The sequence below is a fragment of the Burkholderia sp. ZZQ-2 genome (assembly GCF_050768715.1).
Lineage (GTDB): Bacteria > Pseudomonadota > Gammaproteobacteria > Burkholderiales > Burkholderiaceae > Burkholderia > Burkholderia cepacia.
Genome location: NZ_LDVA01000312.1, coordinates 1 through 56256 on the forward strand (window position 1 = coordinate 1; position 56256 = coordinate 56256).

The following is a 56256-nucleotide window of genomic DNA, read 5'->3' on the forward strand; positions in this document are numbered from 1 at the left end:
GCGCCTGCCGCGTTCGTCGAGACCGGAATCGCGCCACCCTGCACGGCGCCCGATTCGGGCGGGCGCGTCATCGGCACGAGCTGCTCGGGGTGCGCGTTCACGTCCTTCATGAACGACGCGAGATTCTGCGACACGGGGGCCAGCAGGATCTGGCGCACGCCGTTGTAATACTCGGTCAGCAGGTGCTGCTCGAGACGGTCGCCCTGGTACAGGCCGAGCGACACCGAGACCGGCTTGTCGCGGCGGAACTGCTCGAGCTGCTCGATCCGGTCTTCGAGGATGTCCATCGCCTGCAGGCGCGACTGCAGGTCGTTGCGGCCCTGCTGCAGGCGCGTGACGTTGTCGAGGTCGGCCTGCACGTTCGCGACGAGCTGCTGGTTGCCTATCGTCGACCAGGTCCAGCCGCCCAGCGCGAGCGCGAGCGCCGCGACGAAACCGAAGAAGGTCGCGTAGCGCAACCGGGTCTTGGTCGGGCTCGCGAACTGCCGCACCGTCTGGCGGTCCGCGAAGATCACCTTCGAGAACAGGTCGCGCAGGAAGAAGCCGTTCTTCGAGAACGCGCTGTGCGGCTTCGGCAGCGCGCTGCCGTCGAGGCCGAAGCGCTGCGCGATGCGCTGCGCGGCCGCGCTGTTGGTTTCGCCTTCCTGCAATGCGCTGGTGAAGTAGAAGCCGCGGAAGATCGGCTTGTACTGGAACGGGTTGTTCTCGAACAGCGTCGCGAGGAACGCGCGCAGCGACGGCTTGATCGTCGAGAATTCGAGCGGGAAGCTCAGCTGGCCCGGCGACAGCTGGTTGCCGCGCGACAGCGACAGCTGCGCGACGCTGATTTCCTTCAGCCCTTCGTACAGTTCCTCGAAGTGCGTGTCGAACTGCGCGACCACGTCGCGCTTGTCGTCGGGTTCGTAGGGCAGGGTGGCGCCCCACACGCGGTCGTACTCGTGCTTGTCGCTGCTGCTGAAGAATTCGGTGAAGCCGGTGATCAGGTCGGCCTTCGTGAACATCACGTAGACCGGCGCGAACACCTCGAGCTTCTCCGTCAGCTCCTGAACGCGCTGGCGGAGGTTTTTCGCGAGGTTGATCGCGAATTCGGGTCGGTTGCCGGTGAGTTCGGCGATGCTCGCGGTGACGATGATGCCGTTGATCGGCGCCTTCGGGCGATAGCGCTTGAGCAGGCCGAGGAAGCCGAGCCATTCGCTGCGATCTTCCTCGTGCACCGAATAACGGCCGGCCGTGTCGAGCAGGATCCCTTCGGTCGTGAAGAACCAGTCGCAGTTACGCGTGCCGCCGATGCCGTGGATCACGGCGCTGTTCTTGTCCGCGAACGGGAACTGCAGGCCGGAATTGAGCACGGCGCTGCTCTTGCCCGCGGCCGGGTTGCCGATGACGATGTACCACGGCAGTTCGTACAGCGCGGAGCCGCCCGACACCTGGCCGATCTTCGACGTCTTGATCGTCTTCACTGCGTCCGACAGGCGCGTGCGCAGCACGTCGAGGTCGGCCGTCTTCGCGTCGGGGGCGAGGGCGGCGGCGGCGGGCGCGGCGATCTTGCCGGTTTCCGCCTGCTCCTCCAGCACCTGGCCGAGCTGCTGGTTCGCGCGCTTCACGCGCCAGCGGCGCCACAGCGCGACGACGAGCCACAGCGCGAGGATCGCCGCGAACGCGATCGCCGCCCACAGGAGCGGCAGCTGGAGCATGTCGGCGACGATGAAGAGGATGGCCGCTAGCGCGACGATCCCGACGATCGAGAGCGTACGCGGATGAGTCAGCACGTTGAGGATGCGTTGCATAGGACGTTCAGGTTCCGGTGCGATTCGGTGAGGCGACGCAGGCGCGTCGAGCGGCAAGGGTGGCGCCGCGATGTGTCGCCATGCTGTCAAACGGGATGAAGGGGGCTGGCATCAATGCGCCCGCGGCATCGGAGAAGGCGCGCGCATTAACGAAAGGACGCTGTGAGATTTAAAACGGAAGCGGCGGCCGGAAAAAATCGCGCACCGGAATGCATGATTTTTTGCGCCGCCCATATCGTTTCCTGCCGGGATATTAAAAAGCCCCATGCCGCCCTCATTATTTCCTGTCCGGCAGCCCTGGCTAGCTGCCGCGTCCCAGTTTAAAACCGGGTTTATGGTATTCCACGTGCCCGAGATCCATCATTTTCCAGCGGCCCCCCCAGGTCAGGCCAACCTGTTCGGCGACCTGGCCATACAACTGGTAGCCGCGCATCGCCCACGGATCTTTCTCGGAAATGACCAGCTTGCCGTCGCGCAGGAATGCGTTGTCGGCCGCCAGCCCGAATTGGTGATAACTCTGGAAGGCCGCCGCGTTGGTCACGTTGCCGCCCATTGCCGCCAGCCGGTTCTGCCGTTCCGGGCTCCGGTAACCTTCCAGCAACGCCATTTCATATCCATATTGTTCGTGCATGATCTTGTAGACCAGCAGCAAACGCGTACGGAAATCCGGATCCAGCAGGTTCCAGTCGCGGCTTGCATCCTTCAGCGCCGGACGTACCTGTTCGACTTCCTTGGTGGCGAAGACTTCCGGCGGCAGCGGCGGGGGCGGTACGAGCTGTTCGCCCTGCAGCAGGGCGGCGATCTTCTCGTCGGGCACGCGCGCCGTGTCGTCGTACTGGAACAATTGCCGGCCGCGTAACGCAATGGCGACCAGTGGCGGCGTCGCAAGAATACCTGCCGATACCATAATCATCAAGCGCCGCCGAACCAGTAAATTTTGCACATCGTTTAAAGCGCCTCGCGTAACGCTTGCCGATTTAACAATCTGACTTCGCGTACGCGCGGCGCGATCGTTCGCACGGCGTGTTAGACGGCCGTGAAACTGGGCGACGGATTCGAAAACGGTCGCGCGGATACCCGGTAAAAGCAACAGTGCCGCAACTGCTACGGCAAGGGCGAAATAGGCGACGAGTGCGACGGCAATCAACGAAATCCCCGGAAATTGGAATTGATTGTGTTTTGCAATGCTTGCTCTTAGAATCAGGCTGCTTCGAGAGGCCGGGCTATATTATCGCGGTGAATTAAACCAGGATTCAATGAGACGCTGAATGAGTGCGCCGGAAAATTCAAATTCGAAAACTCCGCCCAGCCTGCTGTCCGATACCAAACCGGCAGGCGACGGAGCTCAGCAGTCGCGCATTCTCGCGAATCTGGAAGGACGTGTCACGCCGCCGGCCGAACCGCCGCGCCGTTCGCTGAAGGCGCCGATCGCGGCCGTCGTTGCACTGGTGGTTGCCGTCGGTGGCTGGGGCGCATGGCGCATGCAGCATTCGGGCGAGCAGGCCGCCGCCGTCACGGCCGAGGCCGCACCCGCGGCCGCCGCACCGGCGAAGGCCGCAGCGGCCAGCGACGCTGCCGTGCAGGTCGCGCAAAATGCGGCATCCGCCGCGCAGCCGGCCACGATCGTCAACGACGACGCAGCTTCCCGAACCGTTGCTTCCGCATCGTCCGCGTCCGCCGCGGACAACAGCCGCCTGTCGCGCGCGCTTGCCAACGGCGCCGACGATGCATCGGGCACGGCCGGCGCGGCCGCCGCTGCTGCTGCTGCGACCAAGACCGCGAAGGCCGACGCAGCGAAGAACGCGAAGGTCGCGGCGCACGGCAAGACCGACACGAAGGCCGATGCAAAGGCCGACGCAAAGGCCGACGCAAAGGCCGAGGCCCGCAAGCATCGCAAGGAACAGCAGGCCGAGCTTGCGCAGGCGAAGAAGCGTCGCGACGCGACGCCGACCCGCAGTGCGAAGGCGGCCGGGAAGGACGATCCGGATGCGGATCTGCTCGCGGCGCTCGTCGCGCGCACGAAGCCCGCCGACAAGAAACTCGCCGCGCAGAAGGCGCAGGCCGTGCCGACCAAGACGGCCGCGACGGCCGGCTCGCTGGCCTCGCGTGTGAAGGAATGTTCGGAGCGCGGTTTCTTCGAGGATCAACTGTGCCGCTGGCGCGTCTGCGAAGGTCACTGGGGCAAGGATCCCGCGTGCCCGAGCGCCGCGCAGTCGGAGACGCGGCAGTAACGCGTCTCGCGTTTGCCGGCCTGCCGCACCTGCGCCGCCCGTTGGGCGGCGCGTTGCTTTTGGGGCGCGGAATCGGCCGGTATGATGCGGCGTGACGCTGTCACCGGCGTGTCACGCCCGTCGGGCATACGTTTCCTTTCCTTTTCCGGCGCGGGCATCGCGACCCGCGATGCGCGGCGCGCCGCGCGCCGCACGACCTTCGACACGATGGACCTGATCGTACAGACTTACGGCGCCGATACGTCCGGCATGGTGTGCGGATTCCGCTTCGATCCGGGCGGATCCGGCGCGACGCTCGATGCCGACACGGCCGCCGCGTGGCTGCGCACGTGCCGCGAGCACGACGGCGCGTCGGACGATTTCGTCTGGCTGCACTTCAATCTCGCGCACGGCGCGAGCGAGCGCTGGATGCGCACGCATCTCGATCTGCCCGACAGCTTCTTCGAATTCCTTCACGAAGGGTCGCGCTCGACGCGCATCGAGCAGGAAGACGGCGCACTGCGCGCGATCGTCAACGACGTGATGTTCAACCTCGAACTGACGCCGTCGGAGATCGCGACGCTGTTCGTCCACGTCGAGCGGCGCATCATGGTCACCGCGCGGCTCAAGCCGCTGCGTTCGGTCGACACGCTGCGCGCGTGCGTGCGCGACGGCGAGCAGTTCCGGTCGCCGGCGGAACTGCTCGTGCACCTGCTGCGCGACCAGGCCGACCTGCTGATCCAGATCATGCGGCGCACGAGTGTCGACGTCGATCGCATCGAGGACCGCTTCCTGTCGCAGCGGCTCACGTCGAGCCGCATCGAGCTCGGCGCGATGCGCCGCACGCTGACGCGCCTGCAGCGCATGCTCGCGCCCGAGCCCGGGTCGATCTTCCGGCTGCTCGCGAAACCGCCCGCCTGGCTGCACGTGGAAGACGTGCAGGAGCTGCGCGAGTCGACCGAAGAGTTTTCGCTGGTGCTCGCCGACCTGGCCGGGCTCAACGAGCGGATCAAGCTGCTTCAGGAAGAGATCGGTTCGCGTCTCGACGAGCAGAACAACCGGACGCTGTTCACGCTGACGCTCGTGACCGTGATCGCGCTGCCGATCAACATCGTCGCCGGCTTCTTCGGAATGAATGTCGGCGGCGTGCCGTTCTCGGAGAACAAGCACGGCTTCTGGCTGATGGTGCTGCTCGTGGCGGGCTTCACGGCACTCGCCGCGTGGTGGGCATTCCGCCGGCGCGACGACCGCTAGCGGCATCGACCCGTCAGCGCAACAGCGCGATCGCGCGTTCGCCGATCACCATTCCAAGCAGCCCGACGAGCGCGACAAGCGGCGGGGCCGGCGAGCGCACGTGCAGCAGCGCATACAACACGCCGACGCCGAGGCCCACCGCGAGCGAAGTCACGTAATCCGTCATGGCGGTCTCCCGTGTGATCCGGCGTCAGGGTTTGAGGATGACGCGCTCGCGCGCACCGGCCAGCACCGCGCGATACGCATCGTGCGCGCGCTCGAGCGGATAGACGTAGTCGTCGCCGATCGGGAACGGGCGCAGGGTGCCGTTGCCGAAGCCGGGCGCGAGCGTGTCGAGGATCTGCGCGACCGCGGCGCCGCCGAGCTGCAGCGAATCGATGCCCACGAACGTGTGCTGGCCGCGATAGAACGCGAAGATGTCGAACGGCACGCTGCGCTCGATCGTCGAGATGAAGATCTGCCGTGCACCGATCGCCATCGACGCGTTCGCCGCTTCGAAGTACGGGCTGCCGACCGTGTTGTAGACGATGTTCGCGCCGCGGCCGCCGGTCGCCGCGCGCACCGCGTCGGCCACCGGCTCTTTCGACGCGTCGATCATGTGCACGTCGCCCGATGCATGGCCGCGATAGCCGCCCGCGCTGCGCTCGACGCCGATCACGGTTGCGCCGTGCGCGGTCGCGAGCTGGATCGCTGCCTGGCCGACCTTGCCGTTCGCGCCGAACACGAGCACGACGTCGCCGGCCGTCGGCATGCCGGCGCGGCGCAAGCCTTCGTAGGCGGTGACGAACGGCACGCCGACGCCGGCCGCTTCGTCGAGCGTCAGCACGGCGGGCTTGCGGCGCACCAGTGCCGCGTCGAGCACGAGCCATTGCGCATGAGAGCCGTCGCGCCCGACGCCGAGATCGCCGCCCGAGCCCCACACCGGCGCGCCGATCCAGCCTTCCGGGCCGCTGCGCACGATGCCGGCCCAGTCGCGCCCGGGCGTGCGCGGCCACACCGCGTGCGGCATGCGGCCGAGCGCGGCCTTCACGTCGCTCGGGTTCACGCCGGCCGCGTGCACCTCGATCAGCATCTGGCCGTCGGCCGGTACGGGCGTGTCGATTTCCCTGACCCGCGCGTCGAGCGACTCGATGTCGGCGGCGGGGGCGTCGAAGCGGATGCTGCGCATGGTGATCTCCGTGGCGGTTGGCTGCCGCGCGGCCCGGTGGGGCGGGGCGTGCAGCGAGTGAAATGGATGATCGCAGTCTAGTCGGCCCGGTTTGACGCGGAAACCCGCAAAGGCGGATGATTGTTTTGCGATGAACGCATAGCCAAATCCGAAGGCACCGAATGGACGATTTCCTTTCCCCGCACCTGGCGCTGTTCGTCGACGTGGTCGACCAGCAGAGCTTCTCGGCGGCCGCCCGCCGGCTGGGTGTCGCCGCGTCGTCGGTCACGCGGCGCATCGACCGCCTCGAGACACAGCTCGGCATCCGCCTCCTGCATCGCACCACGCATGCGCTGCGGCCCACCGAGGCCGGGCAGTTGCTGTACGGGCGCGCGACGCGGATGCTGGCCGAGCTGCGCGGCCTGCAGGAAGACCTGCACAGCCAGCACGACGAGCCGAGCGGGCTGCTGCGCGTCGACTGTCCGGCGCCGTTCGGCCGGCGGCATCTGGTGGCCGCGCTGGCCGCGTTCATGCAGCGTCATCCGGCGCTGCAGGTCGACCTCGTGCTGACCGACAGCATGGTCGATCTGCAGGGCGCGCGGCTCGGCTCCGACGTCGATCTCGCGGTGCGCATCGGCCCGCTCGAGGACACGCGCCTCGTCGCAACCGTGCTGGCGCCTCAGCGGCGCGTGCTGTGCGCGAGCGCGGCGTATCTGGCGCGGCGCGGCGAGCCGGATACGCCCGACGCGCTCGCCGGGCACGACTGCCTCGCCTGGCACGGGGTGCCGCCGCCGGGCGCGTGGCGCTTCGGCGAGCGCCGCCACGCGCCGGCGCAGCCGCGGTTTCGCAGCAATCATTCGGAAGCGTTGCTCGAAGCCGCGATCGACGGGCTCGGTCTCGCGCACCTGCCGACCTGGCTCGCGGGGGACGCGCTGCGCGATGGCCGTTTGCGCGCGGTGCTGCCGCAGTTCGCGGCGGCGCCCGAGCCGGCGACGATCCACGTGTTGCGCCAGCCGGCGCGCGGCACCGCACGCGCGTCGCGGCTCGTCGCGTTCCTCGCGACGTGGTTCGCGCAGCCGGCGTGGGATGCCGCGTGGGCGTGACGACGACGGCGGGCGACGGCCGGCGACGTGTCGTCGGGCCCGACGCACGCCGGGCATGAAAAAGGGCCTCGCACGCGAGGCCCGTCAAAGGTCGGAGAAGCCGGTACGCCGGCCGGCCGCCGCAGGCTGCGCGGCACCGGCCGGGCGCGCACCGTTACTGCGTGACTACCTTGCGCGGCTTGAAGATGCCCTGGTATTGCAGTGCCGGGCGTTCCTTCGTCACCGGTTCGATGCCGCCGAAGGTCGGCGTCTGGCGCAGTTTCATCGCAGCAGGCGATGCGACCGAGCCGATCGACGTCGAGCGCGATGCCGGCGCGAGGTTGTTCGCGACGAGCAGCGCGGCTTCGCTCTTCAGGTTCGCGAGCAGCACCGGATCGGTCGAGCCGTTGACCTGCGTGAGCAGCCCGCTCCAGGCCGCGTCGCTGTAGTTCACGACGTAGTAGTCGAGCCCGCTCGGGTCGGCCACCACGCCCGTGCAGCCGTCGATCCGCGTTTGCGTCTGCGTATCCTTCAGCGCGAGCGTCGTGCGTTTCGCGAGACCCTGGCCGTACGCGAGCGTGATCGGCACCGTCCATTGCAGGCCCGGATACGCGTTCTTGTTCGGGAACGGCTGCTGTTTCAGCGTGACGACCGTCTGGTTCTTCGTCAGGTCGCATTGCGTGTCGAGCGAGATCAGCGGCACGCCGGTCTGGCGGACGTAGCTGTCGCCGATCGCGCCGATCGCCTGGCCGCTTTCCTTCGACAGCGCATCCCACAGGCGCTTCGGTGTGCCGTTGCCGAACGAGTAGTCGACGAGGTACTGCTGCAAACCCTTGCGCAGCGTCTGTTCGCCGAGATAGTTCTCGAGCGTCTTCAGCACGTGGCCGCCCTTGTCGTACGTGAACGCGCTGGCGCTCAGCACGAAGTCGTTCGAGGCCCAGCCGTTGAAGTTCGGCGCGACCGGGAAGGCGTTCGGGCCGATGTCACGATTGATCACGCGGTACTTGTTCTTCACCTGGTCGAGCCAGCTGAACTCGTCGGGGAAGAACTGGATCGTCGTCTTCGTCTCGAAGAACGTCGCGAACGATTCGTTGAGCCACACGTTGTCCCACCAGTCGGTCGTGACGAGATCGCCGAACCACTGGTGCGCGACTTCGTGCGTCAGCACCTCGTTGCCGTAGTGCGACATCGGCTGGCCCGGCTGCGGCAGGATGTCGTCGGCGAACTCGAGGATCGACCCCCAGTTCTCCATCCCGCCGAAGTTCAGGTCCTTCTGCTCCTTGAACGCATCGTTCGCGGCCACCGTGTCGAACTTCGTGAGCGGCAGCGCAATGCCCGTGTAGCGGTAGTAGAAGTCGAGCGCCTGCTTGGTGCGGTCCATCGCCGGCTTCGCCCAGTCGCTCATGCCCGGCGGCGTGAACACGCGCAGGTGCAGGCCGCCCTTGCCGCCCGGCAGCGGGCTCGTGAAGTCGTCTTCATAGGTGTCGAACTGGCCGCCGCCGAAGAACAGCAGGTACGACGGCATCGGCGGGGTCTTCTCGAACTGCACGAGCTTGTAGCCGCCGCCGACGTTGGTCGACGGCTTCTCGGCCGCGTTCGACACGACGCGCCAGTTCGACGGCACTTCGGCCGTCACTTCGTAGGTCGGGCGGAACGCCGGCTCGTCCCAGCCGGGGAACCACTGACGCGACAGGTTGGTTTCGCCCTGCGTGAGGATCGCGCCGCTCGTCTTGCCGTCGGTGCCCTTCAGGTCGACGCGGAACACGCCTTCCGCGGCCGAGCAGCCCGGATACGGATCGTCGCCGCAGCTGCCGCCCGTCTTCGTGCCCGGATCGTCATACGACTTGAAGTTGATGATGCCCGACCATTCCATGTGCAGCGAATAGTTGCCCGGCGAGATCGTGCCGCTCACGGGGCGCAGCTGGTAGAAGTCGCCCTTGTCCTGCGGCGTCGCGATCAGCTGGATGTTGCCCGGCTGCAGCGTGATGCGGCCGTTCGTGAACTTGATCCGGTGGCCGGCGATCACGATGTTGTTGACCGGCTTCAGCACCTTGATCTCGACGTCGGCGCGGCCGTCGAACGCGTTCAGCGCGTCGTTCGGGCGGAACCACAGCCGGTAGTTCACGGGCACCACGGTGTCCGGCAACTCGACAGGCGACACGCTCTTGTCGACGTTGGATGCGCTCGGCGGCGCGTTGACGGTGGGCGACGAGCCCGAGTGCGGCGCGCCGGCGGAGCTGAGCGCGGAAGCGGAGCCTGCACCGCCGTCGTCACCGCCGCACCCGGCGAGTGCGAGCGCGGCGACGAGCGGCAGATAACGCATCTTGCGAATATCGATCGACATGACTGAAACCTCGATTGTTGAAAGAATCGTTCAGTGCTGCGAAAACGCCGGCAAAAACAATCCCCTCGCCGTTAATCAACAGCGATGAAAATGCCAATGACGGATTATTCGAAAAGACGGCGGCCGACTACGTGAAGGTAATCATGGTTTACTGCCCCCTCTGGATTTCCGGATGTCGGTTAACTTGCCGGTTCAAAATGGCCGGGCGCGTGTTGTACTGAGTTGATTTCGCGCGCACGACACGGAGCCGCGCGCCCTGCGCGGGCGCGCGATTCCATTGAACCAACGACCTACGGGGCTGGCCGGGCCGGGCCGCAGGATGGCAGGAAGGCGTGTCGCCGTTCCGTAAAATCGCCGTCATGCGGCTTCAAGCTTTGTCGGCTTGCTCGAAGGATGCGTAAATATACTTGATGGTTTTAGGTAAAGGAAACGAAAAATTTAGAAATTGCATCTATTGAATTCACCGCGCTTCATTGAATGCCGGAAAGCATTAATGCGCTTTCCGTTTAGCTGGTATTTTCGTAGTTTTAATCTATTAACGATCCGGCGTGGCCGCGAAAACTACGAAACCCGGTGTGCGGGGCGTGCTCGGTACAATGCAGCGACGATCCGCTCACCGATTGCCGCGAGGAGGCCCCCATGCCACGAACCCTGTTCCGAATCGCGCCGCTGCGCGCCGTGCTGCTGCTGTTCGCCGCCGTGCTCCTGCTCGGCGGCTGCGCGGGGCTCACGCGCGATTCCGTGCGCGTGTCGGTCGCCGGGCTCGAGCCGCTCGTCGGGCAGGGCCTCGAGATGCGTTTCAACCTGAAGCTGCGCGTGCAGAACCCGAACGACACGCCGATCGAATACGACGGCATCTCGGTGGCGCTCGACCTGAACGGCACGCCGTTCGCGAGCGGCGTGAGCGACCGCTCGGGCGTCGTGCCGCGCTTCGGCGAGGCTGTGCTCGACGTGCCGGTTTCCGTGTCGGCGTTCGCCGCCGCGCGGCAGGCGTGGAACCTGCCCGGCGCGGCTGCCAGCGGCGAGTTGCCGTATGCGCTGCGCGGCCGGCTCGCGGGCGGCGTGCTCGGCACCGTGCGCTTCAGCGATGCGGGCACGTTGCGCATGCCGGCGATGCCGGGGTGGGGCGGGTAGACGATGCCGGCGCGATGCCGGATGCCGGATGCCGGGCCGGACGAAGCGTCGCGATCGCGGCGCCGTCTGACGATTCCTGACGATCGAGCTTCACGTGCCTTACGTCTTGCGCGTCAATCGCGTTTAGACTGCCTCAGTCCGGAGGGCCGGGCGACTTTTTCGAGAGGGCACCATGGCAGCGAAATTCGTCATCAAGAAAGCGAGCGACGGGCAGTTCCTGTTCCACCTGAAGGCCGCCAACGGCGAGATCATTCTGCGTAGCGAGCTGTACAAGACCAAGGCGTCGGCGGAAAACGGCGTCGCGTCGGTGCGCAAGAACGCGCCGGACGACGCGCGCTACGAGCGCAAGACCGCGAGCAACGGCCAGTTCATGTTCAACCTGAAGGCCGGCAATCACGAGATCATCGGCACGAGCGAACTGTACAAGGCCGAAGCGAGCCGCGAGAACGGCATCGCGTCGGTGAAGCAGAACGCGCCGGACGCCGCGCTCGACGACCAGAGCTGACCGGCCCGTCAGCGCCAGCACGCCGCGAGCATCGCGCGGGTGGCGGTCGGGGCGGTCGCCCGCGCTTTGCCGCGCGGGCAAAGCGCGGTATGGTGTGGTCCGCGCGGCGCGTCTGTAGCGCCGCCTGTCTGAAGCCAACCGTAGCCGAGCTCGCGTGACCGATTTCCCCGTTTTCCACTGGACCGACGCCGACGGCGCCGAACATGCCGTGCGCTGGCGCTCCGAAGCCGGCGTGCAGCCGCCGAAGCGCGCGGTGCCCGCCGACGACCGTCTCACCGCCGACGCGGCCTACCGTCTGGCCTGCGAGGGCACCGCGCTCGTCTGGCAGGGCGACTTCCAGAATGCGCGCCAGCTCGTGCAGGCGATGGCGCGCCGTGTCGAACGCAAGCCGAAGAAGGCGAAGGCCGCGGTGGGCGTCGACGCATTCAACCTGCATCGTCTCGCGCAGTCGCAGCGCGCCCGCACGCTCGGGATGCTGCTGATCCCGCTCGATGCCGACTACACGATCCCGCTGCGCCGCGCGCCCGACGTGCGCGCCGCGTGCGAGGAAGCGTACGGCCCGGGCGGCGCACCGTCGGTCGTGTCGCTGCGCGAGCTGCTCGGCCTCGTCGGCGCGCATGAATGGCGCAAGAAGGGTGTGCCGATCCCGGCGCTGGGCGGCGCGCCGATCCATCCGCACTACGGCGTGTTCTCGCCGGTGCGCGGCGAATACGTCGAACTCGTCGCGCGCGCGCCGCTGCCCGCGACGTCGCTCGCGTTCGACATCGGCACGGGCACCGGCGTGCTCGCGGCCGTGCTGGCGTCGCGCGGCGTCGAGCGCATCGTCGCGACCGATCAGGATCCGCGGGCGCTCGCCTGTGCGCGCGAGAACGTCGAGCGGCTGGGCCACGCGGGCCGCGTCGAGGTCGTCGAGGCGGATCTGTTTCCGGCCGGCCGCGCGCCACTCGTCGTCTGCAACCCGCCGTGGGTGCCGGCCCGTCCGAGCGCACCGATCGAATACGCGGTCTACGATCCCGACAGCCGCATGCTGCGCGGTTTCCTCGCGGGGCTCGCCGACCATCTCGAGCCAGGCGGCGCAGGCTGGCTGATCCTGTCCGATTTCGCCGAGCATCTCGGCCTGCGGCCGCGCGACACCCTGCTGCAGTGGATCGACGAAGCCGGCCTCGTCGTGCTCGGCCGCGAAGACATCCGCCCGGCACACCCGAAGTCAGCCGACGCCGACGATCCGCTGCACGCGGCACGCCGCGCCGAGGTCACGTCGCTCTGGCGGCTCGGCGCACGAGCCTGACCGCGCATTTTCGGTAAACTATCGCCATTCCTCACGAATTCCCGCCGCCGGGCCGTGGTCTGCCGACCGTGGCCCGGCGCCGCTTCACGATGTCGAACAAGACCCACGAAATCCGCCCGGAGCAGTCCGTCGAGCTGCTGAAGGAACTGCACATCCTCACCCGCGACGGGAAGCTGAACCAGGACAGCCGCCGCAAGCTGAAACAGGTCTATCACCTGTTCCAGTTCATCGAGCCGCTGCTTGCCGGCGTGCAGGCCGACCGTGGCAGCGTGACGCTCGTCGATCACGGCGCCGGCAAGTCGTATCTCGGCTTCATCCTGTACGACCTGTTCTTCAAGCAGCAGCCGGGGCACGGCACGGCGGCATTTGCGTCGCACGTGTACGGGATCGAGACCCGCGAGGAGCTGGTCACGCGTTCGGCCGAGCTCGCCGCGCGGCTCGGGTTCGGCGGCATGTCGTTCCTGAACCTGTCGGTCGCCGATTCGATCACGTCGCCGAAGCTGCCCGAAACGGTCGACGTCGTCACCGCGCTGCATGCGTGCGACACGGCGACCGACGACGCGATCCGCTTCGCGCTCGCGAAGCGCGCGCAGCACATCGTGCTCGTACCGTGCTGCCAGGCGGAAGTCGCGGGCGTGCTGCGCAAGAACAAGGGCAAATCGCTCGCGAACGCGCTGACGGAAGTGTGGCGGCATCCGCTGCATACGCGCGAATTCGGCAGCCAGATCACCAACGTGCTGCGCTGCCTGCAGCTCGAAGCGCACGGCTACCAGGTCAGCGTGACCGAGCTGGTCGGCTGGGAGCATTCGATGAAGAACGAGCTGATCATCGCGCAGTACAAGAACCTGCCGCGTCGGCGGCCCGGCGAGCGGCTGAACGAGATCCTGGGGATGTTCGGGCTTGCCGAGCTGAACGCACGTTTCTTCGTGCCGGAAGCCGCGGCGGCGGGCGGCGAGGTCGCGGAGCCGGCCGAAGGCTGACGCGCGGGCGGCCGGCGCGCCACGCGGCGCACGTTGCACGCCGCACGTTGCACGCCGCGTCAGACGTCGTCGCCCGGCCGGCGCATCCATTCGCGCCAGCCGTCGTGGCCGAGGCGGCGCAGTGTTTCCTGATTCCTTTCGTAGATCGCGGACGCGTCCGGGAACGCGTCGACCGCGCGCGCGATGCTGTCCTCGCGCAGCAGGTGCAGGATCGGATACGGCGCGCGGTTCGTGTAGTTCTCGATGTCGTCGGGCTCGCTGCCTTCGAACCGGTAGTGCGGATGGAAGCTCGCGATCTGCAGCACGCCGTCGAGCCGCAGTTGCCGCACCAGGCGGTCGGCAAAGAACAGCGCATCGTTGTAGTCGACGAAATCGGCGAACGCATGCGGGAAGATCAAGAGCGTCGTGTCGACCTGCTGCGGGTCGGCCGCGTCGAGCGCGCGCAGTTCCGTTTCGAGTTCGGCGAGCGCGTCTTCGAGCGTCGTGGCTTCGCTGATCGCGTAGCGCACCTGTTCCTTCACATAGACGCTTTTCGCGAACGGGCACAGATTGAGCCCGATCACCGCGCGCGCGAGCCAGTGCCGCGTGGCGGCGAGGATGTCGTCGTGCGATTCGGGGCGGATGTCGGTCATCGTGAAACCAGTCGGGCGGAAGGGCGGCGAGGGCCGCATTGTAGCGGGCGCGCAGGGTGCGGACGCGCGCGGCCCGTCACGCGCACGCGGCTTCGATCAATTGCGTGACGAGCGCGGGCGCGGTGCCGATCGGCGTTTCGCCGTGCCGATAGGTCTGGCTCGCCGCGTAGATACCCTCGACCACCAGCGCGAGCGCATCGGCGAGCGCTTGCGGTTGCCGCGCGCCGGCGCCTTCGCAAAGCGCGACGAGCCGCTTCATCAACTGTTCCTTGTTCTGCGCGACGCGCTCGCGCGCCGGGTGCGATGCATCCGGAAACTCCGCCGCGACGTTGACGAACGGGCAGCCGCGATAGTCCTTCTGCGTCGCGCGCTCGGCCAGGTCGACGAAATACTGGATCAGTTGCGCCTTCGGCTGGCCCGGATGCTTCGCGGTGCTTGTGTCGAGACGCTCGAAGAAACACGCATCCATCCGCTCCAGATACGCGAGGATCAGGTCGTCCTTCGACGAGAACTGCCGATACAGGCTCATCTTGTTGACGCCCGCGCGTTCCACGACCGCCTCGACGCCCACCGTCCGAACGCCTTCCCTGTAAAACAGCTCCTCGGCGGCGCGCAGCAGGTGCTCCTGCGCGGTGGCGCCGTCGATCGGCCGGCGCGTACGACGCGCCGGCGGTTTGGCGATCTCGATGCCCGACATGATGACCCTCGACTGCATATTGGATTGCTTGACATGTTACCGATTGGTCACTACGATCGCAACACACTTGTGACCGGTCGGTAACAATGCCGACCGGATCGACAGACAAATGCCAAGCGTCGGCCCGGGTCAGCCGATGCAGCGTGCGGCGGAGGTGGCCTGGCTGGGTGGGGCGGAGCGGGCGCGGAGGCGCCGGCGCCGCCAACTGGAGAACGCGAAGATGAACTGGGCGGTGACACGAATCGGCGGGCGCTTCCACTACGGATGGCTCGCGGCGGCGGTGGTATTCCTGATCCTGCTGGCGGCCGCCGGCACGCGCGCGACGCCGAGCGTGCTGATGGTGCCGCTCGAGCGCGAGCTCGGCTGGAGCCGCGCGGCGATTTCGCTGGCGATCTCGGTGAACATCGCGCTGTATGGCCTGACCGGCCCGTTCGCGGCCGCCGCGATGCAGCGCTTCGGGCTGCGCCCGACCATCCTCACCGCGCTCGTGACGATGAGCGCGGGCGTCGCGCTGTCGTCGATGATGACGCAGAGCTGGCAGATGGTGGTGATCTGGGGCCTGATGGTCGGCTGCTCGACGGGTGTCGTCGCGTTGACGCTGTCCGCGACCTTCGTCACGCGCTGGTTCCATGCGCGGCGCGGCCTCGTGATGGGGATCCTGACCGCGAGCACGGCCACCGGCCAGCTCGTGTTCCTGCCGATGCTCGCGGCGATCGCGCAGCGCCACGGCTGGCGGCCGGTCGTGCTGGTCGTCGCGGTGGCGGCCGCGATCGTGATTCCGCTCGTTGCGTTCCTGTTGCCCGAGCGGCCGGCCGACGTGCAGCTGCGCCCTTACGGCGAGCCGGCCGATGCGCCGCCCGCGCCCGATGCGACCAAGGAGAACCCGCTCGCGGTCGCGTTCCGTACGCTGCTGACGGCGAGCCGCTCGCGCGATTTCTGGCTGCTGTTCTTCAGCTTCTTCATTTGCGGCGCGAGCACCAACGGTTACGTCGGCACGCACCTGATCGCGATGTGCAGCGACTACGGGATGACGGAAGTGCAGGGCGCATCGCTGCTCGCGGCGATGGGCGTGTTCGACCTGTTCGGCACGACGCTGTCGGGCTGGCTGTCCGACCGCTACGACAATCGCGTGCTGCTGTTCTGGTACTACGGGCTGCGCGGGCTGTCGCTGATCTACCTGCCGCATGCGTTCGGGATCGATTTCTTCGGGCTGCCGCTGTTCGCGATGTTCTACGGGCTCGACTGGATCGCGACCGTGCCGCCGACCGTGCGGCTCGCGACCGACGTGTTCGGCAAGGCCGCGGCGCCGGTCGTGTTCGGCTGGATCGTCGCCGGCCACCAGCTCGGCGCGGCGTTCGCGGCGCTCGGCGCAGGGCTGCTGCGCGCGAGCCTCGGCACCTACACGATCGCATCGATGATTTCGGGCGGGCTGTGCATCTTCGGCGCGCTGATCGTGCTGCGCATCAACCGCGGCCCGTCGCGCGCGGCTGCGCAGGCGGCCTGATCGCGGCAAGCCGGCAGTCCGGCCGGCCCGCGCGGCAGGCGGCCGGCCAATGCACGGACGGAGATTTGCATAGCTCGGCAGGATCGGGCGCGGATCGGCTCAAGCGGGTATGCTTGCGGTTCGCCAGGCGTTCGCGCCCCTTCATCGATGTCAGCGAGGATCCGCATGTCCGTCAAACCTGCTCCCACCACTGTTTCGATTCACGATCTGATCGCGGGCCGCTGGAGCCCGCGCGCGTATTCGGATGAACCCGTCAGCGCCGGCGATCTGCACGCGGTGCTCGAAGCTGCCCGCTGGGCACCGTCTGCGTACAACGCGCAGCCGTGGCGCTTCATCGTATTCGACCGCACGCAGGACGAAGACGCATTCAAGCGCGCGTTCGCGACGCTGGTGCCGTTCAACCAGGGCTGGAATGCGCCGGCGCCCGTGCTGATCGCCGTGACCGCGCATACGCTCACGCCGAAGGGGGAACCGGCACCGACCGCGCTGTACGACGCGGGCGCCGCCTCGATGTCGCTGGTGCTGCAGGCGCACGCGCTGGGCCTGGCCGCCCACCAGATGAGCGGCTTCGACGCGAAGGCGTTCCGCGACGCGTTTGCGATCCCGGCCGACGTCGCGATTCCGGCGATCATCTCGCTCGGCCACTACGGCAACGTCGACAAGCTCGATCCCGTGCTGCGCGATCGCGAGAAGGCGCCGCGCACGCGTCATGCGATCGGCGAGGTTGTCTATGCGGGCGCGTGGAAGAAGGGCTTCGACGCGGCGGCCTGACCTGCCTGGAGGGGGCTGCGTCGCGCATCCCGTCCGCCTGTCTTCCCGGCGCGCCCGTCTGCGCGCCGTCGCCACCGGGGCCCGCTGCGCGGCACCGGTGGCCGGCCCCGGTTGTGATCCCGCGGGCTTCATGTTAAAAAGCCCGTCCTTTCCGTTTTCGCGCCGGCCCTGCTGCGGCAATTTCCCATGACTTACTGCGCGATCGATTTCGGCACGTCCAATTCCGCCGTGGCGCTGCCCGACGGCGATGGCATGCGCCTCGCGCCCGTCGAGGGCGACCACCTGACGCTGCCCACCGCGATCTTCTTCAACAACGACGAAGAGACGGTCGAATACGGCCGTGCGGCGCTGGCTTCCTACATCGACGGTTTCGACGGCCGGCTGATGCGCTCGATGAAGAGCATTCTCGGCTCGCCGCTCGCGGAAACGACGACCGATCTCGGCGACGGCAGCGCGATCGCGTATACCGACATCATCGCGCGCTTCCTGACGCACCTGAAGCGCAAGGCCGAAACCCGCGCGGCTGCGCCGATCGGTCGTGCGGTGCTCGGCCGGCCCGTGTTCTTCGTCGACGACGATCCGCGCGCCGACCGCCTTGCACAGGACCAGCTCGAGGCTGCCGCGCGGTCGGTCGGCTTCACGGACGTTCAATTCCAGTACGAACCGATCGCGGCCGCGTTCGACTACGAGTCGCGCCAGCAGGCGGAGCGCCTCGTGCTCGTCGCCGACATCGGCGGCGGCACGTCCGACTTCTCGCTGGTGCGCGTCGGGCCCGAGCGGATGGCGCGGCTCGAGCGCAAGGACGACGTGCTGGCCCACCACGGCGTGCACGTCGCGGGCACCGACTACGACCGGCGTGTCGAGCTGGCCGCGATCCTGCCCGCATTCGGCTACCGTTCGCTCGATCCCGAAGGGCGCGAGCTGCCGAACAAGATCTACTTCGATCTCGCGACCTGGCACCTGATCAACACGGTCTACACGCCGAAGCGGCTCGGCGAGCTGAAGCTGATGAAGCACCTGTACCGCGATGTGCAGCAGTACGACCGGCTCACGAGCGTGGTCGAGCAGCGGCTCGGGCATGCGTTGATGGCGCGCGCGGAGGAAGCGAAGATCGGCGTCGCGGCGGGCGGGGAGACGATGATCGACCTGAACGACGTGGAAGAGGATCTGCAGATCGCGTTCGATGCCGAGCGCCTCGTCGATGCGAGCCGCGACGACACCGCCCGCATCGTCGATGCCGCGCGCGAGACGGTTCGGCTTGCGGGTGTCGCGCCGCGCGATGTCGGTGCACTGTATTTCACCGGCGGCTCGACGGGGCTCGCGTTCCTGTCGGGGGCGCTCGCAGGCGCATTTCCGGATGCGCAGCCGGTGTTCGGCGACCGCCTCGCGAGTGTCGCGACGGGTCTCGGCATTCACGCGCAGCGCTTGTTCGGCTGAATGCGGGCGGCTGAAAGGCCGTCATGCCGGGCGACCGGCGCCGAAAAACAAAAAGCCCCGCCGAAGCGGGGCTTTTTTACACGAATAATCGCGCCAAGCTTAGACCGGACGGATGTTCGCAGCTTGCAGACCCTTCGGGCCCGTCTTCACTTCGAATTCAACCTTCTGGTTTTCTTGCAGCGTCTTGAAGCCTTCGACGCGGATTTCCGAGAAGTGCGCGAACAGATCGTCGCCGCCGCCTTCCGGGGTGATGAAGCCGAAGCCCTTTGCGTCATTGAACCACTTGACGGTACCGGTTGCCATGTTACTTGTTCCTAAAAAGATAAAACGGGGCCGAAGCCCATGGTGTGCGGAAAATCAAGGAAGGGGTAATAGGACCAACCGGAGTACCGTTGATGGGCGAACTACGAAAGAACCAATTCACTCGCCACTTGAAATCCTGCGAAGTCCTTTATACGGCTTATCACCCGCGTGGTCAACCGTATTTCCATGGACTCAGGGTTATTGCGTATATCAGGTTTACAAAGCTTGCAAACGATGCGAATTTTTTGTAGGGGCCGAACGATTTTGGCGCCACGCTCGAGGTGCAACCGTTAAACTACGCGCCGCGCGGACGGGTTGCCCTGATCGGGTGACGCGTCCCCCCAAGAATGCGTGCGCGGTGCAGTCCGAGCCGATCCCGGACCGCGGGCCGACCATGCTTTTTGAGACACAGGAGAGGATGTGAAGAGTTCTATTCAACGGAACATCGGCCCGTTTGCATTGATGCTGACGGGGCTGGGTTCGATTATCGGCTCGGGCTGGCTGTTCGGCGCCTGGAAGGCCGCAAAGATCGCCGGTCCGGCAGCGATCTGCGCATGGATCATCGGCGCAGTCGTGATTCTCGCGATTGCACTGACGTACGCGGAACTGGGCGCGATGTTCCCCGAGTCGGGCGGCATGGTGCGCTACGCGCGCTACTCGCATGGCTCGCTGGTCGGCTTCATCAGCGCGTGGGCGAACTGGATCGCGATCGTATCCGTGATCCCGATCGAGGCTGAAGCGTCGATCCAGTACATGAGCACGTGGCCGTATCCGTGGGCGCATGCGCTGTTCGTAAACGGCGAGCTGACGACACCCGGCCTGCTGCTGTCGGCCGTGCTGGTCGTCATCTACTTCTTGCTGAACTACTGGGGCGTGAAGGCGTTTGCCCGGGCGAACACCACGATCACGATCTTCAAGTTCCTGATCCCCGGCCTCACGATCCTCGGCCTGATGCTGACGAGCTACCATCCGGAAAACCTCGGCACCGCATCCAATGCAAGCTTTGCGCCGTACGGCTGGTCGGCGGTGCTGACCGCGGTCGCGACGAGCGGCATCGTGTTCGCATTCAACGGCTTCCAGAGCCCGGTGAACCTCGCGGGCGAAGCGCGCAACCCGTCGCGCAGCGTGCCGTTCGCGGTGATCACGTCGATCCTGATCGCGCTCGTGATCTACGTACTGCTGCAGATGGCGTACATCGGCTCGGTGAATCCGGCTGACGTCGCGCAGGGCTGGTCGCACTTCAACTTCAAGTCGCCGTTCGCCGAGCTGGCGATCGCGCTGAACCTGAACTGGCTCGCGATCCTGCTGTACGTCGACGCGTTCGTCAGCCCGAGCGGCACCGGCACGACGTACATGGCGACCACCACCCGCATGATCTACGCGATGGAGCGCAACAACACGATGCCGAAGATGTTCGGCAACGTGCACCCGCTCTACGGCGTGCCGCGCCAGGCGATGTGGTTCAACCTGCTGGTCTCGTTCATCTTCCTGTTCTTCTTCCGCGGCTGGAGCTCGCTCGCGGCGGTGATCTCGGTCGCGACGGTGATCTCGTACCTGACCGGCCCGATCAGCCTGATGGCGCTGCGCCGCTCGGCGACCGACATCGAGCGTCCGCTGTCGATTCCGCTGATGAAGCTGATCGCGCCGTTCGCGTTCGTCTGCGCGTCGCTGATCCTCTACTGGGCGAAGTGGCCGCTGACGGGCGAGATCATCCTGCTGATGATCGTCGCGCTGCCGGTGTACTTCTACTTCCAGGCGAAGTCGGGCTGGACCGGCTGGGGTGCCGACCTGAAGGCAGCATGGTGGCTGGTCGCGTACCTGCCGACGATGGCCGTGCTGTCGCTGATCGGCAGCAAGGAGTTCGGCGGCTACGGCGTGCTGCCGTACGGCTGGGACATGCTGATCGTCGCCGCAATCTCGCTGGTGTTCTACTTCTGGGGCGTGAATACCGGCTACCGGACCCAGTATCTCGACGAGCGTGAATCGCACGACGAGATCCTCGAGGGGGTCGGTGCCTGACGCGTGACCTGTCGCCGGATTCGGCGGCGGCAGCCAGCAGCGAAAAAAAGCCCGCCCGAGCAATGCTCGGGCGGGCTTTTTATTGGCGCTCGGCGGTTGCCGCGCGACGCTCAGGCGGCCGCGCTCGCGAACACGTAGTTCGTCATCGCGAGCACGCGCTGGTACGTGCCGAGCGACTGGATGCCAAGCTGGTAGTCGTCGTCCGCCGCGCCGAGCGCCGTGAACACCGGCAGCAGATGCTCGTCGGTCGGATGCATCAGCGCGGCATGCGGCGCCTGCCGACGGTAGTCGAGCAGCGCGTCGACGTCGCGCGCGGCCAGTTTCGCCTCGAACCAGTCGGTGAATTCCGCGACGCGCGGGTCCGCGTCTTCCGGTGCCGCACCGAAATCGGCGGCGCGCAGGTTGTGCGTGATCTGGCCGGAGCCGATCACCATCACGCCTTCGTCGCGCAGCGGTCGCAGCGCGCGGCCGAGCGCGAAGTGGTGCGCAGCATCCGCCCGCGGCTGGATCGACAGCTGTGCCACCGGCACGTCGGCTTCCGGGAACATCAGCAGCATCGGCACCCACGCGCCGTGGTCGAGGCCGTGCTCGGTCGTCGCGGTGGCGATGCCGGCTGCATTCAGCAGTCCGGCCGCGCGCTCGGCGACGTCGGGCGCGCCGGGCGCCGGGTAGCGGATGTCGTACAGCGCCTGCGGAAAACCGTAGAAGTCGTGGATCGTTTCAGGATGCGCGGCGACGCTGGCGACGGGACGCTGCGTGCCCCAATGCGCGGACAGCATCAGTACCGCGCGCGGGCGCGGCAATTCGGCGCCAAGGTGAGTGAACGCGCCGGACGGCAGCGTCGGGTCGATCGGCAGCGTCGGGGCGCCGTGGGACAGGTAGAGCGAAGGCAAGCGGTTCATGGTGGTGGCCTGCAAAGGGATTTGCCTGTGACTATAGGCGCGCACCGGGCATTGATAAATCCGTCGCGCGGAATTTGATTGAGTCGTATTGGTTGATAATCGGGCCGATTCCGCGAGCGCGAGAGCGGACGAGGGTTCGAGGTGGCCGAATCAGGCCGGAAGGCAGATGAATCGATGAAGATGCGCGAAGAACGGCGCGGAAGCGGCGAGCGGCTTACTGCGCCGGCCGGATGCCGGCCCACGGCGTCGTCATCGGTGCACTGAGCGCGAACAGGTCGAGCACGCGGGTGACGGTCTGGTCGACGAGTTCCTCGATCGTCTTCGGCATCGCGTAGAACGCGGGTAGCGGCGGGAAGACGATGCCGCCCATTTCGGTCACGGCGGTCATGTTGCGCAGATGCGCGAGGTTGAACGGCGTTTCGCGCACCATCAGCACGAGGCGGCGGCGCTCCTTCAACGTGACGTCGGCCGCGCGCGTGATCAGGTTGTCGGACAGCCCGTGCGCGACGCTCGCGAGCGTCTTCATCGAGCAGGGCGCGATCACCATCCCGTCGGTCGCGAACGACCCCGATGCGATCGTCGCGCCGACGTCGCGCACCGAGTGCACGACGTCCGCACGGCTTTCGACCTCGGCCTTCGATAGCTTCAGTTCGTGCTGGATGTTGAGCCAGCCGGCGTTCGAAATCAGCAGGTGCGTTTCGACGCCGCCGGCGGCGCGCAGCAGGTCGAGCAGCCGTACGCCGTAGATCGCGCCGGTGGCGCCGGTGATCGCGACGATCAGCCGGCGTGGCGGCGCGCTGGGAGATGCCATCGAAAAGGGGGCGGGGCGTATTACGCGGCGGCGAACAGTTGCTGCAGTTCGCCCGACTGGTACATCTCCATCATGATGTCCGAGCCGCCGATGAATTCGCCCTTCACGTAGAGCTGCGGGATGGTCGGCCAGTTCGAGAATTCCTTGATGCCCTGGCGGATCTCGTCGTCTTCGAGCACGTTGACCGTCTTGAACTGATCGACGCCGCAGGCCTTCAGCACCTGGATGGCGCGGCCCGAAAAGCCGCACATCGGGAATTGCGCGTTGCCCTTCATGAAGAGCACGACCTGGTTTTCGTCGACGATTTGCTTGATACGTTGTTGGGTGTCCATGACTGACCTTGCGTTTGCGGGGCGTTAGATCGAAATGATAGCGGATTTCAACCGGACGGGCCGGGCATCAGCCCGGCAGGCGGCCGCCTGTCGTGCGTTCGATTGCGGCCAGATCGGCGAGCGATTCGACCGCGACGAAGCCGTGCGATGCGAGTACGGCGCGCACGGCCTCGGCCTGGTCGTAACCGTGCTCGATCCAGAGCGTGCCGCCCGGTTTCAGGTAAGTGCCGGCGCCCGCGACGATCGTGCGGATCGCGCTGAGGCCGTCGGCATCGTCGGTGAGTGCGCCGCGCGGCTCGAAACGCAGGTCGCCCTGCGTGAGGTGCGGATCGTGCTGCGCGATGTACGGCGGATTGCTGACGATCGTGTCGAAGGCGAGCGCAGGATCGAGCGCCGCGTACCAGTCGCTCTGCAACCAGTGCAGCGGGCCGCCGGGGCGGTGCGCGTCCAGCAGCTTGCGTGCGTTGCGTTGCGCGACCTCGAGTGCGGCCGGCGAACGGTCGAGCGCCCACACGCGTGCATCGGGCCGCTCGGCGGCGATGGAGACGGCAATCGCGCCGCTGCCCGTGCCGAGATCGAGCACGGCCGGATGCGGCAGCCCGTCGATCGCATCGAGTGCGGCTTCGACGAGCAGTTCGGTTTCAGGGCGCGGGATCAGCACGTCGGGCGTCACGTCGAACGGCCGGCCGAAGAATTCGCGCATCCCGACGAGCTGCGCGACCGGCTCGCCGGCCATGCGGCGCGCCTCGAGCGTGCGGTAGCGTTCGACCGCGGCCGCGTCGAGCGGCGCGTCACCGCGCGTGATCAGTTGTGTGCGGGTCCAGCCAAGCGCGTGCGCGAGCAGCACGCGCGCATCGACCGCGTCGAGCGCGGACGCGCGCAGCAGTTCGTCGGCGGTCGTGTCGGGCATCGTGACCTCAGTCGGCGTCGCCGAGCGACGCGAGCAGTTCGGCCTGGTGCTCGCTGACCAGCGCGCTGATCAGTTCGTCGAGGTCGCCGTCCATGATCGCCTCGAGCCGGTACAGCGTCAGGTTGATCCGGTGGTCGGTCATCCGGCCCTGCGGGAAGTTGTACGTGCGGATCCGTTCCGAGCGGTCGCCGGAGCCGATCAGGCTCTTGCGCGTCGCGGCTTCCTTCGCGTGCTGCTCGTGATACTGCTTGTCCTTGATGCGCGCGGCGAGCACCTTCAGCGCACGATCCTTGTTCTTGTGCTGCGAACGGTCGTCCTGGCACTCGACGACGATCCCGGTCGGGATGTGCGTGACGCGCACCGCCGAGTCGGTCTTGTTGATGTGCTGGCCACCCGCGCCGGACGCACGGAACGTGTCGATCCGCAAGTCGGCCGGATTGATCTCGACCTCGCCGATTTCGTCGGCTTCCGGCATCACCGCGACCGTGCACGCGGACGTGTGGATGCGCCCTTGCGTCTCGGTTGCCGGCACGCGCTGCACGCGATGGCCGCCCGATTCGAACTTCAGGCGCGAATACGCGCCCTGGCCCGCGATCCGCACGATCACTTCCTTGTAGCCGCCGAGATCGGATGCGCTCTCCGACATCATTTCGACCTGCCAGCGCTGGCGTTCCGCGAAGCGCAGGTACATGCGCAGCAGGTCGCCGGCGAACAGCGCGGATTCGTCGCCGCCCGTGCCCGCACGGATTTCGAGGAAGATGTTGCGGTCGTCGTTCGGATCCTTCGGCAGCAGCATCTTCTGCAGCTCGGTCTCGAGGCGGGTCATGCTCTCGCGCGCGCTGCGGATTTCGTCTTCCGCGAAGTCGCGCATCGACAGATCGCCGAGCAGCTCCTGCGCGGCCGTCTCGTCGCTGCGCGACTGGCGCCACAGCGCGTACTGTTCGACCACCGGGCCAAGTTCCGCATGTTCACGCGTCAGCTTGCGGTACTGGTCGAGGTCGGCCGTGACGTTTTCGCGGCTCAGCAGGTCGTTCAGTTCGGCCAGCCGTGTGGACAGCTGGTCGAGCTTGCGTTGCATGCTCGTCTTCATGGTGTGGAGCGGCGCTCCCGGGCAAGGGGTATTCGGAAAGGATAGGCCGGCGCGCGGCCGGCGGCAGGGCGATCGGCCGGCGCTAGTGGCCGGACTGGTCGTTCGAGCGCGGCGCGTGCTGGTAGAAGCCGCGCATCAGGTCGATCAGCGAATCGCGATCGGCGCCGTTCACGCGATTGAGCGCGCTCGTCGGGCCGTGGATCAGCTTGTTGGTCAGCGCCTGCGACAGCGCTTCGAGCACGGCGGCCGGATCGTCGCCGCGCGCGAGCAGCTTCTGCGCCTTGTCGACTTCGGCCCGGCGCAAGGCGTCGGCCTGCGTATGCATGTGACGGATCACCGGCACGACGCTGCGCGTGTCGAGCCACTGCATGAAATTCTGCACGCGCGTTTCGATGATCGCTTCGGCCTGCGCGACCGCAGCCTGGCGCGATGCGTTGCCTTCGCGCACGATCGCGCCGAGATCGTCGACGGTGTAGAGGAACACGTCCTTCAGCTTGCCGACTTCGGGCTCGATGTCGCGCGGCACCGCGAGGTCGACCATGAAGATCGGCCGGTGGCGGCGTGCTTTCACCGCGCGCTCGACTGCACCGAGGCCGATGATCGGCAGCGTCGACGCCGTGCACGACACGATGATGTCGAATTCGTGCATGCGGGTCGGCAGATCCGAGAGCGGCATCGCGCGGCCGCTGAAGCGTTCGGCAAGGCGCTGGCCGCGTTCGGCCGTGCGGTTCGCGACGACGAGTTCGCGCGGGCCTTGCGCGGCGAAGTGCGTCGCGCACAGCTCGATCATCTCGCCGGCGCCGATGAACAGCACGCGCTGATCGGACACTTTTTCGAAGATCCGCTGCGCGAGGCGTACCGCGGCGGCGGCCATCGACACCGACTGCGTGCCGATTTCGGTCGTGCCGCGCACTTCTTTCGCCACCGCGAACGTGCGCTGGAACAGCTGGTTCAGGTAGGTGCCGAGCGCGCCGGCTTCCGTCGCGGTGCGGACGGCATCCTTCATCTGGCCCAAAATCTGGGTTTCGCCCAGCACCATCGAATCGAGGCCGGATGCGACGCGGAACGCGTGCCGGACTGCTTCCGACTGCGGCAGCGCATAGACGTGCGGTGCGAGCTCGTCGACCGGAATCCGGTGATACTCCGACAGCCAGCGGACCGCGCCTTCGCGTGCGGCGCGATCATCGGTCGCGCAATACAGTTCGGTGCGGTTGCAGGTGGAGAGGATCGCCGCTTCGGGCGTATTGGGCGCCTGGGGGCCGAGAAACACGTTCTTGAACGTGACGAGAGCCGGCTTGATCTGCTCGAGCGGAAACGCCACGCGTTCGCGCAGGGCGACAGGCGCAGTGTGGTGATTGATTCCGATCGTGAGGAGTTGCATATCGAGGGCTATCGTTTAGCCCCATATTATAGCGTTTCAGCGATTTCCTCACTCGCGGCATACCGGGCATCGGCGTGGCGGGGCCGGGAATTTGGGGGCTCGATCGGCACGCGGTCGAGCTGATAGCCATAGCCGTAGAGCGGCAGCAGCCGGTAGCCGCGCTCCGGAAGCAGGTGCAGCTTGCTGCGCAGCCGGGACGCGTGGGTATCGAGCGTGCGCGACTTCATGTCGCGGCGGCGTGCCCACACCGTTTCGAGGATATGGGCGCGCGACACGGGCCGCGACAGATTCGCGAACAGCAACTGCGCAAAACGGAACTCCTTCGGCGTGAGTGAAACGATTGCGTTGTCGAAGCGAACGAGGCAGTGCGTGGCGTCGAAGGCGTATTCGCCATACATTTCGCGCGAGCGGGCCGGCGGCCGGCGCACGCCGGCGCGCCGGCTCACCGCGTTGACGCGCGCGAGCAGCTCGGGCCCGCTCACCGGGCGCACGAGGCAATCGTCGGCGCCCGCGTGCAGGCACGATACGATTTGGCTTTCGCGCGGCATTTGCATCACGGCGATCGCCGGCAGTCCGGGCAGGACCGTCTGCGCACGCGGAATGACTTCCTCGGCCGGCTGGTCGCCGGCCCAGTGGCCGGTGATCAGCATGTCGCAGGTATTGGCGGCGAGCCACTCGAAGAACGCCGTACTGGACGGAAACGCGTGGCACACATGACCGCCCGCAAAGAGCAGGCGGTTCAGGAGCGCGGCATGGCGCGCGTCCGGATCGATCAGAGCGATTCGCATGAGAATTTCTTCAATACGGCAGCCGGTGCGCGCTTGCCATAACGTCGAGTCGGCCCCTACACTCGAATGTTCGCGGCACCCGGCTGGTCTCGGGTTCGATGGATGAATCGATGCTAGCCGCTGGCAACGTTCACGCCTATGGGACGAATCCGAATTTATGGAAGGCGTCGAATGAACTGGTTTGGAATCCTTGTCCTGGGAGCGGCCGTCGGGCTGTTCGGCCGATGGCTGCATCCGATGCGGCGCACGGGCCGGCCGGCGTGGTGGATCGCGGTGCTCGCCGGTATCGTCGGCGCGGCTGCGGCCCGCATGGCCGGCAATCTCTCTGGACTGTTTTACGATGGCGAGACGCTCGAATGGCCGGTCTGCACCGGCGTCGCGTTCCTCGCAGTAGCCGTGACGGTTGCGCTGTCGGCCCGTCGCTGAATGCTCTCAGGTGAAATCATGAATGCCCGTCTTCCCGAAGTCTCGCCGGTGCCGGCCCGTCTCGCGCTGCTGCGTGGCGCGATGGCCCGCGAGAACCTGGCCGCCTATCTCGTGCCGTCCGCCGATCCCCACCTGTCCGAATATCTGCCGGAGCGCTGGCAGGCCCGCCGCTGGCTGTCCGGCTTCACGGGCTCGGTCGGCACGCTGGTCGTGACCGCGGATTTCGCGGGGCTGTGGGTCGACAGCCGCTACTGGGTGCAGGCCGACGCCGAACTGGCCGGCACGGGCGTGCAACTGATGAAGATGACGGGCGGGCAGCAGAGCGCGCCGCACGTCGACTGGCTCGCGCAGAACGTGGCGGCGGGTGCGACGGTCGGCGTCGATGGCGCGGTGCTCGGCGTCGCGGCCGCACGCGGGCTGACGGCCGCGCTGAACGCGCGCGGCATCGCGCTGCGCACCGACCTCGACCTGCTCGACGCGATCTGGCCCGAGCGGCCGGGGCTGCCCGGCGACGCGGTGTTCGAGCACGCGGCGCCGCAGGCCGACACGACGCGCGCGAGCAAGCTGGCCGAAGTGCGCCGCGCGATGCGTGCGCAGGGCGCGCAGTGGCATTTCGTCTCGACGCTCGACGACCTCGCATGGCTGTTCAACCTGCGCGGCGCCGACGTCAACTTCAATCCCGTATTCGTTGCGCACGCAATGATCGGCGCCGATCGCGCGACGCTGTTCGTCGCCGACGGCAAGGTGTCGCCGGCACTGGCCGCGTCGCTCGCGCAGGACGGCGTCGACGTCCGCGCCTACGACGCCGCGCGCGCCGCGCTCGCGGCACTGCCCGACGGCGCGACGCTGCTGATCGACCCGCGCCGCGTGACGTTCGGCACGCTCGAGGCCGTGCCGGCCGGCGTGAAGCTCGTCGAGGCCGTGAATCCGTCGACGTTCGCGAAGTCGCGCAAGACATCCACCGAGATCGAGCACGTGCGCGTGACGATGGAGCACGACGGCGCCGCGCTCGCGGAATTCTTCTCCTGGTTCGAACAGGCCGTGAACCGCGAGACGATCACCGAACTGACGATCGACGAGAAGCTCACTGCCGCGCGCGCGCGACGCCCCGGCTACGTGTCGCCGAGCTTCGCGACGATCGCGGGCTTCAACGCGAACGGCGCGATGCCGCATTACCGCGCGACGCCGGAGTCGCACGCGACGATCGCCGGCGACGGGCTGCTGCTGATCGATTCGGGCGGCCAGTACGTGACGGGTACGACCGACATCACGCGCGTCGTGCCGGTCGGCACCGTCAGCGACCTGCAGCGGCGCGATTTCACGATCGTGCTGAAATCGATGATGGCGCTGTCGCGAGCCCGATTCCCGCGCGGCATCCGCTCGCCGATGCTCGACGCGATCGCGCGCGCACCGATGTGGGCGGCCGGGCTCGACTATGGGCACGGCACGGGGCACGGCGTCGGCTACTTCCTGAACGTGCACGAAGGCCCGCAGGTGATCTCGCACTACGCGCCGGCCGAGCCGTATACGGCGATGGAAGAGGGCATGATCACGTCGATCGAGCCGGGCGTGTACCGTCCCGGCCAGTGGGGCATCCGGATCGAGAACCTGGTCGTGAACCGCGCGGCCGGGCAGACCGAGTTCGGCGATTTCCTCGCGTTCGAGACGCTGACGCTGTGCCCGATCGACACGCGCTGCGTGCTGATCGAGATGCTGCATGAAGAAGAACGCGCGTGGCTGAACGCGTATCACGCAACGGTGCGCGAGCGCGTCGGCCGCCATCTGAGCGGCGATGCCAAGTCGTGGCTCGACGCGCGCACGCAGCCGATCTGACGCCACGCAGGAAAGCGGCCGGGCGCCGGCCGAACAACAACAGCGAGGGCGACGATGGCGGACACGGCAGTGATCGTGGTCGACATGCAACGCGGGCTGGTGGAGCGGGCAACGCCCGCGTACCGGCTCGATGACGTGGTGTCGGGCATCAACCGGTTGACGGCGGCGGCGCGTGCGGCGAACGCGCCCGTGTGCTTCGTGCAGCACGACGGCGACGCGGACGACGACGTCGTGCCCGGCACGCCGGGCTGGGAACTGCACGCGGGGCTGGTCGTCGGGAACGATGACTGGCGGGTGCGCAAGCAGATGAGCGATTCGTTTCACGATACGCCGCTCGCGGCGCAACTCGAGCGCCACGGCATCCGTTCGGTGCTGATCTGCGGTTATGCGACCGAGTTCTGCGTCGATTCGGCCGCGCGCCGCGCAGCGCTGCTCGGCTACCGGACGACCGTCGTGTCCGACCTGCACACCACGAACGAGCGCACGCACCTGTCGGCCGCGCAGATCGTCGCGCATCATCACTTCGTATGGGAAAACAATTCGCTGTCGGGCAACCCGGTGATGCCGCGCCCGCTCGCGGACGTCCTTGCGACGGAGTTCGCATGACGATCAAGGCCGTGGTGTTCGATTTCGGCGGCGTGCTGATCGACTGGAGCCCCGAGTACCTTTACCGGGAACTGATTCCCGACGACACCGAGCGTCGCTGGTTCTTCACGCATGTCTGCACGATGGACTGGGTGGTCCGCCAGGACGGCGGGCAGACGATCGAAGAGGGGACGGCCGAGCTTGTCGCGAAGTTTCCGGCGCACGAGGGGCTGATCCGCGCGTTCTATGCGCGCTGGCACGAGATGATCGGCGGCGTGCTCGACGAAGGCGCCGCGCTCGTCGACCGGCTCGACGCGCAGGGGATGCCGCTGTTCGGGCTGACGAACTGGTCGGCGCAGACGTTTCCGTATGCGTGGGACAACTTCCCGGTGCTGCGGCGTTTCAGGGACATCGTCGTGTCGGGCCGTGTGAAGCTCGTGAAACCCGATCCGGCGATCTACCGCGAGATGCATGCGCGGATCGAGCCGCACTTGCCGGGCATCGCGCCGCACGAACTCGTGTTCATCGACGACAACGCGAAGAACGCCGCGGCCGCGGCGGCGCTCGGCTGGCACGGCATTCATCACACGAGTGCGGCCGCGACCGAGGCACGGCTGCGTGAACTGGGCGCGCTGGCGTAAACGGCAAGCCGTCAGCCAGCCGCCGGATAAAAAAACGGGCCAGCGGCCCGTTTTTTGTTGTTCCGCTTCCGGAGCGACCAGCCTCGGTGCCCGTTCCTGCGTTACCGCAGTGCCGGGCGCCCGGGCCGCGCCGCTTAGCGGCTGATCGGCTTGTAGCGCAGGCGCTTCGGCTTCGCGGCTTCCTCGCCGAGGCGCGCACGCTTGTCGGCTTCGTATTCCTGATAGTTGCCGTCGAAGAACGTGACCTGCGAATCGCCTTCGAATGCGAGGATGTGCGTCGCGATCCGGTCGAGGAACCAACGATCGTGCGAGATCACCATCACCGAGCCCGCGAATTCGAGCAGCGCGTCTTCCAGCGCGCGCAGCGTTTCGACGTCGAGGTCGTTCGACGGTTCGTCCAGCAGCAGCACGTTGCCGCCCGAGATCAGCGTCTTCGCGAGGTGCAGGCGGCCGCGTTCGCCGCCGGACAAGTTGCCGACGATCTTCTGCTGGTCGCCGCCCTTGAAGTTGAAGCGGCCGATGTACGCGCGCGACGGCGTTTCGTACTTGCCCACCGTCAGCACGTCGGCGCCGCCCGAGATTTCCTCGAACACCGTCTTCGTGCCGTCGAGCGCGTCGCGGCTCTGGTCGACGTACGCGAGCTTCACGGTCGGCCCCATCACGACTTCGCCCGAATCCGGCTGCTCCTTGCCCGTCAGCATCCGGAACAGCGTCGACTTGCCGGCGCCGTTCGGGCCGATGATGCCGACGATCGCGCCGGCCGGGATCTTCAGGTTCAGGTTGTCGATCAGCAGACGGTCGCCGAACGCCTTGCTGACGTTCTTGAACTCGATCACTTCATTGCCGAGGCGATCGCCGACCGGGATGAAGATTTCCTGCGTCTCGTTGCGCTTCTGGTATTCCTGGCTGTTCAGCTCCTCGAAGCGCGCGATACGTGCCTTCGACTTCGCCTGCCGGCCCTTCGGGTTCTGGCGCACCCACTCCAGTTCCTTCTTGATCGCCTTCTGGCGCGCCGATTCCGACGCTTCTTCCTGCTTCAGGCGCTCTTCCTTCTGGTCGAGCCAGCTGCTGTAGTTGCCCTTCCACGGAATGCCGTGGCCGCGGTCGAGTTCGAGAATCCACTCGGCCGCGTTGTCGAGGAAGTAGCGATCGTGGGTGACCGCGACGACGGTGCCCGGGAAGCGCACCAGGAACTGCTCGAGCCAGTCGACCGATTCCGCGTCGAGGTGGTTGGTCGGTTCGTCGAGCAGCAGCATGTCGGGTTTTTCGAGCAGCAGCTTGCACAGCGCGACGCGGCGCTTCTCACCGCCTGAAAGATGCTCGATCTTTGCGTCCCATGACGGCAGGCGCAGTGCGTCGGCGGCCACTTCGAGCTGCTGCTCGGGGCTGCCGCCGTCGCTCGACGCGAGGATCGCTTCGTACTTCGCCTGCTCGGCCGCGAGCGCGTCGAAGTCGGCGTCCGGCTCCGCGTACGCCGCGTAGATTTCCTCGAGCTTCTTGTTGGCCTGGAACAGGTCGCCGAGGCCTTCCTCGACGGCTTCGCGCACCGTCTTCGTCGGGTCGAGCTGCGGCTCCTGCGGCAGATAGCCGATGTTCAGGTTCGGCATCGGCGTCGCTTCGCCTTCGATGTCCTTGTCGACGCCCGCCATGATGCGGATCAGCGTCGACTTGCCCGAGCCGTTCAGGCCGAGCACGCCGATCTTCGCGCCGGGAAAGAACGACAGCGAGATGTCCTTCAGGATCTGGCGCTTGGGCGGCACGATCTTGCCGACCCGGTTCATCGTGAAAACGTATTGGGCCATTTGGGTGTGAAAGTCAGAAATGGTTGAGACTGCCGCGCAGCGCGCGGGCGTGGCGGCGTCGGGTGATTCGGTACGGAGCGTGCCGCGCACGGCGCGGCGGCGTCGCCGCGTGTCGGCGGCGCGAGCGGCTATTGTACTTCGCCGCCGGCCGCCGCTGGCGCGACACCTGGCCTTTTGGCCGGGGCTGCGCTCACAGCCACGCGGCGACGCCGCCGTGCCCCGAGCACGTGCCGCGCCGATGGCGGCTGAAGCTGTAGGTGCCGTCGCGGCAGCGCGCGCTCGCGCCTTCGGGCACGCGGCCCGATTTCGAATGCGCGGGTGCGTGCACGGTTTCGCCGTCGCGGTTGCGATACGTGTCGTGACGGTCGAGATCGGCTTCGTTGCCGTAGCCGGGCGGTGCGCGGTACGCGTGTGCGGGTTGGGGCAACGCGGCGCAGGCGACGAAGAAGACGGCGGACAGTGCCGCGATGCGTGTCGTGCGGCAGAACAGGGCAGGCATGGTCTCTCCCGGTCGGCTTGTTGTTATCGATGTCGGGCGGATGGCCCGCGCCGCATGTTAGCGGATCGGCGCCCGACCGGTGCCGGCGCGGCGGCGTGACGCTACGCCGCGCCCGACATCGAGGCCGCGCCGTCGGCCTGCGCGGCCTCGAGGATCCACCGGCGAAAAGCGGCGACCTTCGGCCGCTCGGCGTGATGCGGCGGATAGACGAGGTAGTACGCGAAATCGTCGAGCCACGCGACGTCGGCAAGCTGCACGAGCCGGCCGCTTGCCAGCTCGCCGCGCACCATCGCGGCCGGCAGCAGCCCGGCGCCCTGACCGGCGACGATCGCCTGCAGCAACAGGCCCGAGTCGTCGAACGCGGGGCCGCGCGGCGGCCCGATATCGTCGATCCGCTGCGCGCCGAACCAGATGTGCCAGCCCTTGCGCTCGGCGTCATGCAGCTGCGGCCAGCCGACCAGATCGGCGGGCGTCGCCGGCATGCCGAGCCGCGCGACAAGGTCGGGCGACGCGAGCGCGACGATCTCCACCGTCAGCAGGCGCTCGCTGCACAGGCCGATGTAGCGCCCGAGGCCATGCCGGATTGCAACGTCGACGCCGTCGCGCGAAAAATCCGCGAGTGCGTGGCTCGTGACGACCTGCAGGTCGACGTCAGGGCACGCGTGCCGGAATTGCGCGAGGCGCGGGACGAGCCACGCGGATGCGAAGAACGGGGTGACGCTCACCGTCAGCACGCCGCTGTCGGCGGCGCCCGACACGCGCTGCGACGCGTCGGCGATCTGCCGGAACGCATTGCGCACCGGCGGCAGGTAGTCGCGACCGGCGGCCGTCAGCAGGATGCCGCGGTTGACGCGCTCGAACAGCTGCACGCCGAGGTGCGTCTCGAGCGTGCGGATCATCTGGCTCACCGCGCCGGGCGTGACCGACAGCTCCTCGGCCGCCGATTTCACCGACAGGTGGCGGGCGGCTGCTTCGAATGCACGCAGCGCGTTGAGCGGCGGCAGGCGGGAACGATTCATTGAGTTTTTCTAAAGCGAATGGCCGATGAAATATCGTTTGAGGCGGCGCGTGTGCGCGAGTACCGTTGTCGCATCCGATTGCGTGCTTGGGGGCTGCATTGCAGCGACCAATGCGATCAACATAGTTCAACTATATCCACGAGGCAAACCGGACGCCGTGACGTGTCCGGCTGGACCTGAGAGGAGCATCGTCATGAACCGCCCGGGCGCATCGCGCCATTTCTACGGCTGGTACGTGGTCGCGGCCGCGTTTGCCGTCACGTTCGTCGGGTTCGGCAGCGCCTATACGTTCAGTGCGTTCGTCGAGTCGCTGCAGCGGGACTTCGCCGCGTCGCGCGGCCAGATCTCGCTCGTGTTCTCGCTCGCCGGCTTCCTGTATTTCGGTTTCGGCATCGTCAGCGGGCCGCTGGCCGACCGCTTCGGCTCGCGGCGGCTCGCCGTCGCCGGGATGCTGCTGACGGGCGCCGGGCTCGCGGCTGCCGGCGCCGCGCACACGCTGCTGCAGGTCTATGTCGCGTATGGGCTTGGTGTCGGTTTCGGCGTCGGCTGCGCATACGTACCGGCGGTCGGCGCCGTGCAGCGCTGGTTCGTGCGCCGGCGCGGCTTCGCATCGGGGCTCGCGGTCGCGGGGATCGGTGTCGGCACGCTGGTGATGCCGCCGCTCGCGTCCACGCTGATCGCGCAGGTCGGCTGGCGCGGCGCGTATTTCACGCTGGCCGTGATCGCGGTCGTGATCGGCGCGGGGATGTCGCTGCTGATCGAGAACGACCCGCGCGGGCGGGGGCTGCTGCCGGACGGGGAGGCTGCGCATGAGCCCGGCGGCGGGGCGCAAGTCGCCGGGCGCGGTGCGGGGGCCTCGGTGTCCGGTGCCGCCGCGGGGCGTCAGCCGGTCGCCGCTTCGGCGCCTGCCGGCGCGACGGTGCGCGAAGCCGTCATGTCGCGGCCGTTCGCGAGCCTGTACGCCGCATGCCTCGCCTGCTCGTTCGGCGTGTTCGTCCCGTTCGTTCACCTCGTGCCGTACGCGCTCGATCATGGTGTCGCGCCGTCGACGGCCGTGCTGCTGCTCGGCGCGATCGGCATCGGCAGCACGGCCGGCCGCTTCTTCCTCGGCGGCCTCGCCGACCGCTTCGGCCGCCGTGCGTCGCTGCTCGCGATGTTCGCGGGCATGGCCGTCGCGCTCGTCGCGTGGGCCGGTGCCGACACCGTTGCGACGCTTGCCGCGTTCGCGCTCGTGTTCGGCGTGTTCTACGGCGGCTGGGTCGCCGTGCTGCCGGCGGTCGTGATGGACTACTTCGGCGGGCGCAACGTGAGCGGGATCATCGGCGTGCTTTATACGAGCGTCGCATTCGGCACGCTGATCGGGCCGGCCGCGGCCGGTTTCATCTACGACGCGGGCGGCGGCTATCTCGTGCCGATCCTGGCCAGCGCCGCCGCGAATGCGATCGCCTTCGCGATCGTCGCGACGACGGGGCGAGCGCCGGTGGCCGCACGTGCGGCGCGCGGATAGGCGCACGTCCCGCGGATAGGCGCACGTCCCGCGGCGTGCCTTCGCGAATTCCGGTAGGGTGGCCGGATCGTGAACCGAAGAAGTGCAGCCGGGAGGCCTCATGACATTCGACGAAGTCCGCCAGATCGCGCTGGCATGGCGCGGCGTCGAGGAAGGTACGTCGTACGGCACGCCTGCGCTCAAGGTGAGGGGCAAGATGCTCGCGCGTCTGCGCGAGGACGGCGACACGCTCGTCGTGAAAGGTGTCGGCCCCGACGAGCGCGCGTGGCTGATCGAATCGGAACCGGACGTGTATTACGTGACGGATCACTACGTCGGCTGGCCGATCGTGCTGGTGCGGCTGTCGGCGGCCCGTCCGGACGCCGTGAAAAAACTGCTTCTGCGAGAATGGCAGGCCGTCGTCCCCACCAAATGGCGCGACGAGAGGGTGCACGGCGCGAACTGACACGCCGGTTGCGGCCCGCTGCCCGGCGTCGCCGGGCGCTTTCGGCGCGGCTCGCGCGCCGGCACGAACGGGTACAAGCGTTGCATCGATCGACGTCGATGCAACGAGTGGTTCCATCGAAATTCTTCAATTGGTTCTTAGTGAAGAACCGTTTGGTGCTTACACTCCTTCGCTTCGAAGGCAGCTGACGAAAGCCGACGGAAACGGCGCACGCGATGCGTCGGCGCACCGCGCGCCGCATCGCACCCGCAGCTTCGCAGACTGCGCGGCGCGCCGATCCGAACGGTCCCATCCGGCCGCATGCCCGCGTGCGATGCACGCGCGCTCGCAGCCGGATTCAAGAACGACAACTCCCCCTGCTGCCTTCACGCGACACCCGGCCATACCGGAACCGTTTTTTGGAGAGAGACAGATGAGTGGAAGCAACACAGGCCTCGGTACGGGCCTGAAGCAGCGGCACGTGACGATGATGTCGATTGCCGGCGTGATCGGCGCGGGCCTGTTCGTCGGCTCCGGCCACGCGATCGCGGAAGCCGGCCCGGCGTCGATCCTCGCGTATGCGATCGCGGGCGTGCTGGTCGTGCTGGTGATGCGCATGCTTGGCGAGATGGCCGTCGCGCATCCGGACAGCGGTTCGTTCTCCACCTATGCCGATCGCGCGATCGGCCACTGGGCCGGTTTCTCGATCGGCTGGCTGTACTGGTGGTTCTGGGTGCTCGTGATCCCGATCGAGGCGACCGCCGCCGCGACCATCCTCAATGCATGGTTCCCCGGCGTTGCAACCTGGGTCTTCGCGCTCGGCATCACGCTGGTGCTGACGGTGACCAACCTCTTCTCGGTCAAGAACTACGGCGAATTCGAATTCTGGTTCGCGCTGATCAAGGTCGTCGCGATCGTCGTGTTCCTGTGCATCGGCGGCGCGGCGATCGTCGGCATCATTCCCGCCCCTGCGGTGTCGGGCGTATCGAACCTGTTCGCGCATGGCGGCTTCATGCCGCACGGTGCCGGTGCGGTGCTCGCGGCGATGCTGACGACGATGTTCTCGTTCCTCGGCACGGAGATCGTGACGATCGCGGCCGCCGAATCGGACAACCCGCAACGCCAGATCGTGCGCGCAACCAACTCGGTGATCTGGCGCATCACGCTGTTCTATCTCGGCTCGATCCTGATCGTCGCGGCCATCGTGCCGTGGAACGATCCGCTGCTGCCGAAGCACGGTTCGTATCAGCGCGCGATGGAGCTGATCGGCATCCCGAACGCGAAGGCGATCATCGACGTGATCGTGCTCGTGTCGGTCGCGAGCTGCCTGAATTCGGCGCTGTACACCGCGTCGCGGATGCTGTTCTCGCTGTCGAAGCGCAAGGACGCGCCCGCGTTTCTGCACCGCACGGATTCGACCGGCACGCCGCGCGCGGCCGTACTCGCATCGACCGCATTCGGCTTCCTGACCGTGATCGCGAACTACCTGATGCCGGAACAGGTGTTCGGCTTCCTGCTCGCGACGTCGGGCGCGATCGCGCTGCTCGTGTATCTCGTGATCGCGATCTCGCAGCTGCGGATGCGCAAGACGCTCGAAGCGACCGGCGCCGACCTGACGCTGCGGATGTGGCTGTTCCCCTGGCTCACGTGGCTGGTGATCCTGTTCATCTGCGGCACGCTGACCGTGATGCTCGTGAGTGAGGATCACAGGATGGAAGTGGGCGCGACGGCCGTGCTGGCGCTGATCGTGCTGCTGGCATCGTGGCTGAACAAGCGCGGCCGCGATGCGCAGGCGAGCGCGGGGCGGCGAGTGTCGGCGATGTGATGCCGTGACGAAGCGGCGGCGGACGCACGGTGTTCGCCGCCGGCTGGCGGAGCGTCCCGCAATGAAAAATGGCCCGACGGCGCTTGCCGTCGGGCCATTCGTTTTTCGTGCCGGGCACGCGTTGCGCGATGCCGTGTGATTCACACGGCATCGGCCGATGCAAGGGTCAGACGTTGAACAGGAAGTTCATCACGTCGCCGTCGTGCACGACATATTCCTTCCCTTCGGCGCGCATCTTGCCGGCTTCCTTCGCGCCTTGCTCGCCCTTGTACGTGATGAAGTCGTCGAACGCGATCGTCTGCGCGCGGATGAAGCCGCGCTCGAAGTCGGTGTGGATCACGCCGGCCGCCTGCGGTGCCGTGTCGCCGATATGGATCGTCCACGCGCGCACTTCCTTCACGCCCGCGGTGAAGTAGGTCTGCAGGCCGAGCAGCTTGAAGCCCGCGCGAATCACGCGGTCGAGGCCCGGCTCTTCCATGCCCATGTCGGCGAGGAATGCTTCCTTGTCGGCATCGTCGAGATCGGCGATTTCCGCCTCGATCGCCGCGCACACGGCGACCACCGGCGCATTTTCGCTTTCCGCGTACTTGCGCACGGCATCCAGGTGCGGGTTGTTCTCGAAACCGTCGTCCTTCACGTTGGCCACGTACATGGCCGGCTTCGCGGTGATCAGGCAGAACGGCTTGAGCAGCGCCTCTTCGTCGTCCGACAGCGCGAGACCGCGCACGGCCTTGCCCTGGTCGAGCTGCGCGCGCACCTTCTCGAGCACCGCGACGAGCTTCGCCGCTTCCTTGTCGTTGCCCGACTTCGCGGCCTTCGAATAGCGCGTGAGCGCCTTCTCGACGGTGCCGAGGTCGGCGAGCGCGAGTTCGGTATTGATCACTTCGATGTCGTCGATCGGGCTGACCTTGCCGGCGACGTGAATGACGTTCTCGTCCTCGAAGCAACGCACGACGTGCGTGATTGCATCTGTTTCGCGAATGTTGGCGAGGAACTGGTTGCCGAGGCCTTCACCCTTGCTCGCGCCCGCGACGAGGCCCGCGATGTCGACGAACTCGACGACGGCCGGCACGACACGCTCCGGCTTGACGATCTCGGAGAGCGCCTTCAGGCGCGTATCGGGCACTTCGACGATGCCGACGTTCGGCTCGATCGTGCAGAACGGGTAGTTCTCGGCGGCGATGCCGGCCTTGGTCAGCGCATTGAACAGGGTGGACTTGCCGACGTTGGGCAAGCCGACGATGCCGCATTTGAGACTCATGGAATCCTTCGGACGGGTAAGGCGGCGCGGCCGGACAGGGCACGGCGGCGCGGGAAAAAAGGGCGGCCGGCGCTTGGGGCGCGGCGGGCCGACGGTCAAAGACGCTATTGTACCGTGCCGACGCCCCGGATTCCGGGGTTGCGCCGAACGGCCGATGCGGCAGGCCGCCGCGCTGCATCGGCCGCCTGCGATTCTGCTGATTTCCCGCAAAGTCCGGCCGCGTAAGGGTTTGGCCCCGCGGCTATAATGCCCGCCATGACTGCCCACCACTCCTTCGACGTCGCCGTGGTCGGCGGCGGGCTCGTCGGCAAGACTGCCGCGCTCGCGCTGACCCAGTCCGGCTACAAGACTGCCTTGCTCGCCCAGCCGGCCGCGCCGCGCCCCGCCGATCTCGTATTCGACACGCGCGTCTACGCGCTGTCTTCCAGTTCGCAGGCGTTGCTCGAGCGGCTGCGGGTCTGGCAGGCGCTCGACCATGGCCGCCTCGCACCGGTCTACGACATGCGCGTGTACGGCGATGCGCACGCGGAACTGCATTTCTCCGCGTACCAGGCATCCGTGCCGCAGCTCGCGTGGATCGCCGAATCGTCGCTGGTCGAGGCGTCGCTCGACGCCGCGCTGCGGTTCCAGCCGAACCTCACGTGGTTCGAGGCGCGCGCGCAGGGCTTCGACGTACACGACGACGCAGCCGTGCTCACGCTGTCGTCGGGGCAGGTGCTGGAAGCGGATCTCGTCGTCGGCGCGGACGGCGCGCATTCGTGGGTGCGCTCGCAAATGGGGGCCAAAGTCGAGCGGCGCGACTACCGGCAAACCGGAGTCGTCGCGAACTTCAAGGCGTCGCTGCCGCATCGCGAGACGGCCTACCAGTGGTTCCACGAAGGCGAGATCGTCGCGCTGCTGCCGCTGCCGGACGGCCATGTGTCGCTCGTCTGGTCCGCGCACACCGCGCATGCGGACGAATTGCTCGCACTCGATCCGGCGCAGCTCGCGGCCGAGGTCGAGCGCGTGTCTCATGGCCAGGTCGGCACGCTCGACTGCGTGACGCCGGCCGCCGGCTTCCCGCTGGCGCTGCAGACGGTCGACAAGCTGATCGCGCCGCGCGTCGCGCTCGTCGGCGATGCCGCGCACCTGATCCACCCGCTCGCGGGACAGGGGATGAACCTCGGCCTGCGCGATGTGGCGGCGCTTGCCGACGCGATCGCCGGCAAGGAAAGCTTCCGCAACCTCGGTGATACGGTGCTGCTGCGCCGCTACGAGCGTTCGCGCCGCGAGGACATCCGCGCGCTGATGGTCGCAACCGACGGCCTGCAGCGGCTGTTCGCGGTGCCGGGCTCGCTCGCGAAGGCCGTGCGCAATGCGGGCATGGCCTTCGTCGGTGCGCAGCCGCTCGTGAAGCGCTGGCTCGTGTCGGCTGCGCTCGGCTGATCGAACCTTCGGCCGCTTCGCCGGTCGGACACGGTTCCGTTACGGCGTACACTGTGCCGTGAACACCGATTGAGCTGAAGGAAGATTTCGATGAAAAAAACGATCCGCATCGCGTCGCTGGCGCTGGCCGTCACGATGGCGACGCTTGGCTGCACCGCGCAGGCCGACCAGACCACCGACAAGCTGAAAGCCACGCTGCAGGCCCGCCTCGGCAACGATGCGCCGATCAAGAGCGTGTCGAAATCGCCGGTCGCGGGCCTGTACGAAGTGAACCTCGGCTCACAGATCATCTATAGCGATGCGGCGGGCGACTACGTGCTGCTCGGCGATCTCGTCGACACCAAGACGCACAAGAACCTGACCGACGCCCGCCTGTCCGAAATCAACAAGATCGACTTCGCGAGCCTGCCGTTCGCGAATGCGATCAAGGTCGTCAAGGGCAACGGCGCTCGCAAGATCGCGGTGTTCTCCGATCCGAACTGCCCGTACTGCAAGAAGCTCGAGACGACGCTGCAGTCGGTCGACAACGTCACCGTCTACACGTTCCTGTACCCGGTGCTGTCGCCGGATTCGACCGCGAAGTCGAAGGCGATCTGGTGTGCGGCCGATCGCGCGAAAACGTGGGAGAGCTGGATGCTCGACCATCGCGCACCGACCGGCGCCGGTACCTGCGATACCGCCGCACTCGACAAGAACCTCGCGCTCGGCCGCGGGATGAACGTCACGGGCACGCCGACGATCTTCCTGCCGGACGGCCGCCGCCTGCCGGGCGCCGTATCGGCCGACCAGCTCAACCAGGCGCTCGCGTCGAGCAAGTAACCGACCACCCGCCGGGCCGCATGGCCCGGCCAGCGAGGGGCGCCCGCGTGACCTGCCGGCGCCTCTCTTCGTTTCCGCCGCCGTATTCGACCGTCCGATTGCCACGATGACCCAGCCGATCCGCTATTCGATTGTCCCGAAAGATCTTGCCGCGCACCTGTTCGAAGTGTCGGTGACGGTCACCGATCCCGACCCCGAAGGCCAGCGCTTTTCGCTGCCGGTGTGGATTCCGGGCAGCTACCTCGTGCGCGAGTTTGCGCGCAACATCGTGACGCTCGGCGCATTCAACGACGCGGGCCGCAAGGTGCGGATCGCAAAGACCGACAAGCACACGTGGCAGGCCGCACCCGTGAACGGCACGCTGACCCTGCGCTACGACGTGTACGCATGGGACCTGTCGGTGCGCTCCGCGTATCTCGACGAATCGGGCGGCTTCTTCAATGCGACGGCCGTGTTCCTGAGCGTCGCCGGCCGCGAGGACGCGCCGTGTGAAGTCGACATCGGGAAGCCGGCCGGCGCGGCGTTCCGCGCGTGGCGCGTCGGCACCGCGTTGCCCGAGGCGCGCGGCACGAAGCGCTACGGGTTCGGCGCGTACCGCGCGTCGAACTACGACGAGCTTTCCGACCATCCGGTGACGATCGGCGAATTCGCGCTGGCGACGTTCGACGCGCACGGCGTGCCGCACGACATCGTGATCGCGGGGCGTGTGACGCAGCTCGACGTGGAGCGCCTGCGCACCGACCTGAAGCGCGTGTGCGAAGCACAGATCGCGCTGTTCGAGCCGAAATCGAAGAAGGCGCCGATGGACCGCTACGTGTTCATGACGCTTGCGGTCAGCGACGGTTACGGCGGTCTCGAGCATCGCGCGTCGACCGCGCTGATCTGCAACCGCACCGACCTGCCGGTGAAGGGGCGACCCGAAACGACGGAAGGCTATCGCACGTACCTCGGTCTCTGCAGTCACGAGTACTTCCATACCTGGAACGTGAAGCGCATCAAGCCGGCGGCGTTCGTGCCGTACGACCTGACGCGCGAGAATTACACGTCGCTGCTGTGGCTGTTCGAAGGCTTCACGTCGTATTACGACGACCTGATGCTGGTGCGCAGCGGGCTGATGTCGCAGGACGAATATTTCGCGGCGCTCGGCCGCACGGTCGGCGGCGTGCTGCGCGGCACGGGCCGGCTCAAGCAAAGCGTCGCGGAAAGCTCGTTCGACGCGTGGATCAAGTACTACCGCCAGGACGAGAACGCGACCAACGCGATCGTCAGCTATTACACGAAGGGTTCGCTGGTCGCGCTCGCGTTCGATCTCGCGATCCGCGCGCAGACGCGCAACCGGAAGTCGCTCGACGACGTGATGCGCCTGCTGTGGCAGCGCTACGGCCGCGATTTCTACCGCGGCAAGCAGGCGGGCGTCGAGGAAAACGAAGTCGAGACGCTGATCGAGGAAGCGACGGGCGTCGCGCTCGGCCGCCTGTTCACCGATGCCGTGCACGGCACGCGCGACCTGCCGCTCGCCGAGCTGCTCGCACCGTTCGGCGTGACGCTCACGCCGGATGTCGCGAACGGCGCGGCCGCAAAGCCGACGATCGGCGCACGCCTGCGCGGCGGGGCGGACTGCACGTTCGCGGCGGTCTACGAAGGCGGCGCCGCGCATCGCGCGGGGCTGTCGGCCGGCGATACGCTGATCGCGGTCGACGGGCTGCGCGTCACGGGCACCAACCTCGACGCGCTGCTCGCGCGCTACCGGCCGGGCGACAAGGTCGAGGTTCACGCATTCCGTCGCGACGAGCTGCGCACCGCGAAACTGAAGCTCGACGGCCCCGAAGTCACGCGCTACAGGCTGACGGCGGCCGCGAAGCCGGCGGCGGTATCGAAGGCCCGGGAAGCCTGGCTGAAGGGCTGATCGTACGAAGGCGGGTATCGGGGCGCGATCGAGGATTGTTCTGTTGTTGCAACAATCCGTCGCCCTGAACCCGCTTTTTCGCGGTCATGCGGCCACGCACAATGGCGTCACTCGCGCTACCGAAGCGCAACCCTACTGGAGCCTGACATGACGACCATTCTGCAAATCAATTCCGCGGCGCGTTCGCAAGGTGCGCAATCCACGCTGCTGGCCAACGAACTGACGGCAAAGCTGCAACAATCGAACCCCGGCGCGAAGGTCGTGGTTCGTGACCTGCTGGCCGATGCGCTGCCGCACCTCGACGAATCGGTGCTCGGCGCGTTCTTCACGCCGGCCGACAAGCGCACCGCGGAACAGAATGCGATCGTCGCGAAGAGCGATGCACTGATCGCCGAACTGCAAGCCGCCGACATCATCGTGATCGGCGCACCGATGTACAACTTCGGCGTGTCGTCGCAACTGAAGGCGTATTTCGACTGGATCGCCCGTGCAGGCGTCACGTTCCGCTACACCGAGAACGGCCCGGAAGGCCTGATCAAGGGCAAGAAGGTTCACGTGGTGACGGCCCGCGGCGGCAAGTACCTGGGTACGCCGAACGACAGCCAGACGCCGTACCTGCGCTCGTTCCTCGGCTTCATCGGCCTGACCGACGTGAACTTCATTCACGCTGAAGGCCTGAACCTCGGGCCGGACGCGCAGAGCGCCGCGCTCGCCAGCGCACGCGAAGCGATCGCCGCCGCGTAAGGAAGGCCGACGCGGGTGCGACGCACCTGCTGCATCGCCCGATAAAAAAACGCCGCGTTCCCGAAAGGGACGCGGCGTTTTTGCATGCTTGCCGGCACGAAGGAACCGGCAGCGCGTTACGCGAGCGTTTCGGCGACTTCCGGCAGGCGCCAGTCGATCGGCTCGCGGCCGGCATCGACCAGATAGTCGTTCGCGAGCGCGAAATGGCGGCAACCGAGGAAACCGCGGTGCGCGGACAGCGGCGACGGATGCGGTGCCTCGAGCACGCAATGCGCGCTTGCGTCGAACAGTGCGCGCTTCGCCTGCGCGTGTGCGCCCCACAGCATGAACACGAGCCCGCGATGACGGCCGGCGAGTTCGCGGATCAGCGTGTCCGTGCACTGCTCCCAGCCGCGCTTCGCATGGCTCGCGGCCGCGCCGCGCTCGACCGTCAGCACCGTGTTGAGCAGCAGCACGCCCTGGCGTGCCCAGGTGTCGAGGCAGCCGTGGCGTGGCGTGTCATGACCGAAGTTCGAGGCGATTTCCTTGAAGATGTTGCGCAGCGACGGCGGCGTGCGCACGGCGGGCGGCACCGAGAATGCGAGCCCGTGTGCCTGCGGCGTGCCGCGATCGTCGCCGTGATACGGATCCTGGCCGAGGATCACGACTTTCACGTCGTCCGGGCTCGTCAGGCGCAGCGCGCGGAACACGTCGGTCGGGTAGACCGTCTTGCCGGCCGCACGCTCGTCGTCGACGAAGCGGCACAGCGGCGCATATGCGTCGCTGTCGGTAAAGGGTTTCAGCACGTCGCGCCAGACGGCTGGCAGCGCGTCGAATTGCGCGGCGAGGTGCGGAACGTTGGCGGCGGCAGGCTGCGGGGCCGCCGGTGCCGCTTGTGCCGCAGCCGATGCGGCGGCTTTCGCGGGCTTGCGCCCGGCCGCGGGCGGCTCGGAAGGCGGGGACGGAAGATCGGCCGGTGCCGTTTCCGGCACGGGATCGTCGAACAGCGACGCCTGTTGCGGCGCGCGGGAAGTCTTGCGGGTTGCCATGCGTGATGCGTGTTATTGCGCGCGCAGCCGGTAGCCGCGCTGCGCCTTGCTGATGTTTTCGGGAGCGAGGCCCGGCAGCGCCTGCTGCAGTTCGGCGGCGAGCGTTGCGAGCGCCGCTTCCGGGCCGTCGATCAGTTCGAGTTCGATTTCGCTGATCGGTTCGCGGCGCGTTTCGTGTTCCGCCTGGACGACGATCTCGCCGATGTCCACCGCGGCTTCGACGGTTGCGCCGCCGATTGCGATGCGCCACAGCGTACGCGAAAAATCCGTGCGGAACAGCGCACGCAGCGCGCCGGCCGCGTCATTCAGCGCGGCGGCGGCCTCCGGCACGTCGCAGGCCGCGACGAGCGCATCGATCTCGAGCGCGTCGCCGGCGACCGGCAGCTCCCATTCGTGGCGGCGGTGCAGGCCGCCTTCCGCGCTGCCGACCGTCTTGAACGTCTGCAGCCAGCCCTGCGGCGCGCGGCGCACGCGCACCGCGCTCTTCGAGCGGGCCAGCGCGAGATCGGGCGTGTCGTAGTAGACGTTCGCGAGCGTGATGTCGTGGCCGGGTTCGCCGGTCAGCGTCTCGAAGAAGCGTCGCGCGGCCTCGGCCTGGCCGGCCGGCAGCGCGAGCTTGATTTCCTTTTCGATCGCCATCAGAAGAACATCCGTGCGAGCTCCTCGCCCGGCTGGTCGGCACGCATGAACGCTTCTCCGACGAGGAACGTGTTCACGTTCGCCGCGCGCATCGTGTCGACATCGGTGCGCGACAGGATCCCCGACTCGGTCACGACGATGCGGTCCGCCGGAATCATGTCGAGCATGTCGAGCGTGGTCTGGATCGACGTCTCGAACGTGCGCAGGTTGCGGTTGTTGATGCCGAGCAGCGGCGTCTTGAGCGTCAGCGCCTGTTCCATCTCGTTGCGGTCGTGCACTTCGACCAGCACCGCGAGGCCGAGCGAGTGAGCATACGCTTCGAGATCCTGCATCAGCGGCGTGTCGAGCGCGGCGGCGATCAGCAGGATCGCGTCCGCGCCCATCGCGCGTGCTTCCACGATCTGGTACGCGTCGACGATGAAGTCCTTGCGCAGCACCGGCAGCGTGCAGGCCGCGCGCGCTTCCTCGAGATAGCGGACGCTGCCCTGGAAGAACTGCTCGTCGGTCAGCACCGACAGGCACGCGGCGCCGTGCTCCGCATACGAACGGGCGATGTCGGCCGGCACGAAATGCTCGCGCAGCACGCCCTTCGACGGGCTGGCCTTCTTGATTTCGGAAATCACGGCCGCGTGGCCGGCTGCGTGTTTCGCGCGCAGTGCGCCGACGAAGTCGCGCAGGTCGCGCGCGGAGGCTTCCAGTTTCAGTGCCTCGAGCGGCGCGCTGCGCATGGCCGCCGCGACTTCTTCGCGCTTGACGGCGATGATTCGGTCGAGAATGTCGCTCATGTGGGTTCCTGCTTGATTCGTAAGGGGAGTCAGCGCTTGAACTGCTGCGTGAAGCGCACGAGTTCGTCGACCTTCGCGCGGGCCTTGCCGCTCGCGATCGCTTCGCGGGCGAGCTGGATGCCGTCCGCGATCGATTCGGCGACGTTCGCCGCATAGAGTGCGGTGCCCGCGTTCAGCGTGACGATCTCGCGCGCGACGCCCGGCTGGTTGTCCAGCGCGCCGAGCAGCATCGTGCGCGATTCGTCGGCATTTTCCACCTTCAGCGTGCGGTTCGACACCATCTGCAGGCCGAAATCTTCCGGATGGATCTCGTATTCGTGCACCTTGCCGTCGCGCAATTCACCGACGAGCGTCGCGGCGCCGAGCGAAACCTCGTCCATCCCGTCCTTGCCGTACACCACGAGCACGTGCTGCGCGCCGAGACGCTGCATCACGCGCACCTGGATGCCGACGAGGTCGGGGTGGAACACGCCCATCAGCTGGTTCGGCGCGCCGGCCGGATTGGTCAGCGGGCCGAGGATGTTGAAGATCGTGCGCACGCCGAGTTCGCGGCGCACGGCCGCGATGTTCTTCATCGCCGGGTGATGGTTCGGCGCGAACATGAAGCCCATGCCGGTTTCGGCAATCGACGCGGCAACCTGGTCGGACTGCAGGTCGATGTTCACGCCGAGCGCCTCGAGCACGTCGGCGCTGCCGGACTTGCTCGATACGCCGCGGTTGCCGTGCTTCGCGACCTTCGCGCCGGCCGCGGCCGTAACGAACATCGACGCGGTCGAGATGTTGAACGTATGCGAGCCGTCGCCGCCGGTGCCGACGATGTCGACGAAGTTCGAGTTGTCCTGCACCTCGACGTGGTTCGCGAATTCGCGCATCACGGTCGCGGCGGCGGCGATCTCGCCGATCGTCTCCTTCTTCACGCGCAGCCCGGTGATGATCGCGGCCGCCATCACGGGCGACATGTCGCCGCGCATGATGAGCCGCATCAGGTGCAGCATCTCGTCGTGGAAGATCTCGCGGTGTTCGATCGTGCGCTGCAGCGCTTCCTGCGGGGTAATCGTCATCGTGTGGCTCCCGTCAGGCGGCTTGCGCGGCTGCGGCGCGTGCCTGTTTCAGGAAATTCTCGAGCAGTGCATGGCCATGCTCGGACAGGATCGATTCCGGGTGGAACTGTACGCCTTCGATCGGCAGCGTCTTGTGGCGCACGCCCATGATCTCGCCGTCGTCGGTCCACGCGGACACCTCGAGGCAGTCGGGCAGCGATTCGCGCTCGATCGCGAGCGAGTGGTAGCGCGTGACGTCGAAATGCTTCGGCAGGTCGGCGAACACGCCGCGGCAGTCGGTTTCGATCTTGCTTACCTTGCCGTGCATGATGGTCTTCGCGCGCACGACGCGGCCGCCGAATGCCTCGCCGATCGCCTGATGGCCGAGGCAGACGCCGAGGATCGGCTTCTTGCCCGAAAATTCACGCAGCACGTCGAGCGTGATGCCCGCGTGTTGCGGGTTGCTCGGGCCGGGCGACAGGCAGATCGCGTCGGGATTCAGGCGCGCGATCTCGTCGAGCGTGATTTCGTCGTTGCGGTAGGTGCGTACGTCCTCGCCGAGTTCGCCGAAGTACTGGACCAGGTTGTAGGTAAACGAGTCGTAGTTGTCGATCATGAGCAGCATGGTCAGTCTCCGGTCAGAAGTCGCTATCGAGGCCGTCCTGGACCTGTTCGGCCGCACGCAGCACCGCGCGCGCCTTGTTCTCGGTCTCTTGCCATTCGGATTCGGGCACCGAATCCGCGACGACGCCGGCCGCCGCTTGCACATACAGGTTGCCGTTGTGGATCAGGCCCGTCCGGATCGCGATCGCGAGATCCATCTCGCCCGAGAACGACAGGTAGCCGACGGCGCCGCCGTACAACCCGCGCTTGACCGGCTCGAGCTCGTCGATCAGCTCCATCGCGCGCACCTTCGGCGCGCCGGACAACGTGCCGGCCGGGAACGTCGCGCGCAGCACGTCGTAGTTCGTCATCCCGGGTTTCAGCTTGCCTTCGACCGAGCTGACGATGTGCTGCACGTGCGAGTACTTCTCGATGACCATCTTGTCGGTCACCTGCACCGAGCCGATCTCCGCGATGCGGCCGACGTCGTTGCGCGCGAGGTCGATCAGCATCACGTGCTCGGCGATCTCCTTCGGATCGTTGAGCAGTTCGGTCGCGAGTTCGGCATCGCGCTCGGGCGTGTTGCCGCGCGGGCGCGTGCCGGCGAGCGGACGGATCGTGACGATCTGGTCTTCGCCGCGCTTCTCCTGGCGCACGAGGATTTCCGGCGACGCGCCGACCACGTGGAAATCGCCGAAGTTGTAGTAGTACATGTACGGCGACGGGTTCAGCGAACGCAGCGCACGATACAGCGACAGCGGATTGTCGCGGTACGGCTTCGTCAGCCGCTGGCCGACCTGGATCTGCATCAGCTCGCCGGCCGCGATGTATTCCTTCGCCTGGCGCACGGCGGCCAGATAGTCGTCCTTCTTGAACTCGCGGAAGGTTTCGGTGCGCACGCTCGCCGACGTGACGGGCGGCTGCACGGTCGTGCGCAGGCGCTGTTTCAGTTCGCGCAGGCGCTGTTTTGCCTTCGTGTAGGCTTCGGCCTGGCTCGGGTCCGCGTAGATGATCAGGTACAGCTTGCCGGCGAGGTTGTCGATGACCGCGACTTCCTCGGTCAGCAGCAACTGGATGTCGGGCAGGCCGAGATCGTCGCGCGGTGCGGTGTTCGCGAGCTTCTTCTCGATGTAGCGCACCGCGTCGTAGCCGAAGTAGCCGGCGAGACCGCCGCAGAAGCGCGGCAGGCCCGGGCGCTGCGCCACCTTGAAGCGCGCCTGGAACGATTCGATGAACTGGAACGGGTCACCTTCATGCGTCTCGACGACCTGGCCGTCGCGCACGACTTCCGACACGCCGTTACGGGTGCGGACGAGCGTGCGGGCCGGCAGGCCGATGAACGAGTAGCGGCCGAAGCGTTCGCCGCCGACCACCGATTCCAGCAGGAACGAGTTGGCGCCCGCGCGTTCGGGCTGGGCCAGCTTCAGGTAGAGGGACAGCGGCGTTTCGAGATCGGCGAGGGCTTCCGCGATCAGCGGGATGCGGTTGTAGCCTTCGTTCGCGAGCGATTGGAATTCGAGTTCGGTCATGTTCCGGTCCTGTTCGGGACGAGCGGCGCGTGCGCCAGGGATCATTTGACGCTGCGCGGGTTGCCGTCGGCGAAAGGGCGGTCGATCGAGAAGTGCCTGTTGCCGGCCGGCACTCCGGGCGTGAACGTCGCGAGCCTGCGGCCGATCCTGAACGCAAGCGTTCGGACGCGGTGGAACTCGAGGTGGTGCGACGGTCGGCGCGCGGATGCGCAGCGAGATAAAAAACGGCGCTGAAGACGTACTTCAGCGTACCTCATCGAAGAGGTTAGCGCGACCAGCGACGCCAGGGCCAGGCTCCCCGGTCGATGCTGCTCAGACTCCGTTTTTTATTCAGAAACATGCAGATGGAAGAAATAATCAGATGGTTGGCCGGCCGGTGTTGTGCGCGGTAATTGCGCGAGCTGCGACCAGCAACGAATCGACTATACCATCCGAATTTATCGTTTGTATAGCTTTGCCGTGGTTGTAGCCGTACGGCACAGTCAGCGTCGCCATCCCGGCCGCGCGGCCGGCCAGCGCATCGTTTTCCGAGTCGCCGATCGCGACTGCCGCATCCGGAGCGACGCCGAGCGCGCTGCAGGCCGTCAGCATCGGCAGCGGATCGGGCTTCTTGCGTGCGACGCTGTCGCCGCCGAGCACGACGCTGAAGCAATCGGCCAGCCCGTATTGCTCGAGCAGTTCGACGGCGAAGCGATGCGGCTTGTTCGTCACGCACGCGAGCCGGATGCCGGCCGCACGCAATGCGTCGAGGCCGGCGGCTACGTCCGGATAGAGGCGCGTGTGGCGGCCGTTGATCTTCGCGTATTCGGTCTGGTAGATCGCCAGTGCGTCGTCGAAGCGTGCGTGCGCTTCGTCGGCCGGGAAGCGCGGTTTCAGCACGCTCTGGATCAGGTGTTCGGAGCCCTTGCCGACGTAGCCGATCACCTCGTCACGCGACGTGGCCGGCGCGCCGAGCTGCGCGAGCATCCCGTTCAGGCCGGCCGTGAAATCGTCGGCCGTGTCGACCATCGTGCCGTCGAGATCGATCAGCGCCGCGTCGATGCGCGGCGCGGCGAAGCGGATCGGGGCGGCTTCGGTTGCAGCCCCGGCCGGCGCATGGCCGGCGAGCGACGAATCGGCCACGGCGTCAGCTCCGCTCGACGGTAGCGAGCGCGGCGCGCATCTCGTCGATCACCTTGCGGTAGTCGGGCTTGCCGAAGATCGCCGAACCCGCGACGAAGGTGTCGGCACCGGCCGCCGCGATTTCCGCGATGTTGTCGGTTTTCACGCCGCCGTCGACTTCGAGCAGGATCTCGCGGCCGGTGCGCTCGGTGTACGCGTCGATGCGTGCGCGTGCCTCGCGCAGCTTGTTCAGCGTTTCCGGGATGAACGACTGGCCGCCGAAGCCCGGGTTGACCGACATCAGCAGCACGAAGTCGAGGCGATCCATCACGTGATCGAGGTAGTTCAGCGGCGTCGCCGGATTGAACACGAGACCGGCCTTGCAGCCGTGGTCACGGATCAGCGACAGCGTGCGGTCGATGTGATCGGAGCCTTCCGGGTGGAAGCTGATCAGGTTTGCACCGGCCTTCGCAAAATCGGGCACGATCCGGTCGACCGGGCGCACCATCAGATGCACGTCGATCGGCACCTGCACGTGCGGGCGGATCGCTTCGCACACGAGCGGGCCGATCGTCAGGTTCGGCACATAATGGTTGTCCATCACGTCGAAGTGGATCCAGTCGGCGCCGGCGGCGACGACGTTGCGGACTTCTTCGCCGAGCCGTGCGAAATCGGCGGACAGGATGCTGGGAGCGATACGGAATTGGGTCATGGCAGGGGAGCGGGGACGTTGCGGCGCAAAACCGACATTCTACCGTCCGGCGACCCCGTGCGCGGCGGCGGGCCGTGCGGCCGAGGCCCGATTGCGCATAGAATGCCGAACCAATGCGGCGCGCCCGCGGCCCCGTTGCCCATGCCGGCACGGACAGTCACCCTCCACCGGAAACATCATGAGTCAGTATCAGTTCACCGTTTCGGTGAAAACCAGCTACTTGCCGGAACAATCCGACCCCGATCGCCGTCAATACGCATTCGCGTACACGCTGACGATCCGCAACACGGGACAGGTCGCGGCGCAGCTGATCGCGCGTCACTGGATCATCACGGACAGCGAGAACCACGTGCAGGAAGTGAAGGGGCTCGGCGTCGTCGGGCACCAGCCGCTGCTGCAGCCGGGCGAGCACTTCGAATACACGAGCTGGGCCGTGATCGCGACGCCGGTCGGTACGATGCGGGGCGCGTACTTCTGCGTGGCGGAAGACGGCGAGCGTTTCGAGGCGCCGGTCGACGAGTTCGCACTCCACATGCCGCGCACGCTGCATTGAGCGTGCGGAGCGCGTCAGCGCGGCTGACGGTCGTTGTTGCCGCGGGCGTGCTTCTTTCTGCCCGACGACGTCCACACGACGATGAAGATCAGCAGGGCAAGCGCTACGAAGGCTTCGAGCGCAAAGATGAGCATCGGATATTGGTCGAGAAAATCTGACATGGCGGTTTCCATCAAGAACGGACATTGTATGTGGTTTGGGCCCCGGTTGGCCGGGTGGGCGGCAGCGGTCGCGGTGGCGGCGCTGCTTGCGGCGTGCGGCAGCGCGCCGACGCGGACTTCGTCGCTGAAGCCGCCGACCGGCGCGGCGATCGTGCCGGGGCAGGTCGCCGCGAAGCGACTCACGCCGGTCGCGTGGCAGCAGGTGCCGGGTTGGCAGGACGATTCGCTGATCGGCGCGACGGCCGCGTTGCGGCAGAACTGCGCGCGGCTCGCGCGCCAGCCGGCCTGGCAGCGTGCGTGTGCGGCTGCCGACCGGCTCGACGAGCTTGACGTCAGCAGTGCGCGGGCATTCTTCGAAACGTATTTCACGCCGTTCCAGTTCGCGAACACCGACGGTACGCTCGACGGGCTGGTGACCGGCTATTACGAGCCGCTGCTGCATGGTTCGCGCGTGCGTCGTGGCCCGTATCAGTACGCGCTGTACCGCTGGCCGGCCGGTTATCGCGCGGGCGCCGCGCTGCCGGCACGCGCGCAGCTCGAACGCGCCGGCATCCTGAACGGCAACGAACTCGTGTGGGTCGACGACCCGATCGAGGCGTTCTTCCTGCAGGTGCAGGGCTCGGGGCGCGTGCTGCTCGACGACGGTTCGGTGATGCGGGTCGGCTTCGGCGGCACCAACAACCAGCCGTACCGTTCGATCGGCAAGTGGCTGCTCGATCGCGGCGAACTGACGCCCGCCCAGGCGACGATGCAGGGTATCAAGGCGTGGGCGAAGGCGAACCCGAATCGCGTCGACGCGTTGCTCGACACGAACCCGCGGTTCGTGTTCTTCCGCGACATGCCGACCAAGGAGGATGCGCCGCACGGCGGCGCGGACGGCCCGATCGGCGCGCTCGGCGTGCCGCTGACGCCGGAACGCTCGATCGCGGTCGACCCGTCGTCGATCCCGCTCGGCACGCCGGTGTTCCTGCAGACCACGCGCCCGCTGACGAATACGCCGATGAACCGGCTCGTGTTCGCGCAGGATACGGGCTCCGCGATCAAGGGCGGCGTGCGGGCCGACTATTTCTGGGGGCTCGGCGACGACGCAGGCGATCAGGCCGGGCGGATGAAGCAGGTCGGCCGGATGTGGCTGCTGTTCCCGAACTCGTGACTTGAGGCGGCCCGGAATGAAACAGCCCGATCGGCGTTGGCCGATCGGGCTGTTTCATTTGCAGCCGCGGATTCACCGCACGTCGTGCACGCACGCGCAGCGATTGCCGTCAGCCCTTGCGCTTGTCGACGACGCGTCGCGCCTTGCCGACCGAACGCTCGATCCCGTTCACGGGCAGCACGTTGATTACGGCCGTCACGCCGATCAGGGACTTGATGTCGTGTGCGAGCGCCTGTTTGGCCGCATGAATCGCCGCCGTATCGGGCGCAGTCTCCGGACAGGGCTCGACATTGAGCGTCAGCACGTCGAGCGGGCCTTCCTTTGTCAGTACGATCTGGTAGTGCGGTGCGAGCGCGCGCTGCTTGAGCAACTGCTCCTCGATTTGCGTCGGGAATACGTTGACACCGCGCACGATCATCATGTCGTCCGAACGCCCCGTGATCTTCTCCATCCGGCGCATCGTGCGGGCAGTGCCAGGCAGCAGCCGCGTGAGGTCGCGGGTCCGGTAGCGGACGATCGGCAGTGCCTCCTTCGTCAGCGACGTGAACACGAGCTCGCCGAGTTCGCCGTCCGGAAGCACTTCGCCGGTTTCAGGGTCGATGATTTCCGGATAGAAGTAGTCTTCCCATATGGTCGGGCCGTCCTTGGTCTCGACGCATTCGGACGCGACGCCGGGGCCCATCACTTCGGAAAGTCCGTAGATGTCGACCGCGTCGATGCCCATCCGCTGCTCGATCGCGACGCGCATGTCGTTGGTCCACGGTTCCGCGCCGAAGATGCCGATGCGCAGCGAACTCTGCACCGGATCGAGACCCTGGCGCTCGATTTCGTCGGCGATCGACAGCATGTAGCTCGGCGTCACCATGATGATGTCGGGCCGGAAATCCTGGATCAACTGCACCTGCTTTTCGGTCTGGCCGCCGCCGAACGGGATCACGGTCAGCCCCGCGCGTTCGGCGCCGTAGTGCGCACCGAGCCCGCCTGTGAACAGGCCGTAGCCGTAGCTCACGTGCACCTTGTCGCCGCGGCGCGCACCGGCGGCGCGGATCGAGCGCGCGACGAGGTTCGCCCACGTGTCGATGTCGCCGGCCGTATAGCCGACGACCGTCGGCTTGCCGGTCGTGCCCGACGACGCATGAATGCGCGAGATCTGGTCCTGCGGCACCGCGAACATCCCGAACGGGTAACTGTCGCGCAGGTCGCTCTTCGTCGTGAACGGGAAGCGCGACAGATCGGCGAGCGTCTTCAGGTCGTCCGGATGGACGCCCGCGTCGTCGAACTTGCGACGATAGACGGGAGAGTGGTCATACGCATGCCGGAGCGACCACTTGAGGCGTTCGAACTGCAGCGCGGTCAGCTCGTCGCGTGAGGCGGTCTCGATCGGCTCGAGCGGTAGCGGGGTAGTCATGCATGTCTCCAGTGTTTGTTATGTGCGAGCCGTCGACGTCAGCGGTCTTCCGGGATGACCGTACCCTTGATCTGGGCCGATTTGCCGCGAAACATCGCGACGGTTTCTCCGGTCTGGTTCGTGACGCGGATGTCGTAGATCCCTTGGCGGCCGGCGCGTGCCTGCTCGATCGCCTCGGCCGTCAGCACGTCGTCACCGTGCACGGGGCGCAGGAATTCGATCGAGCAGCCGGCCGCGACTGCGTTCACGTTGTACGAGTTGCATGCGAACGCGAACGTTGAATCGGCCAGCGTGAAGATGATCCCGCCATGGCAGGTCTGATGCCCGTTCAGGAATTCGGGCCGCACGCGCATTTGCAGGCGCGCGTAGCCGGCGCGTACTTCGGCGATTTCCATCCCGAACGCGCGGCTGCATGCGTCGGCGTCGTACATGGCTCGCGCGGCGGCACGGGCGAGCGAGTCGGGGTCGAGCGTGGCAGTGGCGTCCGTCATGTCAACGCCCCTCGAAGCGCGGCGCGCGCTTCTCGATGAATGCCTTCACGCCTTCCGCATAGTCGTACGACTGACCGAGCTTGCGCTGCAGGTCACGTTCCTGGTCGAGTTGCTGGTCGAGCGTGTTCGTGACGCTGTCGCGCATCGATTGCTTGATCGATGCGATCGCGAGCGTCGGCTGCTGCGCAAGCTGGGTGGCGAGCTGGCGGACTGACGCAGCGAGGGTGTCATCGTCGACCGCGCGCCAGATCAAGCCCCATTGCTCGGCCTGTTCGGCGCCGAGCTTGTCGCCGGTCAGCGCGAGCCCCAGCGCGCGTGCCATGCCGACGCGTTGCGGCAGGAACCATGTGCCGCCCGAATCGGGTACGAGCCCGATCTTGACGAAGGCCTGGATGAAACTGCTCGAGCGGGCGGCGAACACGAGATCGCACGCGAGCGCGAGGTTCGCGCCGGCGCCGGCCGCGGTGCCGTTGACGGCGGCGATGACCGGAATCGGCAGACGCTGCAGGCGGCGGATCAGCGGATTGAAGTGCTCGTCGATCAGCGCGCCGAGGTCGGTGGACGCGCCCGGCGTGAAGTCGAGATCGGCCAGGTCCTGGCCCGCGCAGAAGCCGCGCCCCGCGCCAGTCAGGATCAGCGCGCGCGCGCCGGCCGCCTCGACATCATCGAGTGCCGACTGCAGTTCGCGATGCATCGCCCGCGTAAAGCTGTTCAGCTTGTCGGGGCGGTTGAGGGTAATCGTGGCCACGTTCGAGGCGCGATCGATATCCAGCTGAATCGCCTGATAGGACATGCAGTGTCTCCTTCATGACTTCGTTATAGGCGCGCGGTGCATGGGTTACACGCGTTCGATCGCGAGCGCGATACCCTGGCCGACGCCGATGCACATCGTACAGAGCGCAAAGCGGCCGCCCGTACGCTCGAGTTGGTGGAGCGCCGTGGTCACGAGCCGCGCGCCCGATGCGCCGAGCGGATGGCCCAGTGCGATTGCGCCGCCGTTCGGGTTCACGCGCGGATCGTCGTCGGCGA

At 67.0% G+C, this 56256-nt stretch carries 54 protein-coding genes and 1 pseudogene (1 of these 55 only partly in view); 24 read left to right on the plus strand and 31 right to left on the minus strand.

Going from position 1 to position 56256, the window contains the following annotated elements; genetic code table 11:
• The coding region (gene tssM, locus ABY44_RS28020) for a type VI secretion system membrane subunit TssM (protein WP_431642805.1) at positions 1-1787 on the minus strand (1787 nt) is incomplete at its 3' end.
• A gap of 301 nt (positions 1788-2088) precedes the next feature.
• Positions 2089-2934 (minus strand): M15 family metallopeptidase, encoded by an 846-nt coding sequence (locus ABY44_RS28025; protein ID WP_021161809.1) that lies wholly within the window; start codon positions 2932-2934, stop codon positions 2089-2091.
• Between the two features lie 121 nt (positions 2935-3055).
• Between ABY44_RS28025 and ABY44_RS28030 the strand changes: the two genes are divergently transcribed.
• Entirely contained in the window at positions 3056-4018 is a 963-nt protein-coding gene (locus ABY44_RS28030) for a phage tail protein (protein WP_431642808.1), read from the plus strand.
• Between the two features lie 207 nt (positions 4019-4225).
• On the plus strand, positions 4226-5251 hold the full coding sequence (locus ABY44_RS28035) for a transporter (RefSeq protein WP_059498654.1): 1026 nt from the start codon (positions 4226-4228) through the stop codon (positions 5249-5251).
• Between the two features lie 16 nt (positions 5252-5267).
• On the opposite strand, the pseudogene ABY44_RS28040 reads toward ABY44_RS28035, so the two are convergent.
• Together ABY44_RS28040 and ABY44_RS28045 are read right to left on the minus strand one after the other, a co-directional pair.
• Positions 5268-5417 (minus strand): annotated as a pseudogene (locus ABY44_RS28040) (DUF1427 family protein); the annotation flags it as partial.
• A 24-nt stretch (positions 5418-5441) separates the two neighbouring features.
• Complete coding sequence (locus tag ABY44_RS28045; protein ID WP_060173916.1) at positions 5442-6419, minus strand: quinone oxidoreductase family protein; 978 nt, start codon at positions 6417-6419, stop codon at positions 5442-5444.
• A gap of 161 nt (positions 6420-6580) precedes the next feature.
• Between ABY44_RS28045 and ABY44_RS28050 the strand changes: the two genes are divergently transcribed.
• Positions 6581-7501, plus strand: coding sequence for a LysR family transcriptional regulator (locus ABY44_RS28050; RefSeq protein WP_021161804.1), 921 nt, complete (start codon positions 6581-6583; stop codon positions 7499-7501).
• Between the two features lie 154 nt (positions 7502-7655).
• Here ABY44_RS28050 and ABY44_RS28055 read toward each other — a convergent pair whose 3' ends face one another.
• Positions 7656-9824, minus strand: coding sequence for a M1 family metallopeptidase (locus ABY44_RS28055; RefSeq protein WP_021161803.1), 2169 nt, complete (start codon positions 9822-9824; stop codon positions 7656-7658).
• Positions 9825-10463: 639 nt separating this feature from the next.
• On the opposite strand from ABY44_RS28055, the gene ABY44_RS28060 reads away from it, so the two are divergent.
• The 4 genes from ABY44_RS28060 (at position 10464) to ABY44_RS28075 (ending at position 13731) form a co-directional block, all read left to right on the plus strand.
• Entirely contained in the window at positions 10464-10958 is a 495-nt protein-coding gene (locus tag ABY44_RS28060) for an LEA type 2 family protein (protein ID WP_060173917.1), read from the plus strand.
• Between the two features lie 172 nt (positions 10959-11130).
• Positions 11131-11463, plus strand: coding sequence for a YegP family protein (locus ABY44_RS28065; RefSeq protein ID WP_027788501.1), 333 nt, complete (start codon positions 11131-11133; stop codon positions 11461-11463).
• A gap of 154 nt (positions 11464-11617) precedes the next feature.
• Positions 11618-12751 carry a methyltransferase gene (locus ABY44_RS28070; protein ID WP_060173918.1) on the plus strand — a complete coding sequence of 378 codons (1134 nt, stop codon included), beginning with the start codon at positions 11618-11620 and terminating at the stop codon, positions 12749-12751.
• 89 nt (positions 12752-12840) lie between these two features.
• Positions 12841-13731 (plus strand): class I SAM-dependent methyltransferase, encoded by an 891-nt coding sequence (locus ABY44_RS28075; protein WP_021161799.1) that lies wholly within the window; start codon positions 12841-12843, stop codon positions 13729-13731.
• 59 nt (positions 13732-13790) lie between these two features.
• Here the strand turns inward: ABY44_RS28075 and ABY44_RS28080 are convergent, their stop codons facing one another.
• Positions 13791-14363, minus strand: a complete 573-nt coding sequence (locus tag ABY44_RS28080; protein WP_060173919.1) for a DUF1415 domain-containing protein — start codon at positions 14361-14363, stop codon at positions 13791-13793.
• 76 nt (positions 14364-14439) lie between these two features.
• Positions 14440-15060 (minus strand): TetR/AcrR family transcriptional regulator, encoded by a 621-nt coding sequence (locus ABY44_RS28085; RefSeq protein ID WP_027788498.1) that lies wholly within the window; start codon positions 15058-15060, stop codon positions 14440-14442.
• A 220-nt stretch (positions 15061-15280) separates the two neighbouring features.
• On the opposite strand from ABY44_RS28085, the gene ABY44_RS28090 reads away from it, so the two are divergent.
• The 3 genes from ABY44_RS28090 (at position 15281) to ABY44_RS28100 (ending at position 18772) form a co-directional block, all read left to right on the plus strand.
• Positions 15281-16564: an MFS transporter gene (locus ABY44_RS28090; protein ID WP_027788497.1), complete on the plus strand. Its 1284-nt coding sequence runs from the start codon at positions 15281-15283 to the stop codon at positions 16562-16564.
• A gap of 165 nt (positions 16565-16729) precedes the next feature.
• Positions 16730-17335, plus strand: coding sequence for a nitroreductase family protein (locus ABY44_RS28095; protein ID WP_060173920.1), 606 nt, complete (start codon positions 16730-16732; stop codon positions 17333-17335).
• 186 nt (positions 17336-17521) lie between these two features.
• A complete protein-coding gene (locus tag ABY44_RS28100; RefSeq protein WP_060173921.1) occupies positions 17522-18772 on the plus strand; it encodes an Hsp70 family protein in 1251 nt (416 codons plus the stop codon).
• A gap of 99 nt (positions 18773-18871) precedes the next feature.
• Here the strand turns inward: ABY44_RS28100 and ABY44_RS28105 are convergent, their stop codons facing one another.
• Positions 18872-19075 carry a cold-shock protein gene (locus ABY44_RS28105; protein ID WP_006477070.1) on the minus strand — a complete coding sequence of 68 codons (204 nt, stop codon included), beginning with the start codon at positions 19073-19075 and terminating at the stop codon, positions 18872-18874.
• Between the two features lie 420 nt (positions 19076-19495).
• On the opposite strand from ABY44_RS28105, the gene ABY44_RS28110 reads away from it, so the two are divergent.
• Entirely contained in the window at positions 19496-21094 is a 1599-nt protein-coding gene (locus ABY44_RS28110; protein WP_021161792.1) for an APC family permease, read from the plus strand.
• 110 nt (positions 21095-21204) lie between these two features.
• Here the strand turns inward: ABY44_RS28110 and ABY44_RS28115 are convergent, their stop codons facing one another.
• From ABY44_RS28115 to ABY44_RS28145, 7 genes are all read right to left on the minus strand, one after another.
• Entirely contained in the window at positions 21205-21996 is a 792-nt protein-coding gene (locus ABY44_RS28115; RefSeq protein ID WP_042976606.1) for a DODA-type extradiol aromatic ring-opening family dioxygenase, read from the minus strand.
• Between the two features lie 214 nt (positions 21997-22210).
• The gene (locus tag ABY44_RS28120) at positions 22211-22807 is read right to left on the minus strand and encodes a UbiX family flavin prenyltransferase (RefSeq protein ID WP_059688460.1); all 597 of its coding nucleotides are present in this window, start codon (positions 22805-22807) and stop codon (positions 22211-22213) included.
• Between the two features lie 20 nt (positions 22808-22827).
• Positions 22828-23139, minus strand: coding sequence for a Grx4 family monothiol glutaredoxin (gene grxD, locus ABY44_RS28125; protein WP_021161789.1), 312 nt, complete (start codon positions 23137-23139; stop codon positions 22828-22830).
• Between the two features lie 67 nt (positions 23140-23206).
• Positions 23207-24049, minus strand: coding sequence for a peptide chain release factor N(5)-glutamine methyltransferase (prmC, locus tag ABY44_RS28130; protein ID WP_027788493.1), 843 nt, complete (start codon positions 24047-24049; stop codon positions 23207-23209).
• A 7-nt stretch (positions 24050-24056) separates the two neighbouring features.
• Positions 24057-25139, minus strand: coding sequence for a peptide chain release factor 1 (prfA, locus tag ABY44_RS28135; RefSeq protein ID WP_027788492.1), 1083 nt, complete (start codon positions 25137-25139; stop codon positions 24057-24059).
• An 82-nt stretch (positions 25140-25221) separates the two neighbouring features.
• Positions 25222-26520: a glutamyl-tRNA reductase gene (gene hemA / locus ABY44_RS28140; RefSeq protein WP_027788491.1), complete on the minus strand. Its 1299-nt coding sequence runs from the start codon at positions 26518-26520 to the stop codon at positions 25222-25224.
• A 26-nt stretch (positions 26521-26546) separates the two neighbouring features.
• Positions 26547-27308: a response regulator transcription factor gene (locus ABY44_RS28145; protein WP_027788490.1), complete on the minus strand. Its 762-nt coding sequence runs from the start codon at positions 27306-27308 to the stop codon at positions 26547-26549.
• Between the two features lie 171 nt (positions 27309-27479).
• Here ABY44_RS28145 and ABY44_RS28150 point away from each other — a divergent pair, with 171 nt between their 5' ends.
• Genes ABY44_RS28150 through ABY44_RS28165 form a run of 4 tightly spaced genes read left to right on the plus strand, consistent with a single transcriptional unit; the run spans position 27480 to position 30793 of the window.
• Positions 27480-27734 (plus strand): hypothetical protein, encoded by a 255-nt coding sequence (locus ABY44_RS28150; protein ID WP_027788489.1) that lies wholly within the window; start codon positions 27480-27482, stop codon positions 27732-27734.
• An 18-nt stretch (positions 27735-27752) separates the two neighbouring features.
• Complete coding sequence (locus ABY44_RS28155) at positions 27753-29567, plus strand: aminopeptidase P family protein (protein ID WP_060173922.1); 1815 nt, start codon at positions 27753-27755, stop codon at positions 29565-29567.
• Between the two features lie 54 nt (positions 29568-29621).
• Positions 29622-30173 carry a cysteine hydrolase family protein gene (locus ABY44_RS28160; RefSeq protein WP_059699724.1) on the plus strand — a complete coding sequence of 184 codons (552 nt, stop codon included), beginning with the start codon at positions 29622-29624 and terminating at the stop codon, positions 30171-30173.
• Positions 30170-30793, plus strand: coding sequence for an HAD family hydrolase (locus ABY44_RS28165; RefSeq protein ID WP_060173923.1), 624 nt, complete (start codon positions 30170-30172; stop codon positions 30791-30793). The genes ABY44_RS28160 and ABY44_RS28165 overlap by 4 nt, the downstream gene beginning before the upstream one ends.
• 134 nt (positions 30794-30927) lie before the next feature.
• On the opposite strand, the gene ettA is transcribed toward ABY44_RS28165, so the two are convergent.
• The 3 genes from ettA to gcvA form a co-directional block, all read right to left on the minus strand.
• On the minus strand, positions 30928-32595 hold the full coding sequence (ettA, locus tag ABY44_RS28170) for an energy-dependent translational throttle protein EttA (RefSeq protein WP_027788485.1): 1668 nt from the start codon (positions 32593-32595) through the stop codon (positions 30928-30930).
• A 190-nt stretch (positions 32596-32785) separates the two neighbouring features.
• Positions 32786-33094: a DUF3761 domain-containing protein gene (locus ABY44_RS28175; RefSeq protein ID WP_027788484.1), complete on the minus strand. Its 309-nt coding sequence runs from the start codon at positions 33092-33094 to the stop codon at positions 32786-32788.
• Between the two features lie 101 nt (positions 33095-33195).
• A complete protein-coding gene (gene gcvA, locus ABY44_RS28180; RefSeq protein WP_027788483.1) occupies positions 33196-34113 on the minus strand; it encodes a transcriptional regulator GcvA in 918 nt (305 codons plus the stop codon).
• Positions 34114-34306: 193 nt separating this feature from the next.
• On the opposite strand from gcvA, the gene ABY44_RS28185 reads away from it, so the two are divergent.
• From ABY44_RS28185 to gabP, 3 genes are all read left to right on the plus strand, one after another.
• A complete protein-coding gene (locus ABY44_RS28185; RefSeq protein ID WP_060173924.1) occupies positions 34307-35620 on the plus strand; it encodes an MFS transporter in 1314 nt (437 codons plus the stop codon).
• A gap of 100 nt (positions 35621-35720) precedes the next feature.
• Positions 35721-36065, plus strand: coding sequence for an MmcQ/YjbR family DNA-binding protein (locus ABY44_RS28190; protein WP_060173925.1), 345 nt, complete (start codon positions 35721-35723; stop codon positions 36063-36065).
• 412 nt (positions 36066-36477) lie between these two features.
• Positions 36478-37869 carry a GABA permease gene (gene gabP / locus ABY44_RS28195; RefSeq protein WP_060173926.1) on the plus strand — a complete coding sequence of 464 codons (1392 nt, stop codon included), beginning with the start codon at positions 36478-36480 and terminating at the stop codon, positions 37867-37869.
• Positions 37870-38035: 166 nt separating this feature from the next.
• Here gabP and ychF read toward each other — a convergent pair whose 3' ends face one another.
• A complete protein-coding gene (ychF, locus tag ABY44_RS28200) occupies positions 38036-39130 on the minus strand; it encodes a redox-regulated ATPase YchF (RefSeq protein WP_027788479.1) in 1095 nt (364 codons plus the stop codon).
• A 246-nt stretch (positions 39131-39376) separates the two neighbouring features.
• On the opposite strand from ychF, the gene ABY44_RS28205 reads away from it, so the two are divergent.
• The 4 genes from ABY44_RS28205 (at position 39377) to ABY44_RS28220 (ending at position 44024) form a co-directional block, all read left to right on the plus strand.
• A complete protein-coding gene (locus ABY44_RS28205) occupies positions 39377-40555 on the plus strand; it encodes a UbiH/UbiF family hydroxylase (protein ID WP_027788478.1) in 1179 nt (392 codons plus the stop codon).
• Between the two features lie 90 nt (positions 40556-40645).
• Positions 40646-41374, plus strand: coding sequence for a DsbC family protein (locus ABY44_RS28210; RefSeq protein ID WP_060173927.1), 729 nt, complete (start codon positions 40646-40648; stop codon positions 41372-41374).
• Positions 41375-41480: 106 nt separating this feature from the next.
• Positions 41481-43280: a M61 family metallopeptidase gene (locus ABY44_RS28215; RefSeq protein WP_060173928.1), complete on the plus strand. Its 1800-nt coding sequence runs from the start codon at positions 41481-41483 to the stop codon at positions 43278-43280.
• Between the two features lie 147 nt (positions 43281-43427).
• The gene (locus ABY44_RS28220) at positions 43428-44024 is read left to right on the plus strand and encodes an FMN-dependent NADH-azoreductase (protein ID WP_021156968.1); all 597 of its coding nucleotides are present in this window, start codon (positions 43428-43430) and stop codon (positions 44022-44024) included.
• Between the two features lie 116 nt (positions 44025-44140).
• On the opposite strand, the gene ABY44_RS28225 is transcribed toward ABY44_RS28220, so the two are convergent.
• From ABY44_RS28225 to rpe, 8 genes are all read right to left on the minus strand, one after another.
• A complete protein-coding gene (locus ABY44_RS28225) occupies positions 44141-45052 on the minus strand; it encodes a uracil-DNA glycosylase (protein ID WP_060173929.1) in 912 nt (303 codons plus the stop codon).
• 12 nt (positions 45053-45064) lie between these two features.
• Complete coding sequence (locus tag ABY44_RS28230; RefSeq protein WP_048026371.1) at positions 45065-45691, minus strand: CYTH domain-containing protein; 627 nt, start codon at positions 45689-45691, stop codon at positions 45065-45067.
• Positions 45691-46476 carry an indole-3-glycerol phosphate synthase TrpC gene (trpC, locus tag ABY44_RS28235; RefSeq protein ID WP_027788473.1) on the minus strand — a complete coding sequence of 262 codons (786 nt, stop codon included), beginning with the start codon at positions 46474-46476 and terminating at the stop codon, positions 45691-45693. Before trpC ends, ABY44_RS28230 begins: the two co-directional genes overlap by 1 nt.
• A 29-nt stretch (positions 46477-46505) precedes the next feature.
• Positions 46506-47537 (minus strand): anthranilate phosphoribosyltransferase, encoded by a 1032-nt coding sequence (trpD, locus tag ABY44_RS28240; RefSeq protein WP_043191545.1) that lies wholly within the window; start codon positions 47535-47537, stop codon positions 46506-46508.
• Between the two features lie 13 nt (positions 47538-47550).
• Complete coding sequence (locus ABY44_RS28245; protein ID WP_027788471.1) at positions 47551-48141, minus strand: aminodeoxychorismate/anthranilate synthase component II; 591 nt, start codon at positions 48139-48141, stop codon at positions 47551-47553.
• 13 nt (positions 48142-48154) lie between these two features.
• Positions 48155-49648 (minus strand): anthranilate synthase component I, encoded by a 1494-nt coding sequence (gene trpE / locus ABY44_RS28250; protein ID WP_027788470.1) that lies wholly within the window; start codon positions 49646-49648, stop codon positions 48155-48157.
• Between the two features lie 357 nt (positions 49649-50005).
• On the minus strand, positions 50006-50770 hold the full coding sequence (locus tag ABY44_RS28255; RefSeq protein WP_060173930.1) for a phosphoglycolate phosphatase: 765 nt from the start codon (positions 50768-50770) through the stop codon (positions 50006-50008).
• Between the two features lie 4 nt (positions 50771-50774).
• Positions 50775-51461, minus strand: a complete 687-nt coding sequence (gene rpe, locus ABY44_RS28260; protein ID WP_011883156.1) for a ribulose-phosphate 3-epimerase — start codon at positions 51459-51461, stop codon at positions 50775-50777.
• 178 nt (positions 51462-51639) lie between these two features.
• Between rpe and apaG the strand changes: the two genes are divergently transcribed.
• Both apaG and mltA read left to right on the plus strand, forming a co-directional pair.
• On the plus strand, positions 51640-52014 hold the full coding sequence (gene apaG, locus ABY44_RS28265; protein WP_011350820.1) for a Co2+/Mg2+ efflux protein ApaG: 375 nt from the start codon (positions 51640-51642) through the stop codon (positions 52012-52014).
• Between the two features lie 81 nt (positions 52015-52095).
• The gene (gene mltA, locus ABY44_RS28270) at positions 52096-53328 is read left to right on the plus strand and encodes a murein transglycosylase A (protein ID WP_060173937.1); all 1233 of its coding nucleotides are present in this window, start codon (positions 52096-52098) and stop codon (positions 53326-53328) included.
• 109 nt (positions 53329-53437) lie between these two features.
• Here mltA and paaK read toward each other — a convergent pair whose 3' ends face one another.
• The 4 genes in view from paaK to pcaF are tightly spaced (at most 45 nt apart) and all read right to left on the minus strand, a layout consistent with a single transcriptional unit that may run on beyond the window.
• Positions 53438-54736 carry a phenylacetate--CoA ligase PaaK gene (gene paaK / locus ABY44_RS28275; protein WP_060173931.1) on the minus strand — a complete coding sequence of 433 codons (1299 nt, stop codon included), beginning with the start codon at positions 54734-54736 and terminating at the stop codon, positions 53438-53440.
• A gap of 38 nt (positions 54737-54774) precedes the next feature.
• Positions 54775-55227, minus strand: a complete 453-nt coding sequence (paaI, locus tag ABY44_RS28280; protein WP_042973051.1) for a hydroxyphenylacetyl-CoA thioesterase PaaI — start codon at positions 55225-55227, stop codon at positions 54775-54777.
• A gap of 1 nt (position 55228) precedes the next feature.
• Complete coding sequence (paaG, locus tag ABY44_RS28285) at positions 55229-56020, minus strand: 2-(1,2-epoxy-1,2-dihydrophenyl)acetyl-CoA isomerase PaaG (RefSeq protein WP_021156977.1); 792 nt, start codon at positions 56018-56020, stop codon at positions 55229-55231.
• A gap of 45 nt (positions 56021-56065) precedes the next feature.
• A protein-coding gene (pcaF, locus tag ABY44_RS28290) for a 3-oxoadipyl-CoA thiolase (RefSeq protein WP_060173932.1) crosses the window boundary here: on the minus strand, positions 56066-56256 show its 3' portion. 1012 nt of this gene lie beyond the right edge of the window; 191 of the gene's 1203 nt are visible here — the last part of the coding sequence; its start codon lies off the right edge, out of view; it ends in the stop codon at positions 56066-56068.

What these genes read in the sequence shown, in the direction of transcription:
- ABY44_RS28030 (WP_431642808.1), top strand. Translation starts at nt 3,056, where the DNA reads ATGAGTGCGCCGGAAAATTCAAATTCGAAAACTCCGCCCAGCCTGCTG.
- ABY44_RS28035 (WP_059498654.1), top strand. Translation starts at nt 4,226, where the DNA reads ATGGACCTGATCGTACAGACTTACGGCGCCGATACGTCCGGCATGGTG.
- ABY44_RS28045 (WP_060173916.1), bottom strand. Translation starts at nt 6,419, where the DNA reads ATGCGCAGCATCCGCTTCGACGCCCCCGCCGCCGACATCGAGTCGCTC.
- ABY44_RS28050 (WP_021161804.1), top strand. Translation starts at nt 6,581, where the DNA reads ATGGACGATTTCCTTTCCCCGCACCTGGCGCTGTTCGTCGACGTGGTC.
- ABY44_RS28055 (WP_021161803.1), bottom strand. Translation starts at nt 9,824, where the DNA reads ATGTCGATCGATATTCGCAAGATGCGTTATCTGCCGCTCGTCGCCGCG.
- ABY44_RS28060 (WP_060173917.1), top strand. Translation starts at nt 10,464, where the DNA reads ATGCCACGAACCCTGTTCCGAATCGCGCCGCTGCGCGCCGTGCTGCTG.
- ABY44_RS28065 (WP_027788501.1), top strand. Translation starts at nt 11,131, where the DNA reads ATGGCAGCGAAATTCGTCATCAAGAAAGCGAGCGACGGGCAGTTCCTG.
- ABY44_RS28075 (WP_021161799.1), top strand. Translation starts at nt 12,841, where the DNA reads ATGTCGAACAAGACCCACGAAATCCGCCCGGAGCAGTCCGTCGAGCTG.
- ABY44_RS28080 (WP_060173919.1), bottom strand. Translation starts at nt 14,363, where the DNA reads ATGACCGACATCCGCCCCGAATCGCACGACGACATCCTCGCCGCCACG.
- ABY44_RS28085 (WP_027788498.1), bottom strand. Translation starts at nt 15,060, where the DNA reads ATGTCGGGCATCGAGATCGCCAAACCGCCGGCGCGTCGTACGCGCCGG.
- ABY44_RS28090 (WP_027788497.1), top strand. Translation starts at nt 15,281, where the DNA reads ATGAACTGGGCGGTGACACGAATCGGCGGGCGCTTCCACTACGGATGG.
- ABY44_RS28095 (WP_060173920.1), top strand. Translation starts at nt 16,730, where the DNA reads ATGTCCGTCAAACCTGCTCCCACCACTGTTTCGATTCACGATCTGATC.
- ABY44_RS28100 (WP_060173921.1), top strand. Translation starts at nt 17,522, where the DNA reads ATGACTTACTGCGCGATCGATTTCGGCACGTCCAATTCCGCCGTGGCG.
- ABY44_RS28105 (WP_006477070.1), bottom strand. Translation starts at nt 19,075, where the DNA reads ATGGCAACCGGTACCGTCAAGTGGTTCAATGACGCAAAGGGCTTCGGC.
- ABY44_RS28115 (WP_042976606.1), bottom strand. Translation starts at nt 21,996, where the DNA reads ATGAACCGCTTGCCTTCGCTCTACCTGTCCCACGGCGCCCCGACGCTG.
- ABY44_RS28120 (WP_059688460.1), bottom strand. Translation starts at nt 22,807, where the DNA reads ATGGCATCTCCCAGCGCGCCGCCACGCCGGCTGATCGTCGCGATCACC.
- grxD (WP_021161789.1), bottom strand. Translation starts at nt 23,139, where the DNA reads ATGGACACCCAACAACGTATCAAGCAAATCGTCGACGAAAACCAGGTC.
- prmC (WP_027788493.1), bottom strand. Translation starts at nt 24,049, where the DNA reads ATGCCCGACACGACCGCCGACGAACTGCTGCGCGCGTCCGCGCTCGAC.
- prfA (WP_027788492.1), bottom strand. Translation starts at nt 25,139, where the DNA reads ATGAAGACGAGCATGCAACGCAAGCTCGACCAGCTGTCCACACGGCTG.
- hemA (WP_027788491.1), bottom strand. Translation starts at nt 26,520, where the DNA reads ATGCAACTCCTCACGATCGGAATCAATCACCACACTGCGCCTGTCGCC.
- ABY44_RS28145 (WP_027788490.1), bottom strand. Translation starts at nt 27,308, where the DNA reads ATGCGAATCGCTCTGATCGATCCGGACGCGCGCCATGCCGCGCTCCTG.
- ABY44_RS28150 (WP_027788489.1), top strand. Translation starts at nt 27,480, where the DNA reads ATGAACTGGTTTGGAATCCTTGTCCTGGGAGCGGCCGTCGGGCTGTTC.
- ABY44_RS28155 (WP_060173922.1), top strand. Translation starts at nt 27,753, where the DNA reads ATGAATGCCCGTCTTCCCGAAGTCTCGCCGGTGCCGGCCCGTCTCGCG.
- ABY44_RS28160 (WP_059699724.1), top strand. Translation starts at nt 29,622, where the DNA reads ATGGCGGACACGGCAGTGATCGTGGTCGACATGCAACGCGGGCTGGTG.
- ABY44_RS28165 (WP_060173923.1), top strand. Translation starts at nt 30,170, where the DNA reads ATGACGATCAAGGCCGTGGTGTTCGATTTCGGCGGCGTGCTGATCGAC.
- ettA (WP_027788485.1), bottom strand. Translation starts at nt 32,595, where the DNA reads ATGGCCCAATACGTTTTCACGATGAACCGGGTCGGCAAGATCGTGCCG.
- ABY44_RS28175 (WP_027788484.1), bottom strand. Translation starts at nt 33,094, where the DNA reads ATGCCTGCCCTGTTCTGCCGCACGACACGCATCGCGGCACTGTCCGCC.
- gcvA (WP_027788483.1), bottom strand. Translation starts at nt 34,113, where the DNA reads ATGAATCGTTCCCGCCTGCCGCCGCTCAACGCGCTGCGTGCATTCGAA.
- ABY44_RS28185 (WP_060173924.1), top strand. Translation starts at nt 34,307, where the DNA reads ATGAACCGCCCGGGCGCATCGCGCCATTTCTACGGCTGGTACGTGGTC.
- ABY44_RS28190 (WP_060173925.1), top strand. Translation starts at nt 35,721, where the DNA reads ATGACATTCGACGAAGTCCGCCAGATCGCGCTGGCATGGCGCGGCGTC.
- gabP (WP_060173926.1), top strand. Translation starts at nt 36,478, where the DNA reads ATGAGTGGAAGCAACACAGGCCTCGGTACGGGCCTGAAGCAGCGGCAC.
- ychF (WP_027788479.1), bottom strand. Translation starts at nt 39,130, where the DNA reads ATGAGTCTCAAATGCGGCATCGTCGGCTTGCCCAACGTCGGCAAGTCC.
- ABY44_RS28205 (WP_027788478.1), top strand. Translation starts at nt 39,377, where the DNA reads ATGCCCGCCATGACTGCCCACCACTCCTTCGACGTCGCCGTGGTCGGC.
- ABY44_RS28210 (WP_060173927.1), top strand. Translation starts at nt 40,646, where the DNA reads ATGAAAAAAACGATCCGCATCGCGTCGCTGGCGCTGGCCGTCACGATG.
- ABY44_RS28215 (WP_060173928.1), top strand. Translation starts at nt 41,481, where the DNA reads ATGACCCAGCCGATCCGCTATTCGATTGTCCCGAAAGATCTTGCCGCG.
- ABY44_RS28220 (WP_021156968.1), top strand. Translation starts at nt 43,428, where the DNA reads ATGACGACCATTCTGCAAATCAATTCCGCGGCGCGTTCGCAAGGTGCG.
- ABY44_RS28225 (WP_060173929.1), bottom strand. Translation starts at nt 45,052, where the DNA reads ATGGCAACCCGCAAGACTTCCCGCGCGCCGCAACAGGCGTCGCTGTTC.
- ABY44_RS28230 (WP_048026371.1), bottom strand. Translation starts at nt 45,691, where the DNA reads ATGGCGATCGAAAAGGAAATCAAGCTCGCGCTGCCGGCCGGCCAGGCC.
- trpC (WP_027788473.1), bottom strand. Translation starts at nt 46,476, where the DNA reads ATGAGCGACATTCTCGACCGAATCATCGCCGTCAAGCGCGAAGAAGTC.
- trpD (WP_043191545.1), bottom strand. Translation starts at nt 47,537, where the DNA reads ATGACGATTACCCCGCAGGAAGCGCTGCAGCGCACGATCGAACACCGC.
- ABY44_RS28245 (WP_027788471.1), bottom strand. Translation starts at nt 48,141, where the DNA reads ATGCTGCTCATGATCGACAACTACGACTCGTTTACCTACAACCTGGTC.
- trpE (WP_027788470.1), bottom strand. Translation starts at nt 49,648, where the DNA reads ATGACCGAACTCGAATTCCAATCGCTCGCGAACGAAGGCTACAACCGC.
- rpe (WP_011883156.1), bottom strand. Translation starts at nt 51,461, where the DNA reads ATGACCCAATTCCGTATCGCTCCCAGCATCCTGTCCGCCGATTTCGCA.
- apaG (WP_011350820.1), top strand. Translation starts at nt 51,640, where the DNA reads ATGAGTCAGTATCAGTTCACCGTTTCGGTGAAAACCAGCTACTTGCCG.
- mltA (WP_060173937.1), top strand. Translation starts at nt 52,096, where the DNA reads ATGAAGATCAGCAGGGCAAGCGCTACGAAGGCTTCGAGCGCAAAGATG.
- paaK (WP_060173931.1), bottom strand. Translation starts at nt 54,736, where the DNA reads ATGACTACCCCGCTACCGCTCGAGCCGATCGAGACCGCCTCACGCGAC.
- paaI (WP_042973051.1), bottom strand. Translation starts at nt 55,227, where the DNA reads ATGACGGACGCCACTGCCACGCTCGACCCCGACTCGCTCGCCCGTGCC.
- paaG (WP_021156977.1), bottom strand. Translation starts at nt 56,020, where the DNA reads ATGTCCTATCAGGCGATTCAGCTGGATATCGATCGCGCCTCGAACGTG.